The organism is Pseudomonas sp. LBUM1679, assembly GCF_059695565.1.
Window position 1 is genome coordinate 3,102,048 of record NZ_CP166774.1, and the last position, 56,380, is coordinate 3,158,427.

Consider the following 56,380-nt stretch of genomic DNA (forward strand, 5'->3'; position numbering starts at 1 on the left):
TGCTCCTCTTTTAAAAATTGCATGATGGGCGCGTCAATCAAATGTGAGTACATGCCGATTTTTTTGACGGCGATTAAATTTTGCCTGTTTTCACTCAGGAGCATCTCGCCAACAGCGCCTTGCCCAATGAGAAGGATACAACTGTATTTTCCTGTATCAATAAGGTCGGGCGGGGTGTCGGATAAATTAACCAGGTCCGGTTTTTTTTGGGGCCATTCAGCTATTAGGCCGGCGGCACCGTTGGCATCGCCACCTCGACCTTTTGTTATTATCAGTACTTGAGGCGTCTGTTCCGGGCTGGAAACGGCGGTGTCGATACCGGCCCCGGAAAGTAAACCAATCAGCAGGAGTGTTGGATAGCCATTCTTTTTCATAGGTGCACCTGTATCTCCAGTCCTTGGCCAAGTGAGAGTGTCATTGTGATTAGTTCTAAGGCTGTTTTATTTTTACTTTACTATGTGAACAAGCGATAGCGGTGTGCGTAAGTGATTCAAAAGATGAAAAGTGCATGTTTATAGAGGTCAGGGTGCTCCGGCCTGCGCGATCAACGAAAAGTCATAGCGTTTGCACCGGGAAGACCAATGCGCCCGCCAGCACCCGGCAGTGGGAACAGGTGTTCGAGCGCGCGGGCAAGCCATGCTCCTACAAGCCAGCTTTCTTCTTCAGGATTGCCGACAAATGGGACAAGGCCTGTGCTTCAACAGCGCCTTCGTCGTTGCCCGCGCAAAACACCGCACAGCTCGCGGTGGCGTCGCCCGAAACGCAGCGATAGACCGCCACCACGCTGCCCGGTCCACCGCCGGTGTGTCCGCTGAGGATCAAGCCACCTTCCGCCGCGCCTTGCATCAGGCCGAGGCCGTAACCTGGCGCAACCCAGGGACGGCCGGGGATCGGTCCGCCGAGTGTGCGTGCCGTGTGCATGTCCCGTAGCAGCGAGGCCGGAAGGAGGTGTCCGGCAAGCAGACGGTCCAGGCAACGCGCCGCGTCTTCAAGCGAGCCGACGAGCAATCCGTGATAGACCCAACCGGGGTCGTAGGATGGCGAGGCGCCCATGTTCACGTCCTGCAGATCGGCTCGCGTCATGGCCAGACGCACACTCGATAACCCGAGGGGCAAAAAGACCCGTTGTGTCAGTGCTTGCTCCAGCCTGAGTCCGCTCACACGTTCAATCAGCCTCGCCACGAACAGATAACCGACATTCGAATATCGCCAGCCCTCTCCCGGGGTGTAGCGCAACCTGCCGGCATCCAGGCGTTGCAGCATTTCATCGGCCGACCAGGGCGTCCCATGGCACGCGACAGCGGCGTGATAATCAGCGAGTTCACTGTAATCCGCCAGCCCGGCCTCATGCCGCAGCAATTGGCGCAGGGTGAACGGGCCTTCAGGCAGTACGTCATCCAGGTTGATCAGCCCGTCACGCACCAGCGACAGGGCGGCAGCGGCCAGCACCGTCTTGGTGAAACTCCACCAGGGGACCCTGGCCTCAGGCTGCTCAGTGGGGTGGAATGAACGGTTTGATACCAGGGAAACAAGCATGGGCGGCGGCTCTGGAAAAAGGCACCGGGGGAGTTTGCCAGAAACCGAGGTGGTTCAGGCGGGCGCCTGAACCCGTCGCTCAGTGTTGGGTTACGACTGTGACCGCTGTCATCTCGACACGCGATCACACACGGCCTGCCTGGTCGCCAAACGAAAAAAATAATCCTGATACCAACGCTTGTAACTTTCCTGCGCGTCGGGATCGGCCTGTTGAAGGACTTCCATCAGCCTGGCCTCAGGGACTTCTTCCCAGCGGATTGTTGGCTGGTAGGGGACGTAGTTGCGGGTGGCGCGTTCCAGAGTTATCAGCTGAATCATCGGAAAGTCTTGCCCAAGGCCCCCTGCCAACGCGGTACGAAAGAAGCGCTGCAGTAGCACGAAGTCTTCCAGTGGCGCCATGAAGTCGTCGTACGAAGGGCTGTTCAATTGGGCTTTCAAGTAACCTGGCAGACGGCTCGTTACTCGCTGGCGCAATTGCTGGAGCCCCCGCGCAGGGAAATCCATCGCGAGGGTGCTCGCTTCGCCGGTCACCTTATCGGGAGCCTGCCCGCGCCCAAGGGAAAAGGTGGTGTGGACCCAAATGTCGATATTGCCAAGATGGTCGGGGGAGCGTTTCATCCATGCCAAGTCTGGTCTTGCCGAGACTCGACGCTCCCGAAATTGCGGTGTGTGATCTTCAGCTAGCCGGTACTGATCCGGGAGGGCTGGACCCGCTACATCGGGCACCTTGCCGGGGGAAGCATAGGCGGCAGTGAACGTGTCGAGCAGCCGATCCGCCTCTGCCACCCGGCAGCCCAGCGGCGTATCGGTCAGCACCGGATGGGTGTAAGTCACACGGCTGATCAACGTCCCGTCACCGGGCGCACTCGTCACGGCCACTACTCGACCCTCCGCTGCGTAGCGCAGTGCCTGGTTGACGATGGCTGCATCGTAGACGCCAAGATTGAGCCATTGATCATTCGCCATGATCTCCAGGGTGACTTTGGTGGATGTGGCGGCTGTTGCCGGTTGCAGGGTCCAGCGAATCTGGCTGGCATCAATCCCTTCAGGATAAGTGTCCTGGCCGATCAATACTTCCCGGACGCGCAAGCCACTGGGAGCCACTTCGAAGTCAGTGGCCCCAGGGAACAGTCGATCATAGCCACCCAGACGTTCTTGCAACGCTGCTTTCACCGGGGGCGGGTGAAACTCGGCGACCTTGGTGCTGACCGCCTCGGCGATTTTCGCTTCACGCAGGGCTTCGGGGCTTGACGTCCAGCCCTGGCCTTCGGCCGCCATCAGCGACCTGACCAGGTTGCGATCGTCGTTTGTGGCTGCAAAGGAGGCCTGACGTGCCGCCACGGCAAGCACACCGGGCCGGGCAGCACTCATGAGTGCTTCGGTCACCCAGTTCTTTGCCCAGGTGTGCGTCCAGGTTCTGACGGCATCCCTGCCCAGGTGTTTAACCAGTGTTTGAGCTTGTCTGCCCAATTCTGTCGTGGGTCTGGCGTCGACTGCCCCAAAGGCCTGGTCCAGCACGTGTGCAATAAGTTTTCCCTGGGCATCCAAGGGGGCGAGCGGGGTGCCATAGCGCTGTTCGAGCACTGCGGTCAATCTTGCGAAGAGCTTCGGGTTTTGCTGTTCAAGGCGCGCGACTGAGGGGGCTACTGCCTGCTCGAGCTGTTGTTGTGCCTTGACAATGCCTGCCTGGTCTTCGATGGCATCGCCGAGCGTCGCTACGACCTCTCGCCGGATTTTCGTCGCGCTGTCGGCAGAGGCGGACACTTCGATGCGCTGACCGGTCAAGGCGGCGCGGACAAATTCGGACTCGTTGTGGTTTGAACCTGTGACTTGCACCCATTGCTCAAAGGCCGTGCTGCGGGTCATATCACTGAGGGCTGCCCGTACGAAAAGCCGGCTGGCGGCCTGGACGGCGGGGGCAGCAGGATCTGGATCGACGGGGTCGGCGTTGGGATTCTTTAGCGGGGGAATGGCAGACAGTGCTGCTTCCATGTTCCGTTGCGCTTGTTGATCGGCCGCATTCATCCGAAGGTTGTTGACCATCAGCTGCATGGTGTCGGCCAGTGGTTTGGCACACCAGCCGATCAGGGAAAGAATGAGCAGAGCGGTGGTGACATAAGGCAGAGGCTTTCTCACCCCGCCTTGGTCTTTGCCCGATTGTTCGCTGGACAGCAGGGGTGCCTGGCGCGCCGCAAAATACAACGAAAGGCCGACGCCGACTAAACCGAGGATGCCCAACATGGTGCCGAATTGGCTGCCGATTACCCTGGCCACCCCATGGATTGACTGTGCTGAATCGATGACCGCTTGGGGGACGACGTGGGTGCTTGAGGCGAGAAAACGGCATGCCCGAATGAGCAGGATCACGGTGCCAATGAAGATGGCCCCTATCCACGATAGATGTCGCACGCGCTTGAGCACTGTAAGGCTGCCGGTACGCGTCTTTGTTTCTCGACGATCGGCCGCCTTGCGTCGAATTTTGCCAAGAACCATAAGCCAGATCTGACACAAGGCCCACAGTGCAACAAGCAGTGTCAGGATGGCGTACGGGCGCATGGCGTTCTCCGGCAGACACGGCGCTCGCTTTCACAGCCTTGACCGCAGAACGCGACTGCCGTGCCGATCTTCCTCGATGCACAGAAAATCGAACCCCCACGTTTCTGTGCACGGCCGCCTGTACAGGGGCGCCGAAATCCTGATGCCGCCGTGCCACCCTAGCAGTAAGGTTGCGAAATAAAGACAGCGCAAACCCGATGAGACGAACGGCCCGCTCGGCGCATCGCTGCCCGGTTTGCCCGGTCACAGCATTGTGCAAGCGTTTTAACGCAGCCTGTTCAGCTGGCGTCCATCAGCTGTGACCCAGTGCAATGGCAAACGAGACCACGATCATGCAGGCAAAGGCAAAATTGAGATTCATGAAGCGTTCTTCCGCGATAGTCGAATCGGCAACATCTTGCCCGATGCGGGGAAGAATAAAAAATTCGCCTTCATGATTTGAATGATCGACAGAATTGATGAATGGGGGGTGATCGACATCAGCGCAACACATAATCCACCGGCTCCAGGGCCGGGGGAAGATGCGTCGCCCCCAGCGCTGCCAGCACGTCCCGTTCGATGGTGCGCACCATGGCATCGGTGGGCAGGTCGTTTTCGTCACGGCCGAACGGGTCCTCCAACTCATCGCCGATCGCATCCAGGCCGAAGAAGGTGTAGCTGACGATCGCGGTGAACACCGGCGCCAGCCAGCCCAGCGGTTCGGCCATGGCGAAGGGCAGCAAAATGCAGAAGAGGTAGGTGGTTCGGTGCAGCAACAGGGTGTAGGCAAAGGGCAGGGGCGTGTGTTTGATCCGTTCGCAGACTGCCTGGGACCGGGTCAGGTCAGTCAGGTGGTTAGCCATCAACGTATAGCGCCACTCACTGATCGCCCCCGACTCGCCGAGTGCCGAACACTGCTGGCCGACCTCGATCAGGATGCGCCCGCTGATATCGGGCACGTTGCCCGTGGGCATGGGTTCAAGCCAGTCACACGCGGCATCCAGTTCCTTTTCCGAACGCAATTTGGCGTTGAGCGCATTGGCGAAACCGCACAGGTTACGCAGGATAATCTGCCGCTCGTTCGCATTCTTGATGGCCTGGGTTTCACGAATCATCGAGCGGATCCCGACGATCATTTCGCCCCAGGCTTTTCGCGCTTCATACCAGCGGTCATAGCAGGCGTTGTTGCGAAAGCTCATGAAAATCGACAGGGACAAGCCCAGCAAGGTGAAAGGCGTGGCGTTGACCTTGGCAAAGTAGCTGGGGTGCAGGGTTTCGACGAGCACGATGACGCAGGCCAGCAACGTCACCATCAGGCTGCGCAAGGCAATCCGCTTGGCGATCGAGCCCTTGAGCGCACTCAGGATGTGGATCAGGTTGGGTTTGGGTCTGACGATCATGGCGGTCTACCTGCGCAGGCGTCCACCTTGATGGGGACTGCGCTGTTCACGGATGTGTTGGGCGCAGGCTAATTGCAGCGTGGCAGGGCGTCAAATCACTGGTTATGACCAGGTGATCGACGGGATCTATGATGGGCCTCGGTTCTGTGACTGACCCGAACCCCTGGTGGGAGCGAGCAGGTCGCTCCCACATTGGATTTTTGCCGGATGCGGGATGGGTGTACGAGCGCAATAACCTGTGGGAGCGGGCTTGCCCGCGATAGCGGTGGATCAGGCGCCATTAATGTTGACTGTGCTGCCCTCATCGCGGGCAAGCCCGCTCCCACAGGAAATTGCGGTCGTGCTCAGATAGTGTGCCCAACACAAACCCCGGCAGCATGGAATCTGCCACATGGACGGGTTTATGGATATCCGGGGGTGTTTATGGCGTACCGAACATCGCCGTCCAGTAGATTCCCGAATCACTTTTCGGATCCACCGCATAGGCCGCGCCCAATTCCTGGAAACCGGGATTCATCAGGTTTGCACAGTGACCGGGGCTGGACACCCAGCCATCGACCACCTTGCGCACGGTGTCTTGCCCGGCCGCGATGTTCTCGCCGATCTGTTGACCGCTGTAGCCGGCCAGCTCGGCCCGGTCACCCGGCGTGCGACCATCGCGGTCCTTGTGATCGAAGTAGTTGTTGTTGGCCATCGAGCGCGAGTGAGTCTCGGCCGCTGTGGCCAGCGTGGCGTTCCAGGCCAGTGGCGTGGTGGCGGCAAAGGATTGCGTACCGCACTGGCGTGCCCGGCTGCGGGCGACATTGAGTTCGGCCAGCAACTTCTGACCTTCCGCCTGCCAATCGCCGAGGCGCCCGCTCAACAGCGGACGGGCGAGCACGATGCGCCATTCACGGTCCTGGCGGCTGACGCCGATGTCGACGAATTGCGGGTCCAGCACCACCTGGCAGAAACTCTCGCGAATCGCCGTCATGGCTGACTGCGCATCACGGGGACCGGACAAGCTGATCGCCTGCACATTGACCATCGGATACCCCGCCGTGGCCAATGCCTGCTGCAGGTTGCCGATGCTGGTGGCGGACAGCGCCAGCCGCGGATCGCCCGCCAGCGGTGGCAACTCCGGTGAGGCCTGACCCGCGCACGGCTGCGATTGGCTGCGGTAGGTATTGATCGAGTCGATCAGCTGTTTCTCGTCGGCCGCCAGCGCATTCATGGCGCACAACAGACCCAGTGTTAACGTGGCGAGACAGCTGACGGATGAAATGAAGCGCATGGCAATCCTCCTTGAACGGACTGCGGCCATAATGCGCGAAATTGCCCCCTCGAAGGCAACGGATTTTTCAGATTGCCGTGGTGTAATTGCTATCATTTCACTACTACACTGAAACGATACTGCCCACCGAGTCATTTCGATCATGCGCCTTCACTGGATAGCCACCTGCATTGCCATGATGCTGCTTGCCGGTCCCGCCATCGCCGCGGATCAACAGCAAAAACAACAAGCGGCCGAGAACAAGGCCGAGGTGCTCGAGCAAAAAGCCGCAGAGAACAACAGTCCCGCGCCCGCGCCCAAGTCCGAAGCCATTACCCAGTCAGAAGTCCAGGCCGTTGACCCTGCCGGTTCCGGGCCGCTGGACGATGCAATCACTTGCCTGGCCCGTTCGATTTATTGGGAAGCCAAAGGCAAGGATTCCGCCGACATGGAAGCGGTGGCCAATGTTGTCATGAATCGACTGGGCCACGGGGGCTTTCCGGATACGGTGTGCGGTGTGGTCAAGCAAGGCTCCGAAACCAAGAGCTGCCAGTTCTCATGGTGGTGTGACGGGCGCCCCGATACGGTCCAGGAAGAGGTGCCTTACGCACTCGCCAAGGAAATCGCGCGCAAAGCGTTAAACAAGCAACTGCCGGATCGCACCCACGGCGCACTGTATTTCCATGACCGCACGGTGAAGCCGGATTGGGCCAGGGAGTACATCAAGACGGCGGATATCGGCTTGTTTCGGTTTTACAAGCCGCATGATGGGGACGCGAAGTAGGGGTTGTCGGGCGCTATAGTGCTGAGCGTTACCGATGGCGCCGTCAACGCTGAAGTGGTGATCGAATTGACTGGCGGCTCCAAGGTGTATTCGATCGTGGCCCGTGAAGCCGTTGCGGAGCTGGGCCTGGTGCAGGGTGTCAGCGCCGCTGCGGTGATCAAGACTTCCCACATCATTCTGGGTGTCCCGGCCTGAATCCTTCAGGCCGATTGAAGTCTGGCTGCAGAGTCGAGCAGCCAGACTGGACCAGTCGATAGTCAATAAACATCCCGCAGGTAGCGTTTCTGTTCGCTCAACTGGCGCCAGTAGTCAGCTGCGCTTTCCGGGCTCAGTCCACCATGGCTTTGTGCTACCTGGCGCAAGGCCTGGTCGACATCCTTGGCCATGCGACTGGCATCGCCACAGATGTACACCTGCGCACCTTCCTGGAGCCAGCGCCACAGGTCGGCACCTTGTTCGCGGATCCGATCCTGCACGTAGATTTTTTCCGGCTGATCGCGGGAAAAAGCCAGGCTGAGTTGGCTGAGCAGGCCATCGCGCTGCATACCCTCCAATTCTTCGCGATAGTAGAAATCGGTGGCGGCGTGCTGCTCGCCGAAGAACAGCCAGTTGCGACCCTGATCGCCCCGCACACGGCGTTCCTGCAGGAACGCCCGAAACGGCGCCACCCCCGTACCGGGGCCGATCATGATCATCGGCAGGTTGCCATCGGCCGGCGCGCGGAAGTGTTTCGATGGCTGGACGAAGACCGGGACCTCCCCATTCTCTGCGCGATCGGCGAGGAAGGTCGACGACACGCCTTTGCGCTTGCCATAACGGACGGCAGCCACGGTCAGATGGACTTCCTGCGGGTGCGCCTTGGGGCTGGAGGAGATTGAATACAGTCGTGGTTGCAGGCGCTTGAGCGTGGCCAACAGTTCGCTCGCCGAACAATCGAGCGGAAACTCCTGTAATACGTCTGCCAGTTGCCGGCCCCAGAGCCAGTCTTTCAACTCAGCCTTGCGTTCACTGCCCAGCAGTTGTTTCAGAGCCGGGTTAGTGCTGCGTTCGGCGATGAACGCCAGGGTTTCGCTGTGGGGACGGGCGATCTCAAAGTGTTCGGTCAGCGCTTGATGTAACGGGACTTCACCGAGCTTGTCGACATTCACCGTGGTGTCGGCACCCAGGCGGGTCAGATCGAGCAACTCACCCACCAGTTCCGGGCAGTTGCGGGGCCAGACACCCAAGGCATCCCCAGCCTCGTAGTTCAATCCGGAATCAGCCAGAGCCAGGGAAAACATCCGGGTTTCCTTGTTTGCGCTCTGGTTGTTCAGCCGAATGTTGACCAGCAACCGCGAAGCATAAGGATTGGCCTTGCCGGGTGCCTGGATTGGATTAACGACAGCATTCGGTGTCGGCCCGACTGTCACCGACTGCGCGGGTATCAATGATTGCTGGAATTCGGCCAGCCAGGCATCCGCACGCTCCTCGAACTCCGTATCGCAGTCGACGCGCTCCAGTAGCCGTGTCGCACCCAGCTCCTGCAGACGCTGATCGAGTTTCTTGCCGTGCTGGCAGAACTGGTCGTAATTGGGGTCACCCAGCGCCAGAACCGCAAAGCGTAGCGACTCCAGACGCGTCTCGGCGGTACTCAGGGTGTTCCAGAAGCCTTCGCCATTGTCCGGCGGATCGCCGTCACCAAAGGTGCTGCTGATCAGGGCCAGATTGTCGGTGCCTGCCAGTCTGCTCGCCGGAAAGTCCGCCATCGCGCTCAGCTCCACGGCTACACCGCCGTCGCGTAAACGCGTGGCAAAACGCTCGGCGAGGGCTTCGGCGTTGCCGGTTTGCGAGGCCCACAACAGCGTCACTGCGGGTTTGATGGCCGCCGTTGAGGGTACTGCTGGTTCAGTACTACTGCTCAAGCGTGGAATGCCTGGCTCGACCCGGCTGAACAGCCCGCCCAAAACACCGTCAAGCCATAGTCGAGTGCCAGTGGCCAGGGGCGCGTTTGGCGGTAGGGTAGGGATCCCGCCGGCCTGCCGACCCGCAGGGGATTGCAAGCCACTGAGAAAACCGGCGAGGTAGGTGCGCTCGTTCTCGCTCAGTTGCGGGGGCGGCAGGCTGCTGATGCCGGCGAGATCGGCGAAGGCCTCGATGCACGACATGGGAAGTTCCTCTTTCAAAGACGAAGCAGGGGGGAGGTCGACGGCGGTGGGCGCTGGCACGTCGAGAAACGCGTGCTCGATCAGTTCGACCCGTTGCAGGGCGACCGCGCAGAACTTGAATTCAGGCTGCAGGGAAATCGGGTCGACGGCATCGTTGGTCACGGCATTGATCGCCAGGTTTTCGCCAAACACATCGTTCCAGTGGAAGGGCGCAAAACAATTGCCCTGGCGAACCCGGTCGGTCACCACCGCCGGCAACACGGCGCGGCCACGCAGTGAACGCACCTCGACATGATCCTTGTCTTTGATGCCAAAGCTGGCGGCATCTTCCGGATGGATTTCAACGAATGGCCCGGGATTGAGCTTGTTCAGCGTCGCCACCTTGCCGGTCTTGGTCATGGTGTGCCACTGGTGTTGCAAGCGACCGGTGTTGAGGACGAAGGGGAATTCCTTGTCCGGCATTTCCGCCGGTGGCATGTGCGGCCGGGCGAGGAATATGCCCTTGCCGCGTTCAGTGGCGAATACGATGGCGGGTTGGCTGCCATCGGCCTCGATCTTGAGCTTCTGGCTCACGCCGTTGTTCAGGTAGCGAATCGGATTGCGGTCCGCGCCATCGCCCGAAGCGCAGGGCCACTGCAGCGGTTTTTCCCGCAGGCGTGCATAACTTGCACCGCGAATGTCATAACCGGTCTTGGGATTCCAGGCACGCTTGATCTCTTCAAACACCTCACAGGAGGAGGCGTAGGTGAAGGCCTGCGCAAAACCCATTTCGCACGCCACCCGGGCGATGATCTGCCAGTCGGGCAGCGTCTCGCCGGGCGGCTCGACAGCTTTTTGCATCAGCGTCAGGTTGCGCTCGGAGTTGATCATCACCCCTTCGGCCTCGGCCCAGAGCGCCCCAGGGAGAAGGATGTCGGCGTAGCGGTTGGTCTCGGTGTCGAGGAACGCATCCTGGGTGATCACCAGCTCGGTGGCCTGCAAGCCTTCAATCACTTTCTGGCGGTTGGGGACGCTGGCGACCGGGTTGGTGCAGATGATCCAGCAGGCTTTTATCTGGCCGGCGGCCATCTGCTCGAACATCGCCACGGTGCCACCGCCGACCTCACGGGGCAGGCTATCGCGCGGGATGTTCCACAGGTCTTCGATGAATACCCGATCGACCTCGACCAGCACCGAACGCTGCCCCGGCAAACCGGGGCCCATGTACCCCATTTCGCGACCGCCCATGGCATTCGGTTGCCCGGTCAGGGAAAACGGCCCGCTGCCCGGCCGGCAGATCGCACCGGTGGCCAGGTGCAGGTTGCACAGGGCATTGGTGTTCCAGGTGCCGTGGGTGCTTTGATTGAGGCCCATGGTCCAGCAACTCATCCACTCGGCGGCCTGGCCGATCCATTCGGCGGCCTGACGGATGTCAGCCTCGGGGATGCCGGTGAGCTGCGCAACTGTATCCGGTGGATAATCTTCGAGGAACTCGGGCATGGCGTCCCAGCCTTCGGTGAACGCGGCGATGAAGTCCGGGTCGGTGTGACCGTTTTTCACCAGCAGGTGCAGCAGGCCATTGAGCAGGGCCAGGTCGGTACCGGGCTTGATCTGCATGAACAGACTGGCCTTGTCCGCCGTGGCGCTGCGCCGCGGATCGACCACGATCAGTTTCGCCCCGGCCTTGACCCGATCCATCATGCGCAGGAACAGAATCGGATGACAGTCGGCCATGTTGGCGCCGATGACGAAGAACAGGTCCGAGCGATCGAAGTCTTGATAAGAACCCGGTGGCCCGTCCGATCCGAGCGAAAGCTTGTAGCCACTGCCCGCACTGGCCATGCACAGGCGCGAGTTGGATTCGATGTTGTTGGTGCGGACAAAGCCCTTGGCCAGCTTGTTGACCAGGTACTGGGCTTCCAGGGACATCTGTCCGGACACATAAAACGCCAGGGCGTCAGGGCCGTGGGTATCAAGGATCTCGCGCAATCTTCTGGCCGTCTCGCTGATGGCCTTGTCCATGTCGATCCGCACCGGGTCGCGATGGCGCTCCTGGCGCAGGTAGGCGTTTTCCATCCGGCCCGACTTGGCAATGGCCTGGCCGCAGGTATTGCCTTTGGTGCACAGGCGACCGAAGTTGGTTGGATGGGTCTTGTCCCCAGCGACCTTGACGACCTGGTTGTCTTCGACCTGCATGACGATGCCGCAGCCCACACCACAATAGGGACATACACTGCGTACGGTCTTGTTTGCCATCTTCGCCCCTCGATTCTCTGCCGCACCTGACCGGTCCGGAAACAAAAAGGCGCCATGTGACCCTCCGTTGAGAACGGGGGCTACACGGCGCCTTTGTCGTATCTGTGCAATCTTCGTTGACTGCGTGTCAGGTGATTGCAAGCAGCGGGCCAGAAAGTGCAGGGCTCGGCTTTAGCGGCTTTCCAGGCAATAGAAGGTCAGGAGGCAAGTGCTATTTGCACTTTTATATAGCGACTTTCAGTCCATGTGCACCAGCTCGAGGCGAGCGCCGCCAGACTGATGGATTTCGTGGGCGGCGCTGTTCCAGCCGGTCAAAGTTTGTAGCCAATCTGCCGCAACAGGTTCTTGCGCCACAGGATGTCTTCCTCGCCTTCAATGCCCTTGGCACAGAAGCCATCGACGACGCCGAGAATGGCTCGTCCCTGATCCGTCTCGGCGAGAATCACTTCGGTCGGGTTGGCCGTTGCACAAAAAATCCGGCACACCTCTGGCACCATCTTGAGCGTGTTCAATACGTTCAGCGGATAGAAACCGTCGCCGAGGAAAATGATGAAGCTGTGGCCGGCGGCGATGGCTTGTGCATTGCGCTGGGCCAGTTCGATCATGGCGGGATCGGTACCGGACCAGCGCACCAGGCATTTGCCGGAGGCTTCGCAGAAGGCCACGCCAAACTGGATGCCGGGCACGGCGTTGACCAGCGCTTCGTGGATGTCTTCGACGGACTTTATGAAGTGCGTCTGCCCAAAGATGAAATTGGTCGCTTCGGGTTTGTCGATGTTCACGGTGATGAGTTGCATCTCAAGCGCCTCCTGTTAAAACTTCGCGTAGTTCAACGCATCGACAATGGCCGAGCCACCGATCCCGGTCAGCGACAGCAGCAGCGCCCTGATCAGCGGATCTTCGGCATAACGTGAGAACGAGCCGGTAGCGAGCGTCGCCACCCGCTCGCGGATTATCTTGAACTTGGCGTAGCAAGGCGTCGTTTCGGGTGTTTCCAGCAGGTAGGTGTCGAGTCGTTGCAATGCCTGCGTACGGGATTTTTCCGCTGCTCGGCGCAGCGACAGCGCGGAGACCAGCAGAATCAGCGCCGTCAGCAGGTAGGAAATGATCAGGCCGGGCGGTGTCGGCCAGTTATCGAACAGGCTGCTGCGCGAGGCCAACAGGATCAACATCACCACCGTCGGCGCGTAGATGAGGCGGCTGACGGCCGAGGTGCGCTTGGCGATCAGTTGCACATCCAGCCACTCGTCGATGCACGGGTGCTTGAGCATGCCAAAGGTTTTCTTGTGCTGCATCTGCAAGGTGCCGGGCCAGATCGCATGATGTTCGCTGAGATGGCGGATGAATCGCGTCAGCAGCAGATTGGCGTCCACCACCCAGAACACCAATACCTGGAACACCAGGGTCGGGATCAGCCAACTCAGCATCCACCACGGCGACTGACCACGAACAGGCATCCCTTCCATGGGCCAGATGACGAACAGCACGCTGGTGGCCACGACGTATAGCCAGGTGGCGAGAAGGGTGCGCAGCATTCGTGCGCCGAACGAACCGCAGACGCAGTGCTCACCCCAGAAGCGAGCAATGACGATCATTTTGCGTCCGTCCGTGCACGCGGCCTGATTCGGTGCGCAGGACTTTGACCATTCCTCGCTCGCGCTCAGCAGTGGGAAGAAAATCAGCATCAGGAAATGTCCCAGCTCGTTACTCCAGCGCCGACACTTCCAGTGTTTGCCTCGGCGAATCAAGCGTCGAACCTGGCCCCACAAGGTCATCTCATATTTGCGCATGTGCAGGCGCAAATGGTACATGGCTTCGATCTCGGCCCGGTTGGTGCGCAGCTTGCGCCAGCCCCATGCCAGCGCCGAGAGGGAGATCAGCACCGCCAGCAGTCGCAGCGCCACGGTGGGCCAGGCACTGATGCCTTCAAACAGGAACATCGGTTCACCGAGCCCGTTGTCGGTCAAGGTGCTGCGCATCTGGTACGCCAGCATCAGGGCAAGGATAAACATGACAAGCGGGACCACGATGTACCAGGCCCGGGCGTTGTATGAGCCTGTGCTTGCGCTAGTAGTCGACGCCTGGACCAACGCCAGTTGCCTGGCCGAGCGCCGGGCCAGGTTCGACGAGACGATCCCCAACAGGATCAGCACGAAGGTGAACCAGAGGAACTCCGCGTGCCAGAACCGTGTGGCGATAAAGGCGCAGATCGCCGCCACCATGAACAACGTGATCGGCACACCGCGGACCCAGGCCAGCCGTGTGTCGTGGTTATCATACGGGCCCTCGATCCGCGACCAGACGATAAACCCGCCGAGTACCAGCAGGGTGAGCGTCAGCGGCCCGGCCCAGAAGAATGACTGGGACTGCTTGAAGCGTTGGCGTAGCGATTTGGAGGGCTCAGGGTAGGGCGGTGGCGAGGGGTCTTGAAGACAGCGCAACGCCATCAGGTCGTGCGGGCGCACACCTCGATCGGATTGGGATTGGGTCGGTGCTTCACAACTCGAGGGGCGCGACGCGGTCAGCCGGCTCGCCAGGGGAATGAAGCCGCTGATGCCCACTTCATAGATGCCCGGCGAGAGCAGTTCCGATTTTGAATAGTCGAACTTCGCGCGCTTGGCATCGAAGGATTGCGGCGCCAGCGCGGCCAGCACCGAGATGAACACCGCACTTTGCAAGCTGTCGCGAAACGGCGGCACGTCCTGTTGCAGGGCGCGGGTCAGCGTCAAGCCATAGGGTGCGGCGAGTATCAGATTACGCGTGGTTTGCGCCTGGCCCCGTTGCAGCATGCGGGCATCGAGGTCGGTGGAAAAAAACAGTTTGTACGGCATCCGGCTCTTGAGCGCCTGCAACACCAACAGCTTGTCGTAGGCGTCGACGCCCAGCACTCCGATCGCGCCGATGCCGCTTTCGCCGTTGCGTCGATAGGCTTCGTCCTCGCGGGCAATGTGGTCGGCGAGGCGCCGCAGGTAATCGAGCTGGGAGTTGCCGTCGGATTTCTCCAACGGGCTGAAATCAATTGGAGTGACCTCTTTATTTTTACCGGAATCAGAACCGGCGCTTTTATCGTTGCTCGCGGACTCCTCCGGCAGGCGCCCGTCCAGGCCGCGTAAATAGCTGAAGCGCAAAATCCACTGATCGACCACGTCCCTATAGTGCTTTTCATCATTGCCCAGGTGTGCATCGTTGGCGACCTGCGCCTTGAAGCTTTCGATCAGCGCGCGGCTGTAGAAACTGTCCCATTCGGCAATCAAGGCAATGCGATTGCCACTGCGGCGAAGGTCACGGGTGCAGGGCGCGCCAATCTGGCTGCACCGCACGCCGCTGGCCGGATCGACACGGCGCAGTTTCAGTTCCTCCAGCATCAGTTGGGTCATGGTGCCGTCGTCGCTGACGGTGCGCAGCAACTTCATGGGGACCCGGTTTTCCAGCGCTGGCGACAGTTTCCGGTAACCGCGATCCAGGGTTTCGTTATCGGCGGTGGCCAGCGGCGAGTAGATTTCCACGGTGGAGGTGGCCTTGCCGATGTCCTGGTCCTGGAACATGTCGCGCAGGACAGTCGAGGTAGAAGGGCCGATGACCTTCAGGACGGCATTGGCGGGTGGTTCGGAACATGGGGCAGGCGTACAGGCTGTTCTGGTTTTGTTTGTCAGGGTCTCGCGCATTTTTTCAAGCTGCTGCAACGGCGTTGAACCGAGCGCGTCCTGTTTCAACCAGAACACGATCGTGCGGTCAGGCGTTGGCGCGGCCCCTTCAAGTGGCGTGGGGGGATCGAAGGGGTTGGAGACGAATATTTCATAGGGCACGTCGACGAAGCCGGTTTTTTGCGGGGCATCCAGCGACAGGTTGGCGGTCAGTCGCAAGCAATGGATGTACTGCTCCTGGTCCGGCACTCGATGGGAGTTCTTGAACCCCGCCAGCAGCGCATAACGAATGCGCCGCCGCCGTTCGACTTCATCGGCATAAGGGCCACCTTCGACCAGCGCCACCAGGATGTCGGGGGCAGATGTTGCTCCGGACAGGGGCGAAATGTCGGGGCTGCAGACATTTTCGGCATCCGGGTTCCTGCTGTCCGAGAGTTTCTTGCGATAACGCTCGACCGCATCGAACGGGTCCTGCCAAAGCCGTGCTTCGATGGGCAGTTGCGCCTGGAACTGTGCGCCGACGGGACGCGGTTCAAGGAAGGGTTCGCGGTTGAGGGCGAACATCGACACCACCAGACTCAGGATGACCGCACTGCCTGGCAGCCAGAAAGCCAGATTAGTGCCAGAACCATTGTTGTCCACGGCCTGTGCCTCGTGTTTTTCGGCCAACTGATTACAGTTATGTATAGACCCGATTAGGGCGTACTGTGAGAAGCGGGTGGCTGGAAAGCTGGTGTGCCACCTTTAAGGTCAAAGGAGACAGCCGCCATGCTGCACATCGGACTCATCGTCTACCCCGGATTCCAGGTGCTCGGTCTGGCCATGTGCGCCACCTTCGAGTTGGCCAACACCGCCACCGACGAACCGGCCTACCGCATTTCCCTGCTGTCCGAGCACGGCGGCACGGTGCAGACCTCCGCCGGGTTTGGCGTGGAGACCACGGCGTTCGACCAGCGCTCGTTCGATACGCTGCTGGTGATGGGCGATAACCTGATCCGTCCGGTTGCTCCCGGCCTGGTGGAATTCTTGCGCAGTGCCAGCCGGACCACCCGGCGCCTGGGGGCGATCTGCACCGGTGCGATCGCGCTGGCCGAGGCGGGCTTGCTCGATGGCCGGCGCGCGACTACGCACTGGTGTCATGCCCCGGCGCTGCAGAAGGCGTACCCCAAGGTGAAGGTCGAGGACGACCGGATCTTTATCAACGACGGCAATATCTGGACGGCCGCGGGGATGAGCGCCTGTGTCGATCTGGCGCTGGCTCTGGTGGAAAAGGATCTGGGCGCGGAAATCGCCCGGCGGGTGGCGCGGCAACTCGTGGTGTACCACCGACGGGCGGGCGGGCAGTCGCAGTTTTCGGTGATGCTGGAACTGGAGCCCAAGACCGATCGCATCCAGGCTGCGTTGACCTACGCCAAGCAGAACCTGAAGTCCGCGCTGTCGGTCGAGGAACTGGCCGGCGCGGCCAATCTCAGTCCTCGGCAGTTCAGCCGCGTGTTCCATGCCGAAACCGGGCAATCACCGGCCAAGGCCATTGAAAACCTGCGGGTGGAAGCGGCGCGGTTGATGATGGAGACCGGTCGGCATCCTATTGATGTGGTGGCGACGGATACCGGGTTTGGCGATCGGGAGCGGATGCGTCGGGCGTTTATCCGGGCTTTCGGGCAACCGCCGCAGGTGATTCAGCGGGCCAATCGCGGATGATCATGCCTCCATTTGCTGAGGCACGGCTTGCCGGTGATGGCGTATTCGGAATCGCCTTCGCTGTAGGAGCTGGCTTGCCAGCGAAGGCGATGGTGGCCGCGATGACGCCTTCGCTGGCAAGCCAGCTCCTACAGGGGGCGGTGTCCTGAAAGGTGGTGTGTATGACATTTTAGTCTTAATATTATTAGCGTAATTTAATCTCGTTGGAGCCCACTTTCTAATGAGATTACTGCCATGACCCTTGTTAAAGCCGCCGCCGTACAAATCAGTCCCGTTCTTTACAGCCGTGAAGGCACCGTCGACAAAGTGCTGCAGAAGATTCTCGAACTCGGTGACAAAGGCGTGCAGTTCGTCGTGTTCCCGGAAACCATCGTGCCTTACTACCCGTATTTCTCGTTCGTGCAGTCGCCGTTCCAGATGGGCGCCGAGCACCTCAAACTGCTGGATCAGGCCGTCACAGTTCCTTCGGCCACCACCGAAGCCATCGGCGCCGCCGCCAGACAGGCCGGCATGGTGGTGTCCATCGGGGTCAACGAACGTGATGGCGGCACCTTGTACAACGCGCAGTTGCTGTTCGATGCCGACGGCACACTGATCCAGCATCGGCGCAAGATTTCTCCGACTTATCACGAACGCATGATCTGGGGCATGGGCGACGGCTCGGGTTTGCGCGCCACCGACAGCGCGGTGGGGCGTATCGGCCAACTGGCGTGCTGGGAACATTACAATCCGCTGGCCCGTTACGCCTTGATGGCCGATGGCGAACAGATCCATGCGGCGATGTATCCAGGGTCGTTTGCAGGTCCGCTGTTCACCTCGCAAATGGAAGTCAGCATCCGTCAGCATGCGCTGGAATCGGCGTGTTTCGTGGTCAATTCCACGGCCTGGCTGAACCCTGAGCAGCAGGCGCAGATCATGGCCGACACAGGTTGTCCCCTCGGTCCGATTTCCGGTGGTTGCTTCAGCGCGATTGTCAGCCCGGACGGGGTGGTGCTGGGGTCGTTGACCGAAGGTGAGGGCGAGGTGATTGCCGACCTCGATATGGGGCTGATCGACAAACGCAAACGCATGATGGATTCGCGCGGGCACTACAGCCGCCCGGAACTGTTGAGCCTGCTGATTGACCGTACGCCGACTGCGCATGTGCATGAGCGCAGTGCACATCCGCAGCTGGCCGCCACTCAACTGGAAGCGGTGTGATCAGCGCTGGCTGTTGAAGGAGGCCTGATTCCGCGGACGTACCCGGCCCCCTGTAGGAGCTGGCTTGCCAGCGAAGGCGGAATGTCAGTCAACATCGATGCCGGATGTGAGTCCGCCTTCGCCGGCAAGCCAGCTCCTACAGGAATCGCTGCCGTGCACGCATATTGTGTCGGTCTTACAGCTCCTGACCCAAAAAGATCAACGTATTGCCATGGGCCTCAGCCGCCGCACGCTGGTTGTAGCTGTCACGATGCGAGCAGTTGAAGCCATGTTCGGCCTCCGGGTACACGACGATTTCCACGTTATCGTTGTTCTCGAAACGTTCGGCGATTTTCTCCACGGCGTCCAACGGAATGTGGCTGTCCTCTTCACCGAAATGCATCAGCAGCGGCACGTCGATGTCATCGGCGCGTTCCAGTTGGTTCTGGATCCCGCCGCCATAATAGGCAACGGCCACGTCAACCAGCCCATTCGCGGCGGTGTGGTAGGACAGCAGGCCGCCAAAGCAGTAGCCGATGGAGGCGATCCCGCCGTCCAGGCCCGGCTGGGCTTTCAACGCGTCAATGGCCAGTTCGATGTCTTTCTGGGCCTTGCCGACGTCGGTGGCGTTCATCAACTCGACGGCGCGTTTCCAGCCGGCTTCGTCGTAGGTCAGTTCGATGCGCTGGCCGCTGCGCCAGAACAAGTCCGGTGCGATGACCAGGTAGCCGTCGGCAGCGTATTGCTCGGCAACCGAGCGAATGTGTTCATTCACGCCGAAGATCTCCTGGATCAGCACGATTCCCGGGCCCTTGCGGGTATGCGGGATGGCCAGGTAAGCGCCGAATTTACCGTCGGCGCTGTCGATCTCGATCCATTGGGTGGTCACGCTCATGATGGCTCCTGTCTACACAAGTGAAGTGGGAAGTGAAGCTTGTCACGGTAACATTTCAACGAGGGTTGTGACGCCAGAAGAATCGAGCCAGCAGCGCGTCGACGCTGAGCTTGCCGGCGCCAGAGAGTAGCAGCGGCATAAAGGCCACCAGGTAGATCAGCGGCAGCTTGAAGTTGCCGTGCCCCTTGTTGCTGATGGCGTAACCCTGGGCAAGCTCACTCAATGTAGACCAATCGGCCGGCCAGTGAACGGCGGCGGTCGCAACGAGGGTTACCACGACCAGAATGAAGGCCGAAACCCGCGTCCCCAGGCCGATCAACAGGGCGAGTGCGCAAATCAGTTCGGCCCACATCGACAGTTCCCAGTTCAACGTGGCCGACACGTGGTTGAACGGAAACGGAAAGCGCTCCTGGATATCGGCGAACCAGTTCTGCCCATTGAATTTTTCCAGGCCGGATTCGAAGAACTCCCAGGCGAGGAACACCCGCAGGGTCAGGGGCGCGATCCAGGTACCGGTACGGTCGAGGTTCAGGTGCAGGCCTTTGACGGCCGAAGATAGTGAGGTGGTCATGGACGAGATCTCCGTTCAGTCAGGGATGTTGGGCAACGGCATGCCCCACGCCGGGGGCTACTCGCCGGCGCCGCACTTGCCTTCGCCACATTTGCCTTCTGCCGGTTTTTCCGCAGTGTCGGCCTGAGCCTGGCTATAACCATGGGCCAGTTGCTTCATACTGAATGTTTCCGATTCGGAGGCCGATGCCACGTTGGACAGGGCCAGACCACCGGCGATCATCAGGCCGAGGGTCAGGGAAGAAGTCGAGAGCTTGAACATGGTGATACTCCGTAGCATTGAGTGAGTTGAGCGCCTTGGCCGGCTTGGCCGATCGACAGGCACATTTCATCAAGCAGGTGTATCTGCGGTGTGTCTTTGGGGGCGGGTTATAGCGGCGGGGTGTGTCGGGAGGGGGGTTGTACACACTTTGATACGTGGTCGTGTATCGCCGGAGCTGGAAGTACCCCATCAAATTGACGAACCCGGTCGGCGTAGGAGCTGCCGAAGGCTGCGATCTTTTGATCTTGTTATGATCTTGTTTGAAATTGTTGAAGATCAAGATCAAAAAATCGCAGCCTGCGGCAGCTCCTACCCGGGGACAGTGGTGTATGTGGGATTGGGTTTATTCGGTCCATGGGGGGGCAGGTCGCCCAGGGCATCGCTGGTGACGCTCCGCGACTTTTGCTATACATTTTCCGCCCGCCCATTGCATGGTGAATCGCTTCATGTCTCTTGCGCTCGAACGTCTGGTTGCTGGCACCCCGATCCCTTTCGCCGGTAACCGTGTCACGGTGGTCAGCCCCGAACTGGCAGCGCGCTTCCAGCCCGGTGACCACTTGCTGGTGGAGCAGCTCAGCGGTGAATTGTTACTGATTCCGGTGGCGGACCAGCAAGCGGCGACTGTCGCGATCGAACGGGCGCAAGCGGCATTCAAGGCGATGTCCGCGGTATCGGATCAGGCGATCAGCGCGTTCTTCGATCTGTTCGCCCAACGTCTGGAATCCCCGGATTGCTGGGCCTTGATCGAAGCCGCGAACCTGGCGGACATCGAACGGGCCAAGGCGCGCGGACGTTCCACCACGCGCCTGCTGGCCGATGAGCGCATGCGCCGCGACATGATCGCCGGCCTCAGGGCCTGGCGCGATGCGTCGGCCACCCGGGGCAAAGTGATCAGTTGCATCGAGCATGACGGCTGGAAAGTCGAGCAAGTGGTGTCGCCCCTGGGCATCGTCGCCTTTGTCTTCGAGGGCCGTCCAAACGTCTTCGCCGACGCGGCGGGCGTGCTGCGCACGGGCAACACCGCGGTACTGCGCATTGGCAGCGATGCGTTGGGCACTGCGCAAGCGATCGTCGCCCACGCGCTGAATCCGGCGCTGGCCGACGCCGGGTTGCCGACTGGCGCAGTGTCGCTGGTGGACAGCGTCAATCACGCCGCCGGTTGGGCGATGTTCGCCGATCGACGCCTGTCGCTGGCCGTGGCCCGTGGATCGGGCCGGGCTGTCAGCCAGTTGGGCAGTATCGCGCAACAGGCCGGCACAGCCGTCAGCCTTCATGGCACCGGCGGCGCCTGGTTGATCGCGAACCAGGACGCCGATGCCGCACGCTTTGCCGCTGTGGTGCGCCATTCCCTGGACCGCAAAGTCTGCAACACCCTGAACGTGTGCCTGATCCACCGCGACCGTGCCGTTGAGCTGGTACCGCTGTTTCTCGAGGCGGTGCAACAGGCCGGCGTCGCCCGGGGCCAGGGCTGCAAGCTGCACATCGTCGAGGGTAGCGAGGCGTATTTGCCAAGCGAGTGGCTGACCGCGAGTGTCGAGGTGTATCGCGCCGAAGGTTATCAATCCGAACCCTTGGCCGAACCGCTGTCCGAAGATCAGTTGGGCCGCGAGTGGGAATGGGAAGAAACCCCGGAAGTCAGCCTGAAGATAGTCGAGGACCTGGACCAGTCTATCGCCTTGTTCAACCGCTACAGCCCGCAGTTCACCGTGTCGTTGATCAGTGACGATGCCCAGGCTCAGGAACGCTTCTACAACGCGGTCAACGCGCCTTTTGTCGGCAACGGCATTACCCGCTGGGTCGACGGGCAGTACGCGCTGAATAAGCCGGAACTGGGCCTTTCGAACTGGGAGAGCGGTCGTCTGTTCGCGCGCAGCGCCATTCTCTCCGGTGATGGGGTATTCACCATTCGCAGTCGCATGACGCAGACCGATCTGTCAGTCAAGCGTTAAGGCACACCCGCGGACGGCATTCCGACCACAAGCACCGGCCGAACTATAATGAATGTTGGGTCTGTGTTTGCGTGACGAGCACTCCGAAATCGATCAAGTGTCCGTAACGCTCGTCTGAGAGTCAGAGGCAACACAGCCAACGGGACGGACAGGCTTCTGATTGCGTAAGGGAGGGTTGCACCATGAAACGTCATTCCTTTGAGCATTACTCTCATAACCTGGAAATGGTCGCGCACGACGCGTGGATTACCACCCGGGTGAAATCGGCGCTGGCAATGGCCAAACCAGGCCTGGGCCTGCATATCCATGTCAAGACCCTGGCGGGCAAGGTGCTGTTGAGCGGCCTCGTCGACACCCATAGAGAGTGTGAGCAGGCTGTTGCGCTGGCCCGCTCGGTCAATGGTGTCGTCGACATCGATGCCAGCGGCTTAACGACGCACGTGTTCACACCGGGAAGTGTTCCAGGTGCGCCCGACGCCGAAGAGAGCACCGAGTATCGGCCACCCACGTCAAGGAAGATGGACGACAAATGATCGCCGCGGTTGCCTGAGTGCAGCGCTCCCCTGAGCCGGGGCGCTGCAGTGTTCGTTTCGCGGACCGCACGGGTTCAAGCCACTTCAGCCGCTTTGCCATAAACCGCACAGAGGGTCGGGTGCTCGGCCAGCGACACGAACGTGCGGCTGCTGCCATCCAGGGCATCGATCGAACCGGTTTCGATGTCGTAGACCCAGCCATGCAGGTTCAGCAGGCCTTTTTCCTGGGCCAGCCGTACGCTGGGATGCGTCTGGATATTGGCCAGTTGGGCAATCACATTTTCCCGCACCATTGAACTCACTTTCGCCGCGCCACTGGCGTGAGAGCGGGATTCATTGATGACTTTTGCCGACTCGGCGTGTTGCAACCAACCGCTGACGGCCGGCAGGTGATCCATGCAGGTGCACTGGGCAACGGCGGTCATGGCGCCGCAATCGGAGTGGCCGCAGATCACAATGTCAGTCACGCCGAGCACCGCAACCGCATATTCGACCGTGGCCGACACACCGCCCGGGTGCGGGCTGTAGGAGGGCACGATGTTGCCGGCGTTGCGGATCACGAACAGTTCACCGGGCTCTTGTTGGGTCAGCAGTTCCGGTACGACACGGCTGTCGGAACAGGTGATGAACAAGGTGCCCGGATGCTGGGTGGTGGCCAGGTGTTTGAACAGGTCGGTCCGTTGCGGAAAGACCTCGTTCTGGAACTTTAAAAAACCTTCGATGAGCGCTTTCATACTGACTCCTGTGTGGTTCGGGGTCAGCCCGCACATCGGTGCGGGCCGGTATGCACTTAGAAAGGACGCAGCGGCAGGAACTTGCCGTCGAGCGTAATCACAGCGCGTGAGCCACCTTCCGGGTCTTCGACCTTCTTCATGTCGAGCTTGAAGTTGATCGCGCTGATGATGCCGTCGCCGAATTGTTCATGGACCAGGGCTTTCAAGGTGGTGCCGTAGATCTGGATCATTTCGTGGAAGCGGTAGATGGTCGGATCGGTCGGGATTCCCGAGAGGCTGCCGCGCAGGGGAATGATCTGCAGGCGGGCCACCGCGTCGGCGTCCAGATCGAGTTTGTCGCCGATCACGTTGGCGGCGCTTTCCGGCAGCGGGTGCTGGCCGAGCAGGGCGGCGGTGACGTAGGCCAGGCTGAGGCCGGTACCGTCAGCCAGAGCCTGCCACGACAGGTTTTTGCGCGCCTTTGCATCAAGGATCGAGGTTGTCAGGGCCAGACTCGGGTCGTTGTAAGCGTGGGACTGTTGCATGGGGGTTCTCCTGTCGGTGTTGTGTTGCTTGGGTGTGGAGCAATATTCGGCTGATTGATCCATAGCGTCCAAGACCGATATACAATGCAATGCATAAGTGCTGCCTATAGATAGGAATCCCCATGCTGCTGCGACATCTGCGCTATTTGCTGGCAGTCGCCGACCACGGCGGCTTCACCCGCGCCGCCGAGGCGCTGCACGTCTCCCAGCCGACCCTGTCGCAACAGATCCGGCAACTGGAAGAAACCCTGGGCGTGAGCCTGTTCGACCGGACCTCGCGCACGGTCAAGCCAACCGATGCGGGCCAGGCCTACATCGAGTGCGCACGTCGGGTATTGGTGGAGCTGGAGGCGGGCAAACGTGCGCTGCACGACGTCAAGGATTTATCCCGTGGCACCTTGCGACTGGCGATGACGCCGACCTTCATGGCGTACCTGGTGGGACCGTTGGTGCGCGACTACGTGGCGCGGTATCCGAACATCCATCTGCAGATTTTCGAGTTGTCGATGGACGATATCGAGGCCGGGCTGGTGGATGACTCACTGGATATCGCTATCGCGTTTACCCAGGTCAGGCATGCCGACATCGAGGCGATCCCGGCATTTACCGAAACCCTGGGAGTGATGGTGGGACGCGATCATCCCCTGTACGAAAGCCGGGAGGCGTTGTCTGCCGGGGCGTTGGCGCGATTGGAGTTTGCGTTGCTGACCACGGACTTCGTCACCCGTAATCGTATAGATGAGTACTTCGCCCTGGAGCAGATCACACCGAAGGTGGTGATCGAGGTCAACTCGGTGAGCACCTTGCTCGAAGTGATCCGGCACACGGCCATTGCCACCGTCCTGCCGGAACCCATTGCTACCCAGGACCGTGCGTTGCGCAAAATTGCGTTGCTGGGGGAGGCGCCCGGGCGAGGTGCTGCGCTGCTTCGGCGCAAAAACAATTATCACAGTGCGGCGTCGGTGGCCTTTATGGAGCTGGTGTTGGCTGCGGTTGCGGATGAGTCGGCGAGGTCAATCATCCACTGACTGGCACACGCCGTTGGGTGCCTTGCCGGTCGAGGACACGGTCACGGAGTCGTCATCGGCGAGGACGATATAAATTGTGATGCCCGAACCCTTGGCTTCGAAGCGACGATCGTCGATGACTTTGGTGGTGGCCTCCTTCTCGTTGATCAATACGGGGCCGTCCTGATCGGCGTGGACGACAATTGTCCCGGGGCAGTCCACATCGAATGAGGGAATGCCAGGGATGCTGTTGGCCTGGGCAGCATTGGTCATGACCAGCAACACCAGCAACACCAGGAATGTCAGGGTACTTTTCATCGCAAGTCTCCAGGGACCAACAGCCATAGGATTAACGATAGCTTTGTTTTGCTGCGAACGAGACAAACAAAAAGGCCCCGCTCGATTTGACGAGCGGGGCCTTTTTCATTGATGGGGTGTCCCCCAGGGAATCAGTAGAACCGGTCAATCACCCGAACTTCGTTGTGGTTCTGCATCGAGGCCCACGCCTGTTTCAGCGTTTGCAGGACATTACCGATGAAGTCCTTGTCGGCCGCGGCTTTCTTGCCGACATAACCCTGGCCACGACGGTACATCTTCAGTCGGGCGAGCAGGTTCTGGTTGTTGCGGTCGAACTCGGCTTCATGGGCATGCGGCGACAGGCAGTCGATATGCACCTGGCCCGACTTGCTGATCCACAGGATATGGCTGTCATGGCTGTCTTTTTGCGCCGCGAACATACGAGCCAGTTCATCGATAGTGGGTTGATTGTTCAGATTCATAATAAAGCCCCTTGACCATTTGGTGATCTTTCAAAGTTGATTCGCTAATACAGGTAGCCCATCGGTTAGTTGATCCCTGGCACCGAAACCAGGACGTCAGCGGTCGACCGACAAAAATGACGGGGTCCGCGTCTGTTGCATGTAGTCGTGTTGAATAACTGCTACGCAAAAGCGTCACAACGAAGAGAAGCAGCGAAAACCTTCAGGCCATTGCCGACGTTTTCAGGGTCGGCCACAAGCTTCATGAGGATTGATCGCCAGCGCTTCTCGCCCTTGTACTGGACGTTCAGGCCAGGTCAGCTTCTTCAATCTGCCTTGTGGGCAGCGTGTATCCGGGAAAAACAGCTCGGCGGTCAGACGAGCTTGCTCAAACATGTTGCCTGTACTCCCGATCGGGGAGACATCTGCATCATGCAAGGGCAAATCGGAGGCGTCAACGGTTTTGTAGTGAATATTTTTACTCACTACATATTGTCGGACAAAGTGGTTTTGGAATTAGAAAAATCAGTGCGGCGGGCGCTTGGAGGAGGGTGGCGTAGTTGAAATCGCCAGGATCGCAGCCTTTGGCAGCGCCTACGGGACCGGTGCAGGCGCTGTCGAAGGCTGCGATCTTTCAAAGCGGTAAAAGGTACAAGGGTAACCACCCACCGGCAGCTGATGCACCGTGAACTCACCGCCCGCGAGATCGGGCATCACCCTGGCCCAGAACAACCGTGCCGCCTGGTTTGCCTCGATATGGAAAATCTGCCATTGACCGGGGAATTGGTTCAAGAGGGTGGAAACGACAAATTTCGCGACGCCTTGGCCACGAAATCGTCGGCTGACAAAAAGGTAGCCGATGTTGTAGTGGGCGCCGGGTAGATGGACGACGTCATCCACGGTCACGAAACCGGCCAACTCGTCGTCGACCTTGATCAGGAATGGCCGGGTCGCGGGGTTGCGCCAGTAATCCAGTAGGGGCTGGATGTCGAAGAAGCCATGCCCACCGAGTTTCAGCGGCAGCCACTCGCTGAAATCATGCAGGTAGAACTGCATCAGGTTTTCAATCGTTTCCAGTTCGTCGCGCTGGGCGGCGTGCAGTTCTATTGAAAGCATGGGGCGTGGCTCCTGATGCTGGTGCAAGCCTGATACTGGGCAAGCATAGATCGAGCTTTTGGGACGGCTTCGCCGTCCAGCGGGAGCAAGCTCCCTCGCCACAGGACTGTGCGTGGCCCTCAAGCCTTGCTCGCCGGTTTCGCCGCGCGTCTGGTGCCCGTCGAGGGTTTGCGCTTGGCGGGTTTGCGTTTGTTTTTCCACGGCGTGGCGCCGAGTCCGGCCGGGCTTGCCGGCCCGCTGATGGTCAGGTTCAGGCCGGCGCAACGGGCGACTTGCTTGCTCATCCAGGCGGCCTGTTTGGTGACGAATTCTTCCAGGCTCATTTCACCGCTCTGCACCATGTCCAGCGCCTGTTCCCAGATCGCCGTGGTCCCGGGATCGGCAATGGCGCGCGGCACGGCATCGATCAGGCTGAACGCGGCCGGGGTCGCGGCCAGGGCCTTGCCGTGCTTGATCAGGTAACCGCGGTCCAGCAAACCCTGGATGATCGAGGCCCGGGTCGCTTCGGTGCCGATGCCGGTGGTGTCCTTGAGCTTTTGCTTGAGCAGCGGATCTTCCACCAGTTTGGCGACGTTCTTCATCGCCTTGATCAGGTCGCCTTCGGTAAACGGCTTGGGCGGTTGCGTCCAGAGGTCCTTGAGCTTCACGTCGGCCACTGCGCAATCGCGCCCTTCGGCCAATGCCGGCAGGGTTTGCGGCACCGGCGCTTCGCGGCCCTTGGCCGGGGCAAGGGCCTCAGGCAGGGCGCGTTTCCAGCCGGGCTCGACAATCTGCTTGCCCACGGCGCGCAAGGCTTCACCGGCACAGTCGAAGTCGGCTTGGGTGCGGTCGTATTCGTGGTTGGGCAGAAACTGCGCCAGATAACGCGCGCGAATCAGCGTGTAGACCGCCCGCTGCTTGCCCACCAGCCGCTCGAGGTTCTTTGCCGCTGCGGTGGGAATGATGCCGTGGTGAGCGCTGACCTTGGCATCGTTCCAGGCCCGTGAGCGGCGCTGAGGCTCCAGGTGATCGTTCAAGGCGTTCAGCGCCGGGTCGGCCTGCCTCAGCGCCGCCAGGATGCCCGGCGCTTCGCTGTGCTGGCTCAGAGGCAGGTAGCCGCAGTCGCTGCGCGGGTAGGTGATGACCTTGTGGGTTTCGTAGAGCGCCTGGGCGATATCGAGGGTTTCCTGGGCGCCGAGGCCCAGCTTCTTCGAGCAGACCTCCTGCAAGGTTCCGAGATCGAACGGCAGGGGCGCCACTTCGCGCATCCGCTCGGTACGCAGCTTGATGACCCGGGCACTCGTCGCACTGCCCATCGCCGCCGCCGCTTGCTGTGCCAGCGCCTGATTCAGGCAGCGGTCCTGATCGTCGCACGCGTCGGAGGCCGCCCGCCATTGCGCGGTGAATGCGGTGCCGTCGTGCAGCAGCTGCACGTCGATGGCCCAATAAGCGACCGGGACGAAGTCGGCAATGCTGCGGTCACGATCCACCACCAGGCGCAGGGTCGGCGTTTGCACCCGGCCGACCGGCAATACCCCCTGATAACCGGATTGACGCCCCAGCAGGGTAAACAGCCGACTCATGTTCATTCCGATCAGCCAGTCGGCCCGTGAGCGACCCAGTGCCGAATGATAAAGACTGAAGGTCTCGGCCCCGGGCTTGAGCGCCGCCAGCGCCTTGCGGATCGACGCGTCGTCCAGCGCCGACAGCCATAGCCGCCGGATCGGCCCGCGATAACGACAATGCTCCACCAGTTCCCGGGCGATCATCTCGCCCTCACGGTCGGCGTCGGTGGCGATCACCAGTTCGGTGGCCTCGCCAAGCAAGCGTTTGACCGCCTTGTATTGACTGGCGGTACGGGGCTTGACGGTCATCTTCCACTTCTCTGGAATGATCGGCAGGTCCGCCAGTACCCAGCGTTTGTAACGGGCGTCGTAGGCATCCGGCGGCGCGGTTTCGAGCAGATGGCCGATGCACCAGGTCACCGTGACGTTCGTTCCCAGCCAGCAGCCGTCGCCGCGACGCCTGGCGCCGAGTACGGCCGCAATGTCTTTGGCCTGGGAAGGTTTTTCACAGAGGTACAGCTGCATGGCCACCGTCGTCGATCAGTGTTCGAGAGGTGCACAGAATGGCGGGTGATGAGCGCCGGGGCAATCATTATCTGTATGGATGTACAGCAAAAGGTTGCTCGCGGTCATAAAACAGATCGCAGCCTGCGGTAGGAGCTGCCGCAGGCTGCGATCTTTTGATCTTGCGGCCAAGGTGCTTGCTCCCGTTCAGCTGCGAAGCAGCCGCCATGGCGCAACATGAGGTATACCTGTTACATCGCGGTGGCAGGTTTTGAGGCTGCGGCGCAGCCCAAACGGGGCGATGCGGCGTTCCGACAAGCCCCCTCGCCACAGCCAAGCATCTTCCCATGATCCAGGAGATAGTGATGAAAAGCTCCGGTCCCAGTCCTGTCATCACCATTGCAGAACAGCCTGGCTGCCTTCTGGTGAAGTTTCACGGTATTCAAGTGGCCGCGTCCGCTCGAGCGCTGGTGCTGCTGGAGGCCAATTATCCTCCGGTGTACTACGTCCCCCGGGAGGACATCGACGAAAAATATTTCGCCCGCACCGACCACACCAGCTATTGCCCCTACAAGGGCGACGCCAGCTATTTCAGTTTGCAGATCCCGGGGCATGAAGGCGCCAATGCGGTGTGGAGCTATGAAAACCCCAAAGTGTCTGTCGAGCAGATTCGCGATTACGTGGCCTTTTATCCCGATCAAGTGACGTTCGAGATTCTGAAAGACGTCGAGTGATGGTCGTTTTCCGGAATATTAAAACGCCCCGTATGGGCGTAATGCCGTTCATTGCAGGAGCGAGCTTGCTCCGGGCGGCGTTCCGACGATGGACTCAAGAGCGCGGCGTTCAGCCAGTAAACACGCGTAATCGTTAACGATCATCGCGAGCAAGCTCGCTCCTACAATGAACAGCATCAACCAAGGTGGATTCATCAATCTGACCAATTGACGTCACCCCGGTCAAGGTCATCGCCACGCGCATCTCCTTGGCAAAGATAGCCAGCATATTTTCCACCCCGCGTTGACCGTCGACAGCCAATGCATAGGCCATCGAGCGCCCCAGCATGACGCCTTTCGCCCCCAGCGCCAGCATCCGTACGACATCCAGGCCCGAGCGGATCCCGGAGTCGACCAGCACCGTCAGATCATTGCCGATGGCCTGCATGATCGGCGGCAAGGCCCTGGTCGTGGAAAGCACGCCGTCCAGCTGTCGCCCACCGTGGTTCGACACGACGATGCCATCGGCGCCAAAGCTGACCGCGTCCCTGGCATCCTGGGGGTCGAGAATGCCTTTGATGATCATCGGGCCTTTCCAGAATTCACGAATCCATTCCAGATCGCTCCAGCTGATCGAAGGGTCGAAGTTGTTGGCCAGCCAACCCATGTAGTCTTCGAGTGTGACCGCCTTGCCCAGGTACTTCGACACATTCCCCAGGTCGTGGGGACGGCCCATGACGCCTACATCGAAGGCCCAGGCGGGTCGGGTCATGGCCTGGAAAATTCGCCGCGAGGCAGCAAAAGGCCCTGACATGCCCGAGTGTGCATCCCGGTAGCGGGCCCCGGGCGTGGGCATATCCACGGTAAACACCAGGTTCTGCACGCCGGCGGCCTTGGCACGCTCCAGCGCGTTTCTCATGAACCCCCGGTCTTTCAACACATACAGTTGAAACCAGAGGGGTTGTTGGCTTTGACTCGAGACTTCCTCGATCGAACACACCGATACCGTCGACAGGCACAGCGGGATGCCTTTGTTTTGCGCGGCTTTTGCGGCCTGTACTTCACCCCGACGGGCGAACATGCCCGTCAGGCCGACCGGCGCCAAAATGATCGGCATTGCCAGCGGTTGGTCGAAGAGGGTGGTTTCCAGGCTCAGGGTTTCGACGTTTTTCAGAATGCGCTGACGCAGACTGATGTCGGCCAGGTCGGCGCTGTTGGCTCGCAGCGTATGCTCTGCATAAGCGCCGCCATCGATGTAGTCGAATAAAAAACGCGGAAGTTTGCGGCGGGCGGCCTCGCGATAGTCGGATGCGGATGAAATGATCATGGTGCCTCGGTCTGGAGAGTGGCGGGGCGATGGATGCGTCGAGCGATCAGATTAACGAAAACGCCCCGGGTTGCGGGGCGTTTTTTTGCACGGGCTATTAGTTGGTGTCCAGATCCACGTTCTTGGTCTCGCGCAGGCAGATCAGCCCCACCACCAGGCTCACCCCGGTAATCACTACCGGGTACCACAGCCCGTAAAAGATGTCCCCGGTGTACACCACCAGGGCAAACGACACGGTCGGCAGGAAACCGCCGAACCAGCCGTTGCCGATGTGGTAGGGCAGGGACATCGAGGTGTAGCGGATGCGGGTCGGGAACAGTTCGACCATCAGTGCCGCCAGCGGGCCATAGCACATGGCCGAAATGATGATCAGCGCCACCATCAGCGCCACGATCATGGACTTGTTGACCTGTTGCGTATCAGCTTGTGACGGATACCCCGCCAATGTCACCGCGCCACGCAACGCCGCTTCGTCGTAGCCATCGATTTTCACCTCGCCAACGCTCACCTGCACGCCGCTGCCGGCCGGGGCCGCTTCACTGCTGTAAGGCAGGCCCTGCTTGACCAGGAAGGTCTTGACCTTGTCGCATGGGCTGTCAAATTTCGCCTTGCCCACCGGGTCGAACTGGAACGTGCAGGTGGCCGGGTCGGCCAGCACGGTGATCGGTGCCTGGCGGCTGGCCTGGTCGATGGCCGGGTTGGCGTAGTGGGCGATGGACTTGAAGATCGGGAAGTACAGCGCGGTCGCCAGCAGCAGGCCGATCATGAGTACCGGTTTGCGCCCGACCTTGTCCGACAGCCAGCCGAAAAAGATGAAGAACGGCGCGCCGATGATCACGCTGACGATCAGCAGGCTGTTGGCCAGGGCCGGGTCCATTTTCAGGAACTGGGTCAGGAAGAACAGTACGTAGAACTGCGCGGCGTAGAAGGTTACCGCTTGCCCGGCGTTGATGCTGAACAGGGCGATCAGGACGACTTTGAGGTTTTCCCATTTGCCGAAGGAATCGCGCAGCGGCGACTTGCAGAGTTTGCCTTCCTCTTTCATTTTCACGAAGGCGGGCGATTCGTGCAGGCTCATGCGAATCCAGGTCGAAATGCCCAGCAGGATGATTGAAAACAGAAACGGAATGCGCCAGCCCCAGACTTCGAACTGATCACCGGTGAAGTAGCGGCAGGCCAGGACCACCAGCAGCGACAGCAGCAAGCCGAGGGTTGCGGTGGACTGAATCCAGCTGGTATGAAAACCGCGTTTGCCCATCGGCGCGTGTTCCGCGACGTAAGTGGCAGCACCGCCGTATTCACCGCCCAGGGCCAGGCCCTGAAGCATGCGCAGCACCACCAGAATGATCGGCGCCGCGATGCCGATGCTGGCGTAGGTCGGCAGCAGCCCGACGCAGAAGGTCGCCACGCCCATGAGAATGATGGTGGCAAGGAAGGTGTATTTACGCCCGATCATGTCCCCGAGCCGGCCGAATACCAACGCGCCGAATGGGCGCACGATGAAACCGGCGGCGAACGCCATGAGCGCAAAGATGAACGCGGTGGTGTCGTTGACCCCGGCGAAAAACTGTTTGCTGATGACCGCCGCGAGGGCGCCGTAGAGGAAAAAGTCGTACCACTCGAACACCGTCCCGAGCGATGAGGCAAAGATGACTTTCTGGGTCTCGCGGCTGGTCCCCGCACTGCGTACGGCTTCCAGTGGCTGAACATGTTCTGACATATCGTATCCCTCACAGTGATTGTTTTTGTTGTTCCACTGTCGGCACCGGCCTTGTGGGCCTGGTGCCGCTACTGTCGATGTATCGGATGTAAAACGTCCCGTTGGCGCTGTTTTTTGTGCCTGACACACCCCTCTGTAGGAGCTGGCTTGCCAGCGAAGGCGGTGTGTCAGTCGATATATGTATTGGCTGATAGACCGCTTTCGCTGGCAAGCCAGCTCCTACAGGGATGTTGGTGTTCAAGCGTTCGTGACCCGTTCCATGGGTGAGGTCAGGCTCCTTGTCGAGGGGTTGAGGATCAGTTGCGCGGCTTTTTCGCCAATCATCAGCGTCGGCGAGCAAGTGTTGCCCGAGGTGATGCGCGGCATGATCGAAGCATCCGCGATGCGCAGGCCGGGAATACCGTGAACCCGCAGCTCGGCGTCGACCACCGCGTCCGCGTCATTGCCCATGCGGCAGGTGCCGACCGGATGGAAAATCGTGGTGCCGATTCGCGCGGCGGCTTCGTGCAACTCTTCTTCGCTTTGCAAGCTGTCGCCGGGCAGGTATTCGACCGGTTTGAAAGCTTGCAGGGCCGGAGCCGACACGATGCGCCGAGTCAGGCGAATGGCGTCGGCCGCGACCCGCAAATCTTCTGGATGGCTTAAGTAATTGGGCTGGATCAGCGGTGCTTGCTGCGGGTCGGCGGAGCGAATCTCTATGCGACCCCGGCTTTGCGGTCGCAGATCGCAGACCGATGCGGTGAACGCGGGGAACGCGTGCAAGGGTTCGCCGAAGCGTTCCAGGGACAGCGGCTGCACATGGTATTCAAGGTTGGCCGAGGTCTGCTCCGGCCCCGACCGGGCAAACGCGCCGAGTTGGCTTGGCGCCATGGACAGCGGGCCGCTGCGGTCATACAGGTAACGCAGGCCCATGCCCATCTTGCCCCACAGGCTGCCGGCAATCTGATTCAGGGTGCGGGCGTTTTCCAGCTTATAGATCATCCGCAGTTGCAGGTGATCCTGCAGATTGCCGCCAACACCGGGCAGCTCATGGGCGATGCCGATGCCCAGGCGTTGCAGCAGCGGTCGCGGGCCGATCCCGGACCGTTGCAGGATGCTCGGTGACCCGACGGAACCGGCGCACAGGACGATCTCCTTGCGCGCCTTGAAGGTTTTCGCCTGGCTTTGCCAGCGTGCACTGACTGCAGTTGCGCGGCCATTCTCCAGCAGCACGCGATCGACTTCGACGCCGGTCAACAGGGTGAGATTGGGACGGTTGCGAATCGGTTTGAGAAAGGCTTTGGCCGCATTCCAGCGGACCCCGGCCTTCTGATTGACCTGGAAGTAGCCACAGCCTTCGTTGTCGCCCTGGTTGAAGTCTTCGATGCTGGCGATGCCGCTTTGCCCGGCTGCCCGTTGGAAGGCATCCAGAATTGGCCACGACAGCCGCTGACGCTCGATCCGCCATTCGCCGGATGCGCCATGAAACGGTGAGTCGCCGGCAAAGTGGTTTTCGCTTTTCTTGAACAGCGGCAACACATCGTTCCAGCGCCAGCCGGGATTGCCGTCGGCGGCCCAGCCATCGTAGTCGCCGGCCTGGCCGCGCATGTAGATCATGCCGTTGATCGAGGAGCAGCCACCGAGCACCTTGCCCCGCGGGTAGCTCAGGGCGCGACCTTGCAGTCCGGGCTGCGCTTCGGTCTTGAAGCACCAGTCGGTGCGCGGGTTGCCGATGCAGAACAGGTAACCCACGGGGATGTGAATCCACGCATAGTTGTCGCGACCGCCGGCTTCGAGCAGCAGCACCCGGTGTTGCGGGTTGGCCGACAACCGATTGGCCAGCAAACACCCGGCCGGCCCGGCACCGACCACGATGTAGTCGAATTCATCAAGGGAAGTCTGCATCCTTGACCTCGTAGTGTTGTTCTTGTCGTCAGTCATCCTAGTTGTTAGCTTTCGTCAAAAGAATGTTAGTTTTTGCGCAGCCGCTGTGCGTTTTTAGACAGCGCCTGTCATAACGAAGCCTCAAGGATGATTCATGTTCGACTGGAATGACCTGCGGTTTTTTCTCGAATTGCAGCGCAGCGGGCGTTTGCTCACCGCTGCCCGCCGTTTGAACACCACCCACGCCACCGTGGCCCGGCACATCGAGGCCATTGAAAAGAGCCTGGGCACCGCGCTGTTTGTCCAGCACGCCCAGGGCTATGAGCTGACCCCGGCCGGCGAAGCGCTGCTCAAGCACGCCGAAGCCATGGAAAACGTCGCCTTGCTGGCCCAGGAAGAAATCACCCAATCCACGGCGCCCCTGGGCAAGATTCGCGTCGGGGTCACGGAAGGCCTGGGCATCATGTTCCTCGCCAGTCGCATGAACGGTCTGTTCGAGCGGTATCCGGGGCTGGAAGTGGAACTGGTGGCAGTGCCGCGCTTCGTCAGCATCCTCAACCGCGAAGCCGAGATCAGCATCCACTTGGAACGTCCGGCTGCCGACATGCTGGTCACCCGCAAACTCACCGACTATCGCCTGGCGCTCTATGCCAGCCAGGACTATCTGGACCGCTCGCCGGCGCTGCACAGCCGCGAAGATCTCGGGCGCCATGCCTGGATCGGCTACGTCGACGACTTGCTGTTCAGCCAGGAATTGATGTTTCTCAACAGTTTTTGCCGCAACCCGCAGGTCGTCTTCCACAGCACCAGCGTCATCGCCCAGCAACAGGCCGCGCGCTCGGGGTTGGGGATCGCCGTGTTGCCGTGCTACATGGCCAGTGCCGATCCCGGTCTGGTGCCGTTGTTGCCGGAAGAAAGCATCCTGCGCAGCTACTGGATCAGCACGCGACGGGAGTTGCACAAGTCGGTGCGGCTGCGGGTGTTGTGGGATTACGTGGTGCAGCTGTGTGAAAGTGAACAGTCTTTGTTGCTCGGTCCCGATCCCCTGTAGGAGCTGGCTTGCCAGCGAAGGCGGTGTGTCAGTCGATATATGTATTGGCTGATATACCGTCTTCGCTGGCAAGCCAGCTCCTACAGGTGTCGCGTTTCAGCGGGTGGTTTCAGTTGTTGGAAGGAAGATCGCGGGTAGTGCGCTGCAACGGATCTCGCCGTTGACCGTCCGGTATCGACAGGGTTGCCCGTAACCCGCCTTCAGGCCGGTTGACCAGGGTGATCCGTCCTCCCAGTCGAGTGGCAATGGTGTTGACGATCGTCAGCCCCAGTCCAGCCCCTTGCGCGTTCCCACGACTGTAGAAGCGTTCGAACAATCGCCCACGATCCGCTTCGTCGATACCTGGCCCCTGGTCCTCGACACTCAAGTTATAGCAGCCGTCGGCCTGGCTCAATTGCACCCTGATCACGCCATGCTCGGGTGAGAAGTTCGCGGCATTGCTGATCAGGTTGTTCAGGGCAATGTCGATGGCGGCGGCGTCGGTGACCACTTTAATCGGACGCTCATTGGCGTCAAAGGCCAATTCCAGGTTTTTACTCAGCAGCCAGGGGGTGAGCTGAACCAGACTGTCGCGTACGGTTTCGGTCAGATCAATGGCGTGCAATACCGGGGTTACGGTGTTCGGTTCAAGGCGGGCCATCGTCAGCAACTGGTTGACCAGGCGGCTGGTCCGGTCGACACCCGCGATCAGAAACGCCAGGGATTCGCGGCGCTCTTTTTCGGTCCCGGCCTCCAGCAGGTTTTGCGCATGCACCCGCAGGACTGCCAGGGGCGTGCGCATTTCATGGGCGGCGTCGGCGATGAAGCGCCGCTCGCGGCCGAGCACTTCCTGGATCTGCGCGAGCATGCGATTGAGCGCCGCCTGCATCGGTTCCAGTTCGCTGGGCAGGGGTGTCAGTTGCAGCGGTTCCAGCGACCCGCTGTGTCGCGCCCGCAATGTCGCCGCCATGTCCGCCAGAGGCTTGAGGCCCCAGCCAATCGCCATCCAGACCATGGCCGCGAGAATCAGGCTGCCCAGCACATTGGGCCACAGGGTATGACGAACGATCCGCTCCACCAGGTCCGAACGCACGTCGTCTCGCTCGCCGACCCAGATCCGCAGGTCATTGTGTTTGTCTTCGAGCATGAACGCGCGCCAATGGCGATTATGCAGGTCTACCACATCGCTGAAGCCGGGTTCCGACGGGACAGCGGTCAAGGAGGGCGCGCTGGCCGTATGCACCAGCACTTCGCCCTTGGGATTCCACACCTGGAAGGCAAGCTTGCTCTCATAGGGATGGCCATCGACCCTGGGGACCGCTTCGCTCAAGGCCTTGTTGAACGCCTGATACAACTCGGTGTGTTCCTTGCTCGCCATGGGCATGCGCATCACACCCTGCAGCAGGCGGGCATTCTGGGCCAATTGGGCATCGTAGACTTCGGCGATTTCGTGGTTGCTGTCATGCAGATTGAGCGCGCTGATCACCGCAAAGCCAGCGAGCATCAGGCCGATGATCAGTGTCAGGGTGCGACGCCGAATCGACGTCATCGACGCTCCTCGACCAGGTAACCGACACCCCGGACGGTACGGATCAGGTCGCTGGAAAATTTCTTGCGCAGATGGTGGATGTGCACCTCCAGGGTGTTGCTTTCCGCTTCCTCGTTCCAGCCGTAGAGCAATTGCATCAGATGATCGCGGGTCATGACCCGGCCCGGAGGCGAGAGCAGTTCATGCAATAGCTGATATTCCTTGGGGGTCAGGGCCACCGGCTCACCCTGATAGTTGACCTGCTGGGTGCCGGGGTTCAGGCTGATGCCGGCGTGTTCGATCAGCGCGTGGGCGCGACCGGCACTGCGCCGCAACAAGGCCCGCAGGCGGGCCTTGAGTTCCGCCAGGTCGAAGGGCTTGATCAGGTAATCGTCAGCCCCGGCATCCAGTCCGGCGATGCGGTCTTCGGTGGCATCCCGGGCGGTGAGGATCAATACCGGCAGGTTGGAACCACTGTCACGCAAGCGCCGCAGCACTTCGAGCCCGTCCATGCGTGGCAGGCCAAGGTCAAGCACCGCCAGGTCAAAAGTTTCACTGAGCAGTGAATGCAAGGCACTGCTGCCGTCCTGCAACCAGTCGACCGTGTAGCCCTCGCGGACCAGGGCCTGATGGATGCCTTCGCCCAGGGCGATGTCGTCCTCGATCAGTAATAAGCGCACACGGACTCCTGTCAGTTGAGTTTCTTGTTCACATCCACCAGCAATGCCTGGATCTCTTTACGGCGCCCGGTGTCGGCGGTTTCGCGGCCTGGTCGTGGGTCTGCCTGCAAGGCTTTCTGCAGTGCGCCCCTGGCTTCGCTGTAGCGCTTTTGACGGTAGAGGTGATCGCCCCAGAAGTACAGACTATCGATGCCGTCCGGGTTGAGTTGCAAGGCTTGTTTGAGCAATTGCCCGGCCTTGTCGGCGTCGCCGAATCCGATGGGCCAGCCCGGTACGCGGTCGTACAGTGCACCAAGGCTGGTGTAGGCCGAACCTTGCAGGGCTTTGGGGTCCAGGTTCAGGGCAGTTTCCAGATCGACCTTGGCGTCCTTGACCTTGCTCAGCGCACCAAGCCCGCCCTGGGCTCCGGCCCAACTGCTGGTGACGATGCCGGACCAGATCCACGCCTCGGCCACCGACTGGCGCTCCCGGGTAAAGGCCGACGTCTGGGCGGCGAGTTTTTCGAAGGCTGCGGTGCGTTGCTCGGCGGGCAGTTCGTATTGAATATGCGCCCAGCTTTGCTGGATGCCCGCCAGACGCTGCTGGTCGGCAGCGTCCAGGGCCCAGACGCTCTGGCTCAAGGCCCCCAGCAGCAGGCAAAAGGCAAATTTTTTCATGGTTCCATATGCTCGTTTTCAGGTTTTTGACTCAGGCGACGGATCAGTGGCAATTGCTTGCGCAAGCCGCGGTCCACCAGGTTCGGCATTAAGCTGTTGAGGCGCACGAAGAAGCGTTCCGGCCAGCCCAGGTACAAGTCGCGCCGGTCACCGGCGATGGCGTGCATCACCGCCGATGCGACTTTCTGCGGGTCGTCGACGTTGGATTTGAGTGCGTCATTCAAGGCTTGCGCCGCCGGGCTGTTCATACTCGTGCGAGTGGCACGGGGGGCGACATAGAGAACACCGACCCGGGTATCGGCCAGTTCCCGGCGCAAGGCTTCGGAAAAACCGCGCAACGCGAATTTGCTGGCGCAGTAGCTGGCGTAACCGGGGTAGCCGATCGAGCCGTAGGTCGAGCCGACGTTCACCACCATCGCGCTCTCGGCTTGCTTGAGCAGCGGCAGCAAGGTTTTGGTCAGGCAAATCGGCGCGCTGATGTTCACCGCCAGCATGGCGTCAATGTCGCTGTCTTCCAGCTGCTCAAGCATGGCGAAGTGATTGATCCCGGCGGCATTGATCAGCAGGTTGACGCCGCCAATGATTTCGGCGGCGGCCAGCACTTTGCGCCGGTCGGCAACCAGGGTCAGGTCGGCGCCGATCCAGCACAGGTACTGCGGGTAACGCTCAAGCAATGGCTCAAGCGGTTCCCGATGCCGAGCCACCGCCAGCACCCGGACGCCACTGGTACACAAGGCGCTGGCGATGGCCAGGCCGATCCCGCCACTGGCACCGGTCAATACAACGCAAGCCTCAGACAGGCGCATCGAGCTTCTCCCCACTATGTGGCAAACCACGGAACATATCGGCATAGAGCCGATACACGACGCTGGACGCATGGATCACGGCCGCCTGGTCAGCCGGATCTTCCAGCTTGTTCATCAGCCGGCGATAGGTCTGCATGTGCTCGATATCCAGGGAGCCGTGGGAGCTGAGGTAGCTGAAGGCGCTTTGCGGCAAGTCCAGGCGTTCACGAATGCCGTCGGCGGCGTGGGTGGCCAGGGCGATGCTGGTGCCTTCCAGTACATTGACCATGCCGAACAGGCCGACCGGGTTGTCCCGGGCGATCAAGTCGTAGAGAAAGCTGACCATCAATTCGATCGGCAAGAACGGCCGGCCATCGCGCACTGCGTGCTTGTCGCCGCCGCAAGCCTCGATGTCATTGAGCACCCATTGTTCGTGGCCGTATTCTTCATCGATGTACTCGCACACGGCCTCACGCAGCCATTCAAGGCGTGACGGCAGGCGCGCACCACACGCCATCATCAATGGCACGGTGTGGCGCACGTGGTAATAGGCTTGCGCGAGAAAGGCCCGGTAACTTTCCAGGCTGACCTGGCCCGCGAGGGCGTCACGAATGATGGGTAGATTGAACAGTTCATGGCGTTCGTGCCGGGTCGCTTCTTGTAGCCTGTCGAAAAAACTCATGATACGGATTCCTCGGAAAGGGCGGATTCGGTCAGCTGCACCCGGTAGCGCTCGACGATGGCATCCCGGCGCGGTCGGCCATTGGCTGTCAGCAGACCGTTGGCCGCGGTGAAGGGTTGATCCAGACGACTCCAGTGATGGACCCGGGCGTAATCGGGCAAGGCCTCGTTGGCTTCCGTCACGGCGGCTGCCAGTTGTTCGTCGGTGCAGTCCGGGCGATGGGGCCAGAGCAGTGCATGGTTGCGGGGCATGGCTTCGCCGTAGACGAAGGCCTGGGCGATATGACGGCGTTGGGTCAATTCGGCCTCGACCCACTCCGGGTTCACGTTGCGCCCGAAACTGGTGACGAATTGATGCTTCTTGCGCCCCTTGAGGTAGAGAAAACCCTCGGAATCGAACTCGCCGAGATCGCCGCTGGGCCACCATTCATCGCTGTGCGGCGCCTCTCCCAGATAACCGAGCAGGGTTGAACCCTTGATCAGCACTTCGCCGTCGTCGGCGAGTCGAATCTGCACAGACGACAAGGGCCGGCCGACACTGCCGGGCCGTCGTGCTTGCGGTCGATTGAGGCACACCACCGATGCGCACTCCGACAGGCCATAGCCCTCGTAAACCGGCAGGCCGATACGTTGCGCGCGCTGCAGCAATTGCTCGGCAACCCGCGCGCCCCCCACCGCGACAAAACGCAACGAGCAGGGGGAGAAGGCCTTTTGCTCGGCGGCGCTGACCAGCATCAGCAGCACCTGCGGCACCAGGATCAGACTCTCGGGTGCCCGGCTGGCCAGGCAACCGAGCAATCGTGGCACATCAACGCCACTGGCACCCTCGATGCCCAGGGTTTTCTGACTCGGCACGCTCAGCGTGGCCCCTGCGTATAACGCGGCATAACAACCGATATTTTCCAGCAGGATCGCCAAGGGCAGCAGGGCCAGATGGTGCCGGGGATCGGTGGGTTTACTGGCCTGATCGAGCTCGCGGGCGACTCGCAGAATGCTTTCGGCACTCAGGCACACGCCTTTCGGAGTGCCCGTGGTGCCGGACGTGAAGGTCAGTTTGGCGGTGCCTTCGGGCATCCGGTTCGGGCCGCTGAAGCTGCGACGCCAGAACTCACCGCCTTTCTCATACCCGGCGGTTTGCAGCTCGGCGTCCCATGTCGGCTCGGCAATCACCAACTCGGCCTGGCTGTGTTCCAGGCAATGGCTGCGTTGAGCCGGGCTGAAAAAGGCCGGCAACGCCAGGCAGGTCAGGCCTTCGAACAGCGTGGCCAGGTCCCAGAGCATGGCTTCGGCGCCATTATCCAGTGCCAGTGCGACCACCTTGACCTTTTCATCGCGCAGCCGCTGCTGGCGATACACCACTTCGGCGTATAGCGTGGCGTAGTCCACTTTCAGTTGATCGCCCCACAGGGCGATGGCATTGGTCTTGCGTTCGGCATGGCTGCGCAGGGTCTGTCTGAAACGCTCCAGTTCAGGCGACATGACTGGACTCCTCGATGGACGTTGGCACTCCCAGGCGATTGAACAGCCCGATGTTGCGCAAATGGATGAAGCCGGCGCGGATGTTGCCGACATGAACCCAGGGCTTGCTCTCGTAATAACTGCCCCAGCAGTGGCGGTCGTCGCCCAGCCGCACGGGATCGGCAGCGCAAAGGCTCACGGGTTTCAAACCCAGGCGATGAAAGCTGTTCACCAGGCCGATGTTGCCGGTAAACGCCACCCATTCCAGGCCACCCATGGCCAGCAGGTAAGTGATGGCGATGATGCTCATGCGCGCATTGCCGGTGTCGCTGGCAGCCAGATTGCCCACCTCGACGATATCGGCCCGGCCCACGGGGCGATCGGCCGCGGCACTGATCAGCGGATCGATCGGTTCATCCAGGTAACGCTCCAGAAACAGTTGTCCGCTGCTCGCCAGACGCACACCGGCCACCGCACAAAGTTCACCTGAGGCGGTGTGCATACCGAACAGTTCCGGCATGAAATGACGAATGTCGGCCCCGTGGGCCTTGCGGAAACGTTGCTGGATAAAGGCTTCGAAGAGGGGACGTTGGGGGTCGCCCGGCAGGGCTCTGGCCAGACTCGTCTGCGGGGTTTCGGCTTGGCCGAACCGCAAGGGCAGAGGGATGTTCCAGTCAAAATCGGGCATTGGAAGACGCCTCCCGGGGTCAGTGTGGGAGGAGTATCGCGGGCAATTCTTAACGAAGTCTGAAGGTGGTGAAAGAGTGGTCGAAGCCTTCTTCAGATTGCCTTAAGACTGACTGGGCAAAGTGTCGTCAGTCGAATCGGTGCTAAACCGGATCCGGTTTGGGCGAATGAATCGACAACCAGTCATGACGTTAACGAGGCTCACGATGACCCGCAATTCAACGACCCAGCGGTATGGAACATTGTCGATCACCTTGCACTGGCTGATGCTGGCGCTGTTTGTCGGCGTCTATGCCTGCATCGAAATCAAAGGCCTGCTGCCCAAGGGGCACGTTTTGAGAGGATTGTTTCTCGGGTTGCATGGCGTGTTCGGGCTGAGCATTTTTGGGTTGGTCTGGGTGCGATTGCTCGGGCGCCTGACGCCTCGACCCCCGATCACCCCGGCCTTGCCCGGTTGGCAGACCGGCATTTCGCACCTGATGCATCTGGCGCTGTATGGGTTGATGATCGCCACCCCCCTATTGGCCTGGCTGATGCTGTCGGCGGCGGGCAAGCCGATGCCATATTTCGGCTTCTTCCTGCCGTCGCCGGTTGCCGTCGATCCGGACCTGGCAAAGCAGTTCAAGTACTGGCACGAACTGCTCGGCAGCAGCGGTTACTGGCTGATCGGAGCGCACGCCGCGGCGGGGTTGTTCCATCACTACTGGGTTCGGGATAACACGTTGACGCGCATGTTGCCCGTTCGATCCGGCAATGCACTCAATCGACGTCAGCGATAATCTCGAAACCCGTGCTGGCCAGGCGCTCGCCGTTCACCAGAATATGCACGGCATGCCTGCCTGCGTAATGCCGGCGGGTGGTCAGCTCCTTGATGTACTGGCCTCGGGCAATGTACTCGCAGGCCTTGCCCGGTAGCGTCAGGGCCTTGAGCTTGAACACCTTCGCCGAGGTGCTGCCATTGGCTTTGACGTAATCGATGGCGTAGTCGATCACCAGTCGCTGGCTGTCCGGCACTGTGGATTTCACGGTAAAGGACAGGCTGATTTTTTCGCCCAGGCGAATCACCGGCGGGTCCACCTTCACCCCGATGATCTCGACCTCAGGCTTGCCGCCCGCGCCAATGATTGCCAGCGCCCGCGGGTTGCCCTGCTTGATCAGGCTGCGCAGGGCATGTCTGGCGATCCATGCGGTGTGTTTGTTTTCCAGTGACCAACCCTCGAGCAGGTCGAGCACCCATTCGGGATGGTCCTTGGTGATGTCGTTGAGGTGGTTGGCCACCGACTTGCGCACATAGGGGCTGGCATCGGCCTTGAGATTGTCGAGAATGGCGGCGGCGAGTGTCGGGTCGGCCTGGATTCGCTCCAGGCGAAACGACCATGGCAGACGCGGTCGGCTGCCTTCGCTGGCCAGGCGCCGCACATGTTCGTTGGCATCCAGCGACCAGCGATGCATCTGCGCCAGCGCGGGTTTCAGATCCCTGCGCAGGAAGTGCCGGATCGCGAACTCCGATGAACCGAATGCGGTGAAGTATTTGAGTGCGTCCATGGACAGCTCGAACCGGTCAGCGCCGTAGGTCGCGACGTAGTGCGGCAACGAGATGCTGACGAAGCCGCTGTTCAGCCGCGGGGCGAGGGCGTAAAGCACTTCGAGGGTCTCTTCATAACTCAATGGCAGCACCGCGTGCAGGCACTCGCTGACCCTGGCCATACGTTGCATGATCGACAATTGCCCGAGGCCTTCGTTGGCCATTTCCAGGAAGGCCTTGGCGCTGAACGTGGGGTAGACCGCGGTCATCTCGGTTGCAATGTGCGTGAGGCGCTCGGCGTTGAAGATTTCCTTGAGGGCGGGGGAGGGTTGATCGGCAGACATTGTGGGTTCCTTGACAGTCGTTGTTTATCCGATGCACCGCGTTATCGTTCATCGCGGGCAAGCCCGCTCCCACAGTGATCTCGGGTGACCCCGATTCTGTGTACACCCATAGCCCTGTGGGAGCGGGCTTGGTCCGGGCGGCGTTCCGACGATGAGGCCCTCAAAGTCGCCTCAACGCTTACCCGCTTCCTCCTCCAACTGATCCGACTCAAACAATCGCGCCAATTCCGCCCGCGCTTCCTGCGCAGTCTGCAACACCTTGGCCGCATCGTCATACACCGCATGCTGAGCTTCCAGCACCTGTTCATCGTGATGCTTGAAGCGCTTGATTCGCGCATCCGCCTGGGCCTGGCTCAGCCCCAGCCCGACCAGCGTCCGCCGGCTCATTTCCAGGCTCGAATAATAGGTTTCGCGAATGGCCTCGGCGCCGATGTCCATCAAGCGGTGCACATGCTGACGGTTGCGGGCCCGGGCGATGATTTTCATGTGCGGATAGAGCCTGTGCACCAGCTCGGCGGTTTTGATGTTGGTGTCCGGATCATCGGTGGCGATGATGAAATACTCCGCCTCACCGACCTTGGCCGCGCTAAGGATTTCCGGACGCATCGGGTCACCGTAGAACACCGGCACGCCGCCGAAGCTGCGCGACAGTTCGATGGTTTCCACCGACGTGTCCAGCGCCACGAACTTGATGTTCTGCGCCCGCAGGATCCGCGCCACGATCTGCCCCATGCGGCCCATGCCGGCGATCACCACGCGCGGCGCGTCGGTATCGATCTCGCGGAATTTCTCCGGCACTACCATCGGTTGCACCCTGGGGCTGACCAGCCGCGCGCACACCAGCAGCAGCAATGGCGTGACGGCCATGGACAAGGTGATCGTCAGCACCAGCAAGTCGTACAGGCGTGGCTCGAACAAGCCCTGATCGCGGCCGATCTTGAACACCACGAAGGCAAATTCACCGCCCGCCGCCAGCACGATGCCCAGGCGAATCGCACTGACCTTGCCCAGGCCGCCGGCCAACCGGCCGACGACAAACAGCAGCGGCAGTTTGATTGCGATCAGCAGCAGGGTCAGGCCCAGTACCACGATCGGCGCGCTGAGCAGCAGGCTCAGGTTGGCACCCATGCCAACGCTGATGAAAAACAGCCCCAGCAACAAGCCCTTGAACGGCTCGATCTGCGCTTCCAGTTCGTGGCGGTATTCGGAGTCCGCCAGCAGCAATCCAGCAAGGAATGCGCCCAGGGCCATCGAGACGCCGACCAGATCCATCAGCCACGCCGTACCGATGACGACCAGCAACGCGGTGGCGGTAGAGACCTCCGGCAAACCGGTCTTGGCCACCACCCGGAACACTGGGCGCAGCAGATAACGTCCGCCGATCACCACTACCGCGATGCTGCCCAGCACCCGCAAGCCGTGATTCAAATCTTCGGCAGCGGTGGTGGTGTGATCACCGCCCGCCAGCAGCGGCACCATGGCGATCAGCGGGATCGCGGCAATATCCTGGAACAGCAGGATGGCGAACGCCAGCCGCCCGTGGGGACTGGTCAGCTCCTTGCGTTCAGCCAGGCTCTGCAGCCCGAACGCGGTGGAAGACAGTGCCAGACCCAGCCCGAGTACGATGGCGCTGTTCAACGACTGGCCGAAAACGAACAGCGCACACACGCCAATCACCGACCCCGTCAGCACCACTTGCGCCAGGCCGACGCCGAACACCGCTTTGCGCATCACCCACAAACGTCGCGGCGACAGTTCCAGGCCGATGATGAACAGCAGCAACACCACCCCGAGTTCGGAAATGTGGCTGACGCTTTGCGGATTGTCGATCAACCCCAGTACCGACGGCCCGATGATGACGCCGGCAAACAGATAACCCAGCACTGCCCCCAGTTGCAGGCGCTTGGCCAGTGGCACGGTGAGCACCGCCGCGAACAGAAACACGACAGCGGCTTGCAACAGGTTGCCTTCATGGGGCATGGCTTACTCCAGAGCTCGGTACGGCGGGGGGGCAAGGATAAAGGCTGAGCTCACGGAAGATCTACTGTGAGAGCGAGGTGGGTCCGGGTGGCGATCAGGCGAAAGCGGTCTTACAGTCGCTGATGATGTTGCCTGTTTTACCGCTATCGCGGGCAAGCCCGCTCCCACAAGGATTATGCGGGTCCCATATCTTGTGTACGGCGCAAAACCTGTGGGAGCGGGCTTGCCCGCGATGGCGATCTCACGGATCACGCTGAACAAGTGTCAACCACCATTCCTTTCGGCCAAGCAGGACTGCACAAGTCATTCGCCCCGTCGATGACTCTCCGCCCGATCCCCCGGCAGGGCTATAACACCTCGCCTTTGTCCCACAAGTGCACGAGTTCACCAGGCGCCTGATCTTCAGGCACTTTCATCACCATCCGGTCGGCCTGCTCACCGATGCGAAAGTGCACTTCTATCTCATAAAAGCGCTGATCGCCTCGACCCGGGGTCGTGTCTTCGAATGCCAGGCAACCTTCCAGCACCGAACAAATCCGTGTGCGTTGATCAATGTCGCATTGCGCAAATTCGATGCGACGAGGACGAGTCAAGGCATGGATCGCCGCCACGCCACCCTGGCGGGAGAGGCGTACCACGGCATCATCGCCCAGTGGGGGCAGGCTTTTCATGATTGCTCCTGAGTCGGGACCACACCTGTTTCAGACCAGGCGTGCTGCACCACTTCAGCTGCATCGGCGCCATAACGCTGGCGGGCACGCTCGATGGTCAGCGCCGCGAAGTCACTGAATGACGCCTCGCGGTTCAAGCCTTGGTCGCACAGCGTGTCATACCAGATACGACCGGTTTTCTCCCAGGCAAAGCCGCCGAACGCCTTGGCTGCGAGATAAAACGCCCGGTTGGGGATGCCGGAATTGATGTGCACGCCACCGTTGTCCTCCTGGGTGATCACGAACTTGCGCATGTGATCCGGTTGCGGGTCCTTGCCGAGCAGCGGGTCGTCATACGCCGTGCCGGGATGGGCCATCGAACGCAAGCCGACGCCTTTTATCCGCGGTGTCAGCAAGTCGGCGCCGATCAGCCAGTCCGCCTCGTCGGCGGTCTGGCCCAGGACATGTTGCTTGATCAACACCCCGAACACGTCCGATATCGACTCATTCAAGGCCCCGGACTGATTGGCGTAAACCAGGCCGGCTTCGCTTTCGATCACGCCATGGGTCAACTCGTGCCCGATCACATCCAGCGAGCGGGTGAAGCGCTCGAAAATTTCGCCGTCACCGTCACCGAAGACCATCTGCGCCCCGTTCCAGAAGGCATTCTCGTAATCCTGGCCGTAATGCACGCTGCCGATCAGCGCAAAACCCTTGTTATCGATGGAGTCGCGGCCGAGTACCTTCCAGAAGAACTCATGGCTGGCGCCCAAGGCATCATAGGCCTCATCGACCGCCGGATCGCCCGTCGCCGGCTGCCCTTCAAGCCGGGCAGGCATCCCCGGCAGGAGCATTTTCCCTTGGGCATCATGGACGCTGCGCCGGACCTGACCGGGTTGAGCGGAAGGCGGCAGGAGGGTCGCTGCGGCAGAACGCACCGGTGGCAGCGGCGTATGGCGAAGGGTGCGCACATGGGTCAGGGTGATCAGTGCACTGGAGCGCTGCCGCTCGGAGCCATGGGCAATAATGCGGTTGAGGATGTAAGGCGGAATGAAACTGCACAGTGATCGTGAGTCGGTCATCAGAGCATCCTTTCCTGAGTACGAAGTCGATACACATCTGAGCGGCAGGCGGCGATTCGGTTCCATGGATTGCCAACAGCGGCGGATTCTGCGAAAACCTCCGTCCGCGCCCCTATGACCCGGGCGGACAACAAACGAGTAACCAGTATGAACGACGAATTGCAAATCATCGATCTGCAGCCAGGGGACGGCAAAGCCGCCGTCAAGGGCGCACTGATCACCACACACTACCGAGGGTGGCTGGAAGACGGCAGCGAATTCGATTCTTCCTACAGCCGGGGTAAGCCATTCCAGTGCGTGATCGGCACCGGACGCGTAATCAAGGGCTGGGATCAGGGCATCCTCGGCATGCAGGTAGGCGGCAAGCGCAAGTTGCTGGTGCCGGCGCATCTGGCCTATGGCGAGCGAACCATGGGCAAGATCACGCCGAATTCGAATCTGATCTTCGAGATCGAGTTGCTGGAAGTGCTGACCCGGGATGATTGATCGTCAGGGCTGAAAGGTGTCCCGGTAGGCGTAGAGGCCTGGCGTTCCGCCGGTCATCACGAACAGCACGTTGTCCCCGGAACGGAAGCGTCCTTGCCCGAGATCGGCCAACAGCCCGGCGAAGGCTTTTCCGGAATACACCGGGTCGATCAACACGCCTTCGGCCTGGGCCATCAGGCGTACGGCGTCTTGCATGGCCTGCGTCGGCAGGCCATAACCGTCACCCAGCTGACTGCCGTCGATGACAATCTCTTCAGGCTGCACGGTGGCGCTGCTGCCCAGCAACGTCAGTGCGTCCCGGGTCAATTGCAGGGTCCTGGCCGCTGACGTGTCTCGATCGGATAAAACCGAATAGGACTTGACGAGCGATGTGCCGCGATCCAGCAGCTGGAAGCCGGCCGCGAGCCCAGCGTGGGTGCCGGCGCTGCCGTTGGGCACCACCACCTGATTGAAGCTGAGGCCCAGTTCGGTCTCCTGCTGCGCGATCTCCGCTGCGCAACGCGCATAACCGAGACTGCCCAGGGGCGTTGAACCGCCCGTAGGAATCACCAGCACTTTGCGCCCGGAATCGCGCAGTTGCGCGGCCCGTATCTCGGCCTTGGCGACCGAGTCGCTGCCGCCGGCCAGCACCTGCAGGTGTGCGCCGAACAACTGATCGAGCAGGACGTTGCCGTTGAGTTCGTATTCCATATCCGCTTTGGGTACCGACCGGGTCAGGATCAATTCGCAGGTGATGCCCAGGCGAGCACACACGGCGGCGGTCAGGCGTGCATGGTTGGACTGAAGACCGCCCACGGTAATGACTGTGTCGACCCCGGCCTCCAGCGCCGCTCCGATATGGAATTCGAGCTTGCGCAGCTTATTGCCGCCGCCGCCAATCAACATGTGATCGTCGCGCTTGAGAAACAGGCCGATGCCCTGCGACTTCAGGCCCAACAGCTGTTCCAGGCGTTCGGCCCGCTGAATCGGGGTGGGCCCTTGCAGCAGGTTTGCTCGCGCAAAAGAACTCAGTGACTTGTCCAGTAGGGTTTGCATCAATAGGGCCTCGTTGTGCGCATTTTATTAATGTGACTGTATGAACAAAGGCCCTCGTGATAAACCCATCGCCGGTTATTACTCCTTTAACCTGATGTACTTAATGGAGCGGGCCAGCGGTCGTTTTCATCCCTTTACAAGGCATAGTCATGAGCAAACTCAGGCAAATGGAAGTATTCGTCGCCGTGGTCGAGGCAGGCAGCTTTGCCGATGCGGCGACTGCGGTCGGCATGTCGGCGGTCATGGTCGGACGGCATATCCAGAGCCTGGAGAACACTCTCAATACCAGACTGATCCAACGCACCACCCGGCGCCAATCCATCACCGGTGAGGGACGATTGTTTTACGAAGAAGCAAAATTGGCCCTGGAGCAGGTGAAGTACGCGTTCAGTCGGGTGGAGGCATCGAGCCCGGAGCCGAGCGGCCTGTTGCGCATCACCGCGCCGATGACCCTGGGCGTGTCATTGGTCGGGCCCCTGGTGTCTGCGTTCATGCAGCGTTTTCCGCAGATCCAGGTAGAGCTCATTCTGAGCAATGAAGTGCTGGACTTGTACGAGACGTCATTCGATGTGGCGTTCAGGATCTCCGAACTGATCGGCGTCAATCTGTTGGCCAAGCCATTGCCGCCGTATCAAATGGTGATCTGCGCGTCGCCCGGGTACCTGGAAAAATGGCAGGAGCCCCTGTCCCCTGAAGACTTGTACCGGCATCGAATTCTCACCCATACGTCCTGGAACAACCGGTTTGCCTGGCCCCTGAAAAGCGGCGCCAGCGCGGTGCCCTGGCCGAAGCGCGCTGTATTGAAAAGCAATGATGGCCAAGTGTTGCTGCAGGCGGCCGTGGCGGGAGAGGGGTTATTGATGCAACCCGATTTCCTGGTGGCGGCCGCCTTGGCCAGCGGCGAATTGGTCAGGATCCTGGATGCCTGTGTCCCCCCGCCCAAGCCGGTGCAGATGGTCTATCCACGTTCCAGGAAGTCGCTGCCCAAGTTGAAGGCGTTTGTCGATTTTGTGCTGGATCGGCTGGCTTGACCGGGGTGGATGCGGATTTTTCAGGCCGGTTTCGATAGGCTTCGCCGCGTCGGATAATCATTGCCTTCGCAGGGAGAGGGTGCATGTCGCCAATCAACGAATACACCGCTTATGTCCAACTGCTGGACGACGCTTATCGGCACTGGACCGGTGAAAGCCTGCCCGCTCCCCGGGAACTGACAGGACCTGAGCGCTTGCACTGGTTGCACGTGCATGCGCCTTACAGCCTGCTGGCCCACGGTACGCAAGACGACCCTTGTTTCTTCTACGCCAATGAACAGGCGCTGGCCTGTTTCAAATACCCGCGCTCGGCGTTCCTGGGCATGCCGTCACGGTTCAGCGCTTCGCCACTGGACCGCGCCATGCGCCAGTCGCTGCTGGAGCAGGTCACGGCCAACGGCATTGCCCATGGCTACAGTGGCTATCGGGTGGACCGGGAGGGCCATGCGTTCATGATTCACGAAGGCAAGGTCTGGACGCTGATCGATCGGCAGGGCGAGCATCGGGGGCAGGCGGCGCTGTTCTGGCCAGACGAACTGCGAATCGGCCGGCTCGATTGAGGAATGGACGGGACCGATTCGCCTCGCAACGAGGCCAGAATATCAGTCAGTCAAGGAGCGGAATCTGTGGGAGCGAGCTCGCTCGCGATAGCGGTTTAACATTCAACATTCAACATCAGCATCGGCTGATCCGCCGCCATCGTCGGAACGCCGCCCGGAGCAAGCTCGCTCCCACAGGGATTCATGCGAGTTTGGATAGTTTGTATCCACCACAAGTCACTGTGGGAGCGGGCTTGCCCGCGAAGGGGCCATCACATTCAATATCGATGGTGACTGACCCAGCGCTTTCGCGAGCAAGCTCGCTCCCACAGGGATCCATGCGAGTTTGGATATTTTGTATCCACCACAAGTCACTGTGGGAGCGGGCTTGCCCGCGAAGGGGCCATCACATTCAATATCTATGGCGACTGATCCACCGTTTTCGCGAGCAAGCCTGCCCACAGGTCATCGCCAGGCGAGGGAGCGAAGTAGCTTTTCAGTGCTGCGCACGAATCTGCATGTGCGGGTTCATGCGTCACCTTGCGCTTGAGCGGCGTGCAGGCCGTCGATTGAAGCCTGGACCAATGAACGTGCCGTGCCAAGCATCTGGCGACTGGCCCAGCGTAATGAGGCCGTGTGCTCAGGGCGGGTGGCGTTGGGGGCTTGATGGGCGAGGTCTTCGGCGCAGCTGAGGTAGACCGCGGCGTGTTCGAGGGCGTCGAGTAACGGGATATCGGGCTGAACGGCGAACAGGTGATGGTCGACGTGGTCGCAGCGGGCGAAGAGGGTGGATTTTGTGGTTGGTTCGGTCATTGATGTAGCTCCGTGAAGTTCAGAAGAGCAGCCACGAAATCGCCGTCAAACGGATAGGGTGGCAACTGTGCGCAGGTTGACGGACCGGTCTTCACGGAAACCCGGCGCACCATGAGGTGCCCCACGCACAGTCGCCATAATGCAATGCTGCGGGCACGAAAATGCTCGAGCAGAGATAAGCTATGCGCGTCGTGAAGATAGCGGGCCGTCAAACCCGATCACGAATGAGTCGTGACAGCCGCGAGGATAGGGAGTGAGGCCTAGGCAGTCAACCGGCGGAGACCGTGCAGGCCATTGCGCTGATCGCAGCGATCTCAGCACTTACATCAATTGGCGAGAAAATCGACAATCGGTAGCCCTTGATCTTCGTTCCGGGCCGTACTGTCAAACCTGACAGTAGTCATTTCCGTCACTTGCGCGTTTCAATATCTCCCTGCATTCAAGCCGAGGTGGCATGAACTGGTGCAGGGAGAGCAGAGATGAAAGAGCCCGTCACTCCAACAATCAGAATGGGTACGATCAGCGCGTTGACCGTGGTCGAGGTCGGAGCGATCCCGACGACCTTTGCCATGGTCACTACCGAAGGTTGCTCTTCCAGGTCGGCGGTCCGGATAGGCGCCAATTGCACTGTTGAAGGCGAGGTTTTTTTTTCCGTTGGGGATGAAGTGGAATACACATTGATCCAGGGGGCGGCCGGAATACCGCCCAAGGCCTGTGACCTGGTGAAATCGGCAAACCATCGCGACGCCATTGTCGATGAGTATTGCCAGCCGATCCGCAACAACCCTGCATAGTTACCCTTGGACTCAAGTACTGAGTCGGCTCCGCTATAACCTGGCCATGTCCTCCAATTCTGCCACCGGGTTATGCCCGATCAGCACTCACCGGATGATATGTGTGTCCGGAACAAACGACACGGCACGTTCAAGCGCCTGCACTCAGCGTGCACCACGTATTCCACCCAAGGTTAAACCTCTGATCTACTGGTGTACTAGCAGATCTGCTAGGTAGACAGCGCTCTAAGTTCGGTTAAAGATCACTTTTGAGTAAGTCATTGCTTTCAGGGGAGTGGTCCATGTCAGTCGAACGTAAAGAGATATTTTGCCGCTATCACTATGACCCATTGGATCGCTTGGTCGGTCGCGCACCCGCCAGGCAGGAGTCGCTGCAATGTTTCTACAATAAAAGCCAACTGGTCACAGAGATTCAGGCGCAAGTGCAACACTCGTTCTTTCAATCCGATGGTCAATTGCTGGCGCAGATTTGGGGCGACGTTGAGGGTGTTGAAACCCTGCTATTGGCCACAAATCAAGGACAATCAGTTGTACAAGCATTGAACGCCGAAGAATCTCAGAGGCTGATATACACTGTTTACGGCCATTTATCCGCAAAAAACGGTCAGGTGAGTTTGTTAGCATTCAATGGCGAACGCCCGGATCCGGTAACCCATCATTATTTGTTGGGTAATGGTTATAGGGCGTTTAATCCCGTATTGATGCGCTTTAATAGTCCCGATAGTTACAGTCCATTTGGTAGGGGAGGGTTAAATCCATACGTATATTGTTTAGGTGATCCGGTTAATTTGGGTGATTCAAACGGGCATTCGCCACAAAAATTTTTAAAAAGAATCTGGAATAGGGTCAAGTCATCCGTATCCCGGAAATCAATGGCTGATGACGTGGGTGCTCTGAGTGGCAATAAGCATTTTATCAGCGGAGCGGTGACCGATTATAGTGGAGACATTATCAATCCATTATCTCTTCGTGACTTGGCTATGCATAAAGCCGAAAAAATGATTAATGCAACCCCAGGCGGAGAAATAGAGTCTTTGCTTAAAGGTCGATTTGGTGCGTCAGTAAAGGCATGGGACAATAAAACGGGAATGACCAATATAGCTAAACATAGCTATTACAGCTACAGAAATGCTAGCACGTATGACGTAATAAGTGCTGGCATTAATGGCGAACTGTATGGGGTTCTACCAGCGCGTGCGCAAGAATATTCGCTGTCAATCATAGCTAACTCTCAATCTAGAAGTCTCCATTTAGTACATCCCCCAGGTAGTAGTAGGGCAACAGCAGTTAATATTGCTGCGCAAAGAGAAATTTATAGACAAGCCGGCGTGCCTATTCCCGCTTTTTTAAAGGACGACGCCATTGGTGAGCAGGTGCAACGAATTCGAAAGTAACAGAATCACCAAGAGCTACTTCGCGTCTCGATATTTGGCTAAAAATCCACCACGCGCAAGCTATTAGTCCTGGTAGAGTGTTATGCGCCAAGCCGGCTACGCAACAACCTGGCCATGTCCTCCAGTTCTGCCGCCGGGTTATGCCCGATCAGCATCCACGCGTGTTCCATGTCAGCCCAATACACCACGTTGAGCCCACGCCGACGCTCGTGGGCGAAGGGTCGATTGCCGCTGTTGGCGCGGGTGACGCACAGCGCCAGCGGGCCGTGCGTCGGGTCGAGCCAGGTGATCTGGGCGATGGGCACGCCGTCGTATTCGAGGATTTGCGCGCGCTTGAATTGCGCGCGCGGCAAGGCCAGTTTGGCCGGGACCAGATTGAGCCCCAGACGCGCGTCGATGGTGCGCAGTTGCGCGCGCTGGGCGGCTTCGTCGCTGGGCAGATGGTCCAGGGTTTGCGGCACGTAGAGCGCCATGTAGTCCGCAACCAGTGCGCGCCAGCTATTTTTCTGCGAGCCCGATTGCCAGCCGAGGAATAGCCGGTCCGCCACCACGCCGCTGACCACCAGTCCGGCCGCCGCCGCAAGGAACCAGCGCCGGTTCATGGCCGGGCGCGCGGGGCTGGGCAACGTGTCGAGCATGGACTGCAGGCGTTCCGTGGGCGCTTGTCGACCCAATTCATCGTAGGCGTCCTTGAACGGCAGGCTGCTGCGGGCCAGCCATTGCAGGCGCAGGTTGAGCATCGAGTCCTCGGCGATGGCGGCGTCGATGCGGCTACGCTGTTCGCTGTCCAGTTGGTCGTCGAGGTAGGCCACCAATTGCTCATCCGAAGGGATCGCGTGATCGTTCATCGGCGTTCTCCTGTGGAAGGGTTCGGCACGGCGTGCAACGGCGGGTACTCGGCGAGCTTTAACCGTGCGGCGGCCAGGCGACTCATGACGGTGCCAATGGGCACTTGCAGGACCTCGGCGACCTCGCGGTAGGACAAGCCCTCGACATAGGCCAGAAATACGGTTTCACGCTGGGCTTCGGGCAGCGCATCGACACGGCGGATCACCTGAACGGCGAGGATATGGGTCTGTGCCGCGTATTCACCGTCGAACGACAGGGTGTGGTCGGCATCCACCAGGCCCTGGCCTTGACGCACCCGGCGCGAGCGCACTTCGTTGAGCCAGATCGAATGCAGAATGCTCAGCAGCCATCGGTCCATGCGGGTGCCCGGGACAAACTGCCCGGCACGTTCGAGCGCCCGCCCGCAGGTAGCCTGGACCAGGTCTTCGGCGACATGCCGTTGCCGGGACAGCAGCAGGCCGTAGCGCCATAGACGCGCCAGATGCTGGCCCAATTCGGCCCGTATTGCCTGATCGCTGGCGATGGCGACCTCCGTCCGCTCGGGGTGTCAGGTTTTCGACGAATCGTTGATGGCTTCGGCCAGGTCCTGGTATTCCTCGCAGGCACTGCCACAGATCGATTTGATCTGCTGCAGTTGCTCCTGCGCCAAGTCCAGCCGACCTTTGATCACATAGGCCTCGCCCAGGTACTCACGCACTTGCGCGTATTGCGGGTCGAGTTTTACCGCTTGCAGGTAATACCCGATGCCTTCGTCGGTGCGCCCCAGTTTACGCGTGGCATAACCGCGATAGTTCAAAGCCTTGGCAGTGTTCGGCTGTTGCAGCGTGTCGAGCAGCGCGAGGGCTTCTTCGTAGCGACCGTCCTTGGCCAGGCGATAGGCGTAATCGGTACGGTCGGCGTCCGGGACCAGGCTGCTGTTCTGCATCAGGCATTTCTGCTGTTTGCTGTCCCAGACCTGACCTTTGGGGCAGTTGGGTTTTTTGACAGGTTCCTCTTCATCGCCATTGGCGAAGGCAAGCGAACCGGACAGCGCGAAGACCAGCAGCAGCGCAGGAGTGAAAGCAGTAAAACGGATGTTCATGGACAGTGCTCCACAGATTGATGCGTTTCAGTTCGAACCACGGCCCGGCAGCATGCGGCGCAAGGTATTGTCGCGCAGGCCGTAATGGTGAACCAGCGCCATTAACGCATGCAGCCCGGCCAGGATCACGCCCAGGCCACCTGCTCATGCAGGCCGCCAAACACCGACTTCATGCTTTTATCGAAGGTGATCAGGGTTGGGACAGCGAACAGCCCGAAAAAGTTGAAGGGTTCTGCCTGGGCCCAGCGCAACAGAAAACCCAACAGGATCTGGCTCAGCAACAAGACATAGAGCGCCAGATGCGCGGTTTTCGCCAGAATGTTCATGACGCCCTGATTGGCAGGCGGCAATCGACGGCCCCGAGTCAGGCGCCAGAGCAGCCGGCCGATGACGATCACGGCCAGCAGGATGCCACAGGAAATGTGCAGCGCCTGCAATTCCTTGCGCAGCGGCGTGCCCTTGGCCAATTGCTCCCAGACCTGGGCGCTGGCGAGCAAGCTCGCTCCTACATCAGTTCAGCAGACGAATCGGTTCTCCGGCCGACCAGGCCTGGATGTCCTCGATCATCTGCGAAAAGAACTGCTGATAGTTCTGCCGACTGACGTACCCGACATGGGGCGTGGCCAGCACATTCTCCAGGGTCCGGAACGGATGATGCGCGGGCAAAGGCTCCTGCTCGAACACGTCCAGCGCTGCGCCAGCCAGGCGTTGTTTCTGCAGGGCCTTGATCAATGCCGACTCATCGACGATGGGGCCGCGGGCGGTGTTGACCAGCAGCGCCGTGGGCTTCATCCAGTCCAGTGCCTGGGCGTCGACCATTCCCCGGCTGCGCTCGCTGAGCAC

The 56,380-nt window shown here is 60.4% G+C and carries 54 protein-coding genes and 1 pseudogene (2 of these 55 only partly in view); 15 read left to right on the top strand and 40 right to left on the bottom strand.

Annotated elements, in window-relative coordinates; genetic code table 11:
• The 6 genes from ACA062_RS14245 to ACA062_RS14270 all read right to left on the bottom strand — a co-directional run.
• Positions 1-374, bottom strand: partial view of a hypothetical protein gene (locus ACA062_RS14245; RefSeq protein ID WP_497456949.1) — the start only. It extends 715 nt beyond the left edge of the window; 374 of the gene's 1,089 nt are visible here — the first part of the coding sequence; the start codon lies at positions 372-374; its stop codon lies off the left edge, out of view.
• A gap of 268 nt (positions 375-642) precedes the next feature.
• Positions 643-1,536 (bottom strand): serine hydrolase domain-containing protein, encoded by an 894-nt coding sequence (locus tag ACA062_RS14250; protein WP_497456950.1) that lies wholly within the window; start codon positions 1,534-1,536, stop codon positions 643-645.
• A 108-nt stretch (positions 1,537-1,644) separates the two neighbouring features.
• Complete coding sequence (locus ACA062_RS14255; RefSeq protein ID WP_497456951.1) at positions 1,645-4,092, bottom strand: hypothetical protein; 2,448 nt, start codon at positions 4,090-4,092, stop codon at positions 1,645-1,647.
• A 292-nt stretch (positions 4,093-4,384) separates the two neighbouring features.
• Entirely contained in the window at positions 4,385-4,585 is a 201-nt protein-coding gene (locus ACA062_RS14260) for a hypothetical protein (RefSeq protein WP_497456952.1), read from the bottom strand.
• Positions 4,572-5,471, bottom strand: coding sequence for a bestrophin family protein (locus ACA062_RS14265; RefSeq protein ID WP_497456953.1), 900 nt, complete (start codon positions 5,469-5,471; stop codon positions 4,572-4,574). Before ACA062_RS14265 ends, ACA062_RS14260 begins: the two co-directional genes overlap by 14 nt.
• A 421-nt stretch (positions 5,472-5,892) precedes the next feature.
• Complete coding sequence (locus tag ACA062_RS14270; RefSeq protein WP_497456954.1) at positions 5,893-6,744, bottom strand: CAP domain-containing protein; 852 nt, start codon at positions 6,742-6,744, stop codon at positions 5,893-5,895.
• Positions 6,745-6,886: 142 nt separating this feature from the next.
• Between ACA062_RS14270 and ACA062_RS14275 the strand changes: the two genes are divergently transcribed.
• Both ACA062_RS14275 and ACA062_RS14280 read left to right on the top strand, forming a co-directional pair.
• On the top strand, positions 6,887-7,507 hold the full coding sequence (locus ACA062_RS14275) for a cell wall hydrolase (RefSeq protein ID WP_497456955.1): 621 nt from the start codon (positions 6,887-6,889) through the stop codon (positions 7,505-7,507).
• Positions 7,508-7,525: 18 nt separating this feature from the next.
• Positions 7,526-7,702: pseudogene (locus tag ACA062_RS14280) on the top strand (TOBE domain-containing protein); the annotation flags it as partial.
• A gap of 62 nt (positions 7,703-7,764) precedes the next feature.
• On the opposite strand, the gene ACA062_RS14285 reads toward ACA062_RS14280, so the two are convergent.
• The 3 genes from ACA062_RS14285 to ACA062_RS14295 form a co-directional block, all read right to left on the bottom strand.
• Entirely contained in the window at positions 7,765-11,886 is a 4,122-nt protein-coding gene (locus tag ACA062_RS14285) for a bifunctional nitrate reductase/sulfite reductase flavoprotein subunit alpha (protein ID WP_497456956.1), read from the bottom strand.
• 311 nt (positions 11,887-12,197) lie between these two features.
• The gene (locus ACA062_RS14290; protein ID WP_497456957.1) at positions 12,198-12,683 is read right to left on the bottom strand and encodes an adenosine-specific kinase; all 486 of its coding nucleotides are present in this window, start codon (positions 12,681-12,683) and stop codon (positions 12,198-12,200) included.
• 15 nt (positions 12,684-12,698) lie between these two features.
• Complete coding sequence (locus ACA062_RS14295) at positions 12,699-16,172, bottom strand: hypothetical protein (protein ID WP_497456958.1); 3,474 nt, start codon at positions 16,170-16,172, stop codon at positions 12,699-12,701.
• A gap of 126 nt (positions 16,173-16,298) precedes the next feature.
• Between ACA062_RS14295 and ACA062_RS14300 the strand changes: the two genes are divergently transcribed.
• Positions 16,299-17,231: a GlxA family transcriptional regulator gene (locus ACA062_RS14300; RefSeq protein ID WP_497456959.1), complete on the top strand. Its 933-nt coding sequence runs from the start codon at positions 16,299-16,301 to the stop codon at positions 17,229-17,231.
• A 234-nt stretch (positions 17,232-17,465) separates the two neighbouring features.
• Entirely contained in the window at positions 17,466-18,431 is a 966-nt protein-coding gene (locus tag ACA062_RS14305) for a nitrilase-related carbon-nitrogen hydrolase (protein ID WP_497456960.1), read from the top strand.
• Between the two features lie 175 nt (positions 18,432-18,606).
• Here ACA062_RS14305 and ACA062_RS14310 read toward each other — a convergent pair whose 3' ends face one another.
• The 3 genes from ACA062_RS14310 to ACA062_RS14320 are packed head-to-tail and all read right to left on the bottom strand — an operon-like array spanning position 18,607 to position 20,137.
• Positions 18,607-19,305 carry a dienelactone hydrolase family protein gene (locus ACA062_RS14310; RefSeq protein ID WP_497456961.1) on the bottom strand — a complete coding sequence of 233 codons (699 nt, stop codon included), beginning with the start codon at positions 19,303-19,305 and terminating at the stop codon, positions 18,607-18,609.
• Between the two features lie 55 nt (positions 19,306-19,360).
• The gene (locus ACA062_RS14315; RefSeq protein ID WP_497456962.1) at positions 19,361-19,876 is read right to left on the bottom strand and encodes an HvfX family Cu-binding RiPP maturation protein; all 516 of its coding nucleotides are present in this window, start codon (positions 19,874-19,876) and stop codon (positions 19,361-19,363) included.
• A 57-nt stretch (positions 19,877-19,933) separates the two neighbouring features.
• Complete coding sequence (locus ACA062_RS14320; RefSeq protein WP_497456963.1) at positions 19,934-20,137, bottom strand: HvfA family oxazolone/thioamide-modified RiPP metallophore; 204 nt, start codon at positions 20,135-20,137, stop codon at positions 19,934-19,936.
• A 446-nt stretch (positions 20,138-20,583) separates the two neighbouring features.
• Between ACA062_RS14320 and ACA062_RS14325 the strand changes: the two genes are divergently transcribed.
• Positions 20,584-22,086, top strand: coding sequence for an aldehyde dehydrogenase family protein (locus tag ACA062_RS14325; RefSeq protein ID WP_497456964.1), 1,503 nt, complete (start codon positions 20,584-20,586; stop codon positions 22,084-22,086).
• A gap of 182 nt (positions 22,087-22,268) precedes the next feature.
• Positions 22,269-22,619: a BON domain-containing protein gene (locus tag ACA062_RS14330; RefSeq protein ID WP_497456965.1), complete on the top strand. Its 351-nt coding sequence runs from the start codon at positions 22,269-22,271 to the stop codon at positions 22,617-22,619.
• Between the two features lie 74 nt (positions 22,620-22,693).
• Here the strand turns inward: ACA062_RS14330 and ACA062_RS14335 are convergent, their stop codons facing one another.
• Together ACA062_RS14335 and cynS are read right to left on the bottom strand one after the other, a co-directional pair.
• Positions 22,694-23,353, bottom strand: coding sequence for a carbonic anhydrase (locus tag ACA062_RS14335; RefSeq protein ID WP_497456966.1), 660 nt, complete (start codon positions 23,351-23,353; stop codon positions 22,694-22,696).
• Between the two features lie 56 nt (positions 23,354-23,409).
• Positions 23,410-23,877 carry a cyanase gene (gene cynS, locus ACA062_RS14340; RefSeq protein ID WP_497456967.1) on the bottom strand — a complete coding sequence of 156 codons (468 nt, stop codon included), beginning with the start codon at positions 23,875-23,877 and terminating at the stop codon, positions 23,410-23,412.
• A 122-nt stretch (positions 23,878-23,999) separates the two neighbouring features.
• Here cynS and cynR point away from each other — a divergent pair, with 122 nt between their 5' ends.
• Entirely contained in the window at positions 24,000-24,905 is a 906-nt protein-coding gene (cynR, locus tag ACA062_RS14345; RefSeq protein ID WP_497456968.1) for a transcriptional regulator CynR, read from the top strand.
• Here cynR and ACA062_RS14350 read toward each other — a convergent pair.
• From ACA062_RS14350 to ACA062_RS14370, 5 genes are all read right to left on the bottom strand, one after another.
• On the bottom strand, positions 24,891-25,202 hold the full coding sequence (locus ACA062_RS14350) for a hypothetical protein (protein WP_497456969.1): 312 nt from the start codon (positions 25,200-25,202) through the stop codon (positions 24,891-24,893). The genes cynR and ACA062_RS14350 overlap by 15 nt on opposite strands.
• A gap of 131 nt (positions 25,203-25,333) precedes the next feature.
• Complete coding sequence (locus ACA062_RS14355) at positions 25,334-25,663, bottom strand: hypothetical protein (protein ID WP_128869602.1); 330 nt, start codon at positions 25,661-25,663, stop codon at positions 25,334-25,336.
• Between the two features lie 222 nt (positions 25,664-25,885).
• Complete coding sequence (locus tag ACA062_RS14360; RefSeq protein WP_497456970.1) at positions 25,886-26,128, bottom strand: hypothetical protein; 243 nt, start codon at positions 26,126-26,128, stop codon at positions 25,886-25,888.
• 108 nt (positions 26,129-26,236) lie between these two features.
• Entirely contained in the window at positions 26,237-26,758 is a 522-nt protein-coding gene (locus ACA062_RS14365) for a GNAT family N-acetyltransferase (RefSeq protein ID WP_497456971.1), read from the bottom strand.
• 119 nt (positions 26,759-26,877) lie between these two features.
• Positions 26,878-28,827: a DNA topoisomerase III gene (locus ACA062_RS14370; protein WP_497456972.1), complete on the bottom strand. Its 1,950-nt coding sequence runs from the start codon at positions 28,825-28,827 to the stop codon at positions 26,878-26,880.
• Between the two features lie 344 nt (positions 28,828-29,171).
• Here ACA062_RS14370 and ACA062_RS14375 point away from each other — a divergent pair, with 344 nt between their 5' ends.
• Positions 29,172-29,540, top strand: a complete 369-nt coding sequence (locus ACA062_RS14375) for a DUF427 domain-containing protein (protein ID WP_497456973.1) — start codon at positions 29,172-29,174, stop codon at positions 29,538-29,540.
• A 133-nt stretch (positions 29,541-29,673) separates the two neighbouring features.
• On the opposite strand, the gene lldD is transcribed toward ACA062_RS14375, so the two are convergent.
• The 3 genes from lldD to ACA062_RS14390 form a co-directional block, all read right to left on the bottom strand.
• Positions 29,674-30,846, bottom strand: a complete 1,173-nt coding sequence (lldD, locus tag ACA062_RS14380) for an FMN-dependent L-lactate dehydrogenase LldD (protein WP_497456974.1) — start codon at positions 30,844-30,846, stop codon at positions 29,674-29,676.
• A 97-nt stretch (positions 30,847-30,943) separates the two neighbouring features.
• On the bottom strand, positions 30,944-32,566 hold the full coding sequence (locus ACA062_RS14385) for an MFS transporter (RefSeq protein ID WP_497456975.1): 1,623 nt from the start codon (positions 32,564-32,566) through the stop codon (positions 30,944-30,946).
• Between the two features lie 237 nt (positions 32,567-32,803).
• Entirely contained in the window at positions 32,804-34,450 is a 1,647-nt protein-coding gene (locus tag ACA062_RS14390) for a GMC family oxidoreductase (RefSeq protein WP_497456976.1), read from the bottom strand.
• 133 nt (positions 34,451-34,583) lie between these two features.
• Here ACA062_RS14390 and ACA062_RS14395 point away from each other — a divergent pair, with 133 nt between their 5' ends.
• On the top strand, positions 34,584-35,480 hold the full coding sequence (locus ACA062_RS14395; RefSeq protein ID WP_497456977.1) for a LysR family transcriptional regulator: 897 nt from the start codon (positions 34,584-34,586) through the stop codon (positions 35,478-35,480).
• A gap of 109 nt (positions 35,481-35,589) precedes the next feature.
• Here the strand turns inward: ACA062_RS14395 and ACA062_RS14400 are convergent, their stop codons facing one another.
• The 7 genes from ACA062_RS14400 to ACA062_RS14430 are packed head-to-tail and all read right to left on the bottom strand — an operon-like array spanning position 35,590 to position 41,935.
• A complete protein-coding gene (locus tag ACA062_RS14400) occupies positions 35,590-37,008 on the bottom strand; it encodes a sensor histidine kinase (RefSeq protein WP_497456978.1) in 1,419 nt (472 codons plus the stop codon).
• Positions 37,005-37,667 carry a response regulator gene (locus tag ACA062_RS14405; protein WP_497456979.1) on the bottom strand — a complete coding sequence of 221 codons (663 nt, stop codon included), beginning with the start codon at positions 37,665-37,667 and terminating at the stop codon, positions 37,005-37,007. Before ACA062_RS14405 ends, ACA062_RS14400 begins: the two co-directional genes overlap by 4 nt.
• A gap of 11 nt (positions 37,668-37,678) precedes the next feature.
• Positions 37,679-38,323, bottom strand: a complete 645-nt coding sequence (locus ACA062_RS14410; protein ID WP_497456980.1) for a tetratricopeptide repeat protein — start codon at positions 38,321-38,323, stop codon at positions 37,679-37,681.
• On the bottom strand, positions 38,320-39,129 hold the full coding sequence (locus ACA062_RS14415) for an SDR family oxidoreductase (RefSeq protein ID WP_497456981.1): 810 nt from the start codon (positions 39,127-39,129) through the stop codon (positions 38,320-38,322). Before ACA062_RS14415 ends, ACA062_RS14410 begins: the two co-directional genes overlap by 4 nt.
• Entirely contained in the window at positions 39,116-39,790 is a 675-nt protein-coding gene (locus ACA062_RS14420; RefSeq protein WP_497456982.1) for an iron-containing redox enzyme family protein, read from the bottom strand. The genes ACA062_RS14415 and ACA062_RS14420 overlap by 14 nt, the downstream gene beginning before the upstream one ends.
• Positions 39,787-41,268, bottom strand: coding sequence for an AMP-binding protein (locus tag ACA062_RS14425; RefSeq protein WP_497456983.1), 1,482 nt, complete (start codon positions 41,266-41,268; stop codon positions 39,787-39,789). The genes ACA062_RS14420 and ACA062_RS14425 overlap by 4 nt, the downstream gene beginning before the upstream one ends.
• On the bottom strand, positions 41,258-41,935 hold the full coding sequence (locus ACA062_RS14430; protein ID WP_497456984.1) for a thermostable hemolysin: 678 nt from the start codon (positions 41,933-41,935) through the stop codon (positions 41,258-41,260). The genes ACA062_RS14425 and ACA062_RS14430 overlap by 11 nt, the downstream gene beginning before the upstream one ends.
• Positions 41,936-42,140: 205 nt before the next feature.
• Between ACA062_RS14430 and ACA062_RS14435 the strand changes: the two genes are divergently transcribed.
• Entirely contained in the window at positions 42,141-42,713 is a 573-nt protein-coding gene (locus ACA062_RS14435) for a cytochrome b (protein ID WP_497456985.1), read from the top strand.
• On the opposite strand, the gene ACA062_RS14440 is transcribed toward ACA062_RS14435, so the two are convergent.
• The 4 genes from ACA062_RS14440 to ACA062_RS14455 form a co-directional block, all read right to left on the bottom strand.
• Positions 42,694-43,803 (bottom strand): DNA alkylation repair protein, encoded by a 1,110-nt coding sequence (locus tag ACA062_RS14440; RefSeq protein ID WP_497456986.1) that lies wholly within the window; start codon positions 43,801-43,803, stop codon positions 42,694-42,696. The two genes, ACA062_RS14435 and ACA062_RS14440, sit on opposite strands and share 20 nt — an antisense overlap.
• 171 nt (positions 43,804-43,974) lie before the next feature.
• The gene (locus tag ACA062_RS14445; protein ID WP_497456987.1) at positions 43,975-45,783 is read right to left on the bottom strand and encodes a monovalent cation:proton antiporter-2 (CPA2) family protein; all 1,809 of its coding nucleotides are present in this window, start codon (positions 45,781-45,783) and stop codon (positions 43,975-43,977) included.
• Between the two features lie 347 nt (positions 45,784-46,130).
• Positions 46,131-46,454, bottom strand: a complete 324-nt coding sequence (locus ACA062_RS14450) for a protealysin inhibitor emfourin (RefSeq protein ID WP_497456988.1) — start codon at positions 46,452-46,454, stop codon at positions 46,131-46,133.
• A complete protein-coding gene (locus ACA062_RS14455) occupies positions 46,451-47,515 on the bottom strand; it encodes a M4 family metallopeptidase (protein WP_497456989.1) in 1,065 nt (354 codons plus the stop codon). Before ACA062_RS14455 ends, ACA062_RS14450 begins: the two co-directional genes overlap by 4 nt.
• A gap of 147 nt (positions 47,516-47,662) precedes the next feature.
• Between ACA062_RS14455 and ACA062_RS14460 the strand changes: the two genes are divergently transcribed.
• Complete coding sequence (locus ACA062_RS14460; RefSeq protein ID WP_497456990.1) at positions 47,663-48,001, top strand: FKBP-type peptidyl-prolyl cis-trans isomerase; 339 nt, start codon at positions 47,663-47,665, stop codon at positions 47,999-48,001.
• A 3-nt stretch (positions 48,002-48,004) separates the two neighbouring features.
• On the opposite strand, the gene ACA062_RS14465 is transcribed toward ACA062_RS14460, so the two are convergent.
• Positions 48,005-49,036: a D-cysteine desulfhydrase family protein gene (locus ACA062_RS14465; protein WP_497456991.1), complete on the bottom strand. Its 1,032-nt coding sequence runs from the start codon at positions 49,034-49,036 to the stop codon at positions 48,005-48,007.
• Between the two features lie 149 nt (positions 49,037-49,185).
• Here ACA062_RS14465 and ACA062_RS14470 point away from each other — a divergent pair, with 149 nt between their 5' ends.
• A complete protein-coding gene (locus ACA062_RS14470) occupies positions 49,186-50,067 on the top strand; it encodes a LysR family transcriptional regulator (protein ID WP_497456992.1) in 882 nt (293 codons plus the stop codon).
• A gap of 83 nt (positions 50,068-50,150) precedes the next feature.
• A complete protein-coding gene (locus ACA062_RS14475; RefSeq protein ID WP_497456993.1) occupies positions 50,151-50,627 on the top strand; it encodes an MEKHLA domain-containing protein in 477 nt (158 codons plus the stop codon).
• 507 nt (positions 50,628-51,134) lie between these two features.
• Here the strand turns inward: ACA062_RS14475 and ACA062_RS14480 are convergent.
• Complete coding sequence (locus tag ACA062_RS14480) at positions 51,135-51,419, bottom strand: DUF3077 domain-containing protein (protein ID WP_497456994.1); 285 nt, start codon at positions 51,417-51,419, stop codon at positions 51,135-51,137.
• A gap of 479 nt (positions 51,420-51,898) precedes the next feature.
• On the opposite strand from ACA062_RS14480, the gene ACA062_RS14485 reads away from it, so the two are divergent.
• Together ACA062_RS14485 and ACA062_RS14490 are read left to right on the top strand one after the other, a co-directional pair.
• A complete protein-coding gene (locus tag ACA062_RS14485) occupies positions 51,899-52,213 on the top strand; it encodes a hypothetical protein (protein ID WP_497456995.1) in 315 nt (104 codons plus the stop codon).
• Positions 52,214-52,494: 281 nt separating this feature from the next.
• Positions 52,495-53,607: an RHS repeat-associated core domain-containing protein gene (locus tag ACA062_RS14490; protein ID WP_497456996.1), complete on the top strand. Its 1,113-nt coding sequence runs from the start codon at positions 52,495-52,497 to the stop codon at positions 53,605-53,607.
• Positions 53,608-53,687: 80 nt separating this feature from the next.
• Here ACA062_RS14490 and ACA062_RS14495 read toward each other — a convergent pair whose 3' ends face one another.
• The 5 genes from ACA062_RS14495 to ACA062_RS14515 form a co-directional block, all read right to left on the bottom strand.
• The gene (locus ACA062_RS14495) at positions 53,688-54,455 is read right to left on the bottom strand and encodes an anti-sigma factor family protein (RefSeq protein WP_497456997.1); all 768 of its coding nucleotides are present in this window, start codon (positions 54,453-54,455) and stop codon (positions 53,688-53,690) included.
• Positions 54,452-54,949: an RNA polymerase sigma factor gene (locus ACA062_RS14500; RefSeq protein ID WP_497456998.1), complete on the bottom strand. Its 498-nt coding sequence runs from the start codon at positions 54,947-54,949 to the stop codon at positions 54,452-54,454. The genes ACA062_RS14495 and ACA062_RS14500 overlap by 4 nt, the downstream gene beginning before the upstream one ends.
• Positions 54,950-55,003: 54 nt before the next feature.
• Positions 55,004-55,537: a tetratricopeptide repeat protein gene (locus tag ACA062_RS14505; RefSeq protein ID WP_497456999.1), complete on the bottom strand. Its 534-nt coding sequence runs from the start codon at positions 55,535-55,537 to the stop codon at positions 55,004-55,006.
• A 125-nt stretch (positions 55,538-55,662) separates the two neighbouring features.
• Positions 55,663-56,034 (bottom strand): cytochrome b, encoded by a 372-nt coding sequence (locus ACA062_RS14510; RefSeq protein ID WP_497457000.1) that lies wholly within the window; start codon positions 56,032-56,034, stop codon positions 55,663-55,665.
• 13 nt (positions 56,035-56,047) lie between these two features.
• A protein-coding gene (locus tag ACA062_RS14515) for a D-2-hydroxyacid dehydrogenase family protein (protein WP_497457001.1) crosses the window boundary here: on the bottom strand, positions 56,048-56,380 show its 3' portion. 621 nt of this gene lie beyond the right edge of the window; only the last 333 of its 954 coding nucleotides appear in the window; the start codon falls outside the window, past its right edge; the stop codon is at positions 56,048-56,050.

Coding starts and splice junctions, on each gene's coding strand:
- ACA062_RS14365 (WP_497456971.1), bottom strand. CDS start 26,758: ATGCTTTCAATAGAACTGCACGCCGCCCAGCGCGACGAACTGGAAACG.
- ACA062_RS14320 (WP_497456963.1), bottom strand. CDS start 20,137: ATGTTCAAGCTCTCGACTTCTTCCCTGACCCTCGGCCTGATGATCGCC.
- ACA062_RS14325 (WP_497456964.1), top strand. CDS start 20,584: ATGTCTCTTGCGCTCGAACGTCTGGTTGCTGGCACCCCGATCCCTTTC.
- ACA062_RS14390 (WP_497456976.1), bottom strand. CDS start 34,450: ATGCAGACTTCCCTTGATGAATTCGACTACATCGTGGTCGGTGCCGGG.
- ACA062_RS14480 (WP_497456994.1), bottom strand. CDS start 51,419: ATGACCGAACCAACCACAAAATCCACCCTCTTCGCCCGCTGCGACCAC.
- cynR (WP_497456968.1), top strand. CDS start 24,000: ATGCTGCTGCGACATCTGCGCTATTTGCTGGCAGTCGCCGACCACGGC.
- ACA062_RS14425 (WP_497456983.1), bottom strand. CDS start 41,268: ATGTCGCCTGAACTGGAGCGTTTCAGACAGACCCTGCGCAGCCATGCC.
- ACA062_RS14310 (WP_497456961.1), bottom strand. CDS start 19,305: ATGAGCGTGACCACCCAATGGATCGAGATCGACAGCGCCGACGGTAAA.
- ACA062_RS14495 (WP_497456997.1), bottom strand. CDS start 54,455: ATGAACGATCACGCGATCCCTTCGGATGAGCAATTGGTGGCCTACCTC.
- ACA062_RS14420 (WP_497456982.1), bottom strand. CDS start 39,790: ATGAGTTTTTTCGACAGGCTACAAGAAGCGACCCGGCACGAACGCCAT.
- ACA062_RS14265 (WP_497456953.1), bottom strand. CDS start 5,471: ATGATCGTCAGACCCAAACCCAACCTGATCCACATCCTGAGTGCGCTC.
- ACA062_RS14440 (WP_497456986.1), bottom strand. CDS start 43,803: ATGTCTGCCGATCAACCCTCCCCCGCCCTCAAGGAAATCTTCAACGCC.
- ACA062_RS14460 (WP_497456990.1), top strand. CDS start 47,663: ATGAACGACGAATTGCAAATCATCGATCTGCAGCCAGGGGACGGCAAA.
- ACA062_RS14255 (WP_497456951.1), bottom strand. CDS start 4,092: ATGCGCCCGTACGCCATCCTGACACTGCTTGTTGCACTGTGGGCCTTG.
- ACA062_RS14450 (WP_497456988.1), bottom strand. CDS start 46,454: ATGAAAAGCCTGCCCCCACTGGGCGATGATGCCGTGGTACGCCTCTCC.
- ACA062_RS14415 (WP_497456981.1), bottom strand. CDS start 39,129: ATGCGCCTGTCTGAGGCTTGCGTTGTATTGACCGGTGCCAGTGGCGGG.
- ACA062_RS14410 (WP_497456980.1), bottom strand. CDS start 38,323: ATGAAAAAATTTGCCTTTTGCCTGCTGCTGGGGGCCTTGAGCCAGAGC.
- ACA062_RS14490 (WP_497456996.1), top strand. CDS start 52,495: ATGTCAGTCGAACGTAAAGAGATATTTTGCCGCTATCACTATGACCCA.
- ACA062_RS14350 (WP_497456969.1), bottom strand. CDS start 25,202: ATGAAAAGTACCCTGACATTCCTGGTGTTGCTGGTGTTGCTGGTCATG.
- ACA062_RS14395 (WP_497456977.1), top strand. CDS start 34,584: ATGTTCGACTGGAATGACCTGCGGTTTTTTCTCGAATTGCAGCGCAGC.
- ACA062_RS14485 (WP_497456995.1), top strand. CDS start 51,899: ATGAAAGAGCCCGTCACTCCAACAATCAGAATGGGTACGATCAGCGCG.
- ACA062_RS14470 (WP_497456992.1), top strand. CDS start 49,186: ATGAGCAAACTCAGGCAAATGGAAGTATTCGTCGCCGTGGTCGAGGCA.
- ACA062_RS14315 (WP_497456962.1), bottom strand. CDS start 19,876: ATGACCACCTCACTATCTTCGGCCGTCAAAGGCCTGCACCTGAACCTC.
- ACA062_RS14435 (WP_497456985.1), top strand. CDS start 42,141: ATGACCCGCAATTCAACGACCCAGCGGTATGGAACATTGTCGATCACC.
- ACA062_RS14285 (WP_497456956.1), bottom strand. CDS start 11,886: ATGGCAAACAAGACCGTACGCAGTGTATGTCCCTATTGTGGTGTGGGC.
- ACA062_RS14455 (WP_497456989.1), bottom strand. CDS start 47,515: ATGACCGACTCACGATCACTGTGCAGTTTCATTCCGCCTTACATCCTC.
- ACA062_RS14375 (WP_497456973.1), top strand. CDS start 29,172: ATGAAAAGCTCCGGTCCCAGTCCTGTCATCACCATTGCAGAACAGCCT.
- ACA062_RS14465 (WP_497456991.1), bottom strand. CDS start 49,036: ATGCAAACCCTACTGGACAAGTCACTGAGTTCTTTTGCGCGAGCAAAC.
- ACA062_RS14335 (WP_497456966.1), bottom strand. CDS start 23,353: ATGAAAGCGCTCATCGAAGGTTTTTTAAAGTTCCAGAACGAGGTCTTT.
- ACA062_RS14370 (WP_497456972.1), bottom strand. CDS start 28,827: ATGCAGCTGTACCTCTGTGAAAAACCTTCCCAGGCCAAAGACATTGCG.
- ACA062_RS14290 (WP_497456957.1), bottom strand. CDS start 12,683: ATGCAACTCATCACCGTGAACATCGACAAACCCGAAGCGACCAATTTC.
- ACA062_RS14430 (WP_497456984.1), bottom strand. CDS start 41,935: ATGCCCGATTTTGACTGGAACATCCCTCTGCCCTTGCGGTTCGGCCAA.
- lldD (WP_497456974.1), bottom strand. CDS start 30,846: ATGATCATTTCATCCGCATCCGACTATCGCGAGGCCGCCCGCCGCAAA.
- ACA062_RS14385 (WP_497456975.1), bottom strand. CDS start 32,566: ATGTCAGAACATGTTCAGCCACTGGAAGCCGTACGCAGTGCGGGGACC.
- cynS (WP_497456967.1), bottom strand. CDS start 23,877: ATGCAACAGTCCCACGCTTACAACGACCCGAGTCTGGCCCTGACAACC.
- ACA062_RS14355 (WP_128869602.1), bottom strand. CDS start 25,663: ATGAATCTGAACAATCAACCCACTATCGATGAACTGGCTCGTATGTTC.
- ACA062_RS14275 (WP_497456955.1), top strand. CDS start 6,887: ATGCGCCTTCACTGGATAGCCACCTGCATTGCCATGATGCTGCTTGCC.
- ACA062_RS14475 (WP_497456993.1), top strand. CDS start 50,151: ATGTCGCCAATCAACGAATACACCGCTTATGTCCAACTGCTGGACGAC.
- ACA062_RS14300 (WP_497456959.1), top strand. CDS start 16,299: ATGCTGCACATCGGACTCATCGTCTACCCCGGATTCCAGGTGCTCGGT.
- ACA062_RS14305 (WP_497456960.1), top strand. CDS start 17,466: ATGACCCTTGTTAAAGCCGCCGCCGTACAAATCAGTCCCGTTCTTTAC.
- ACA062_RS14330 (WP_497456965.1), top strand. CDS start 22,269: ATGAAACGTCATTCCTTTGAGCATTACTCTCATAACCTGGAAATGGTC.
- ACA062_RS14505 (WP_497456999.1), bottom strand. CDS start 55,537: ATGAACATCCGTTTTACTGCTTTCACTCCTGCGCTGCTGCTGGTCTTC.
- ACA062_RS14270 (WP_497456954.1), bottom strand. CDS start 6,744: ATGCGCTTCATTTCATCCGTCAGCTGTCTCGCCACGTTAACACTGGGT.
- ACA062_RS14250 (WP_497456950.1), bottom strand. CDS start 1,536: ATGCTTGTTTCCCTGGTATCAAACCGTTCATTCCACCCCACTGAGCAG.
- ACA062_RS14400 (WP_497456978.1), bottom strand. CDS start 37,008: ATGACGTCGATTCGGCGTCGCACCCTGACACTGATCATCGGCCTGATG.
- ACA062_RS14260 (WP_497456952.1), bottom strand. CDS start 4,585: ATGTGTTGCGCTGATGTCGATCACCCCCCATTCATCAATTCTGTCGAT.
- ACA062_RS14445 (WP_497456987.1), bottom strand. CDS start 45,783: ATGCCCCATGAAGGCAACCTGTTGCAAGCCGCTGTCGTGTTTCTGTTC.